This is a genomic window from Luteimonas salinisoli (genome assembly GCF_013425525.1).
GTDB lineage: Bacteria > Pseudomonadota > Gammaproteobacteria > Xanthomonadales > Xanthomonadaceae > Luteimonas > Luteimonas salinisoli.
Genome location: NZ_JACCKA010000029.1, coordinates 57,330 through 114,274 on the forward strand (window position 1 = coordinate 57,330; position 56,945 = coordinate 114,274).

The window sequence follows — 56,945 nt, forward strand, 5'->3', positions numbered from 1 at the left end:
CTATCCCGCCGAGGTGTCGGCGGTTTCGCCCGAGGTCGTCAACGGCGAGGTGTCGGCGCGGGTGCGCTTCAGCGATGCGCAGCCGCCGGGCCTGCGCCAGAACCAGCGCCTGTCGGCGCGAATCGTGCTCGACACCCGCGAGAACGTGCTGATGGTGGCCAGGGGGCCGTTCCTGGAGCAGGAGGGCGGCAACCGCGCCTACGTCGTCGCCGACGGCCGCGCCGAACGCCGCCCGATCCGCACCGGTGCGGCCAGCCTCAATGCCGTGGAGATCCTCGAAGGACTGCAGGAGGGCGAGCGCATCGTCATTTCCGGCAGCGACCAGTTCGACAACGCGGACCGCGTCCGCATCTCGGGAGAATGAACATGCACCCCACCAGCGCCCTTCCGTTCAACTTCAACTGGAACCCGCAGCAGATCGCCGACGCGGTGCCGACGCGCCTGTTCGAGCTGGACCTGTTCGCCGACGGCGATCGCGCGGGCCAGCCGGCCAACCGGCCGGCGGCACGCACGCTGCAGCGCGGCTACCTGCAACAGCGCGCATTGCCCCGCCTGTTCCGCATCCACGGCTGACCGCCGCCCCCCGTAGAGCGGAGCTTGCTCCGCTGCTCCCGGCTCCGGAACCCACGTAGCGGAGCAAGCTCCGCTCTACGGGCCCGACAACGCACCGCCCATCCAACCAGGACTCTCGCCATGTTGCACATGCAAGCCGTTTCCAAGGTCTATCGCACCGAACTGGTGGAAACCCATGCCCTGCGCGCGCTCGACCTGCACGTGCGCGAGGGCGAGTTCGTGGCGGTGACCGGCCCCTCCGGCTCCGGCAAGACCACCTTCCTCAACATCGCCGGCCTGCTCGAGACCTTCACCGGCGGCGTCTACCAGCTGGATGGCGTCGACGTCAGCGGGCTGGGCGACGATGCCCGCAGCCGACTGCGCAACCAGAAGATCGGTTTCATCTTCCAGAGCTTCAACCTGATCCCCGATCTCAACCTGTTCGACAACGTGGACGTGCCCCTGCGCTACCGCGGCATGAGCGCCTCGGAGCGCAAGCTGCGGATCGAGGACGCGCTGGGCCTGGTGGGCCTGGGCTCGCGGATGAAGCACTTCCCGGCCGAGCTTTCCGGCGGCCAGCAGCAGCGCGCGGCGATCGCCCGCGCCCTGGCCGGCAGCCCGCGCCTGCTGCTGGCGGACGAGCCGACCGGCAACCTGGACTCGCAGATGGCGCGCAGCGTGATGGAGCTGCTCGAAGACATCAACGCCGAAGGCACCACCGTGGTCATGGTGACCCACGACCCGGAACTTGCGGCGCGCGCGCAGCGCAACGTCCACATCGTCGACGGCGTCGCCACCGACGTGGTCCGCGAGCCGTCGCTGCTCGGCAAGGCCGATTCCAACGACGCCGCACCAGCACCCGCATCCGCCTGAGGCCGCCGCCATGCTCGCCTACTACTTCAACCTCGCCCTGCGCAGCTTCGGCCGCAACCGGGTGCTGACCGCACTGATGGTGCTGGCGATCGCACTTGGCATCGGCGCCAGCATGACCACGCTGACGGTGTTCTACGTGCTTTCCGGCGACCCGGTGCCCGGCAAGAGCGACCGGCTGTTCGCTGTGCAGCTCGATCCGCGGCTGGCCAACAGCTACACGCCTGGCGACGAGCCACCGCAGCAGCTGACCCGTTATGACGCCGAAACGCTGCTACGCGAGGGCCGCGCGCCGCGACAGGCGCTGATGACCGGCGGCAGCGTCAACGTCGAGCCCGAGCGTCAGGGCGTGGATCCGTTCAACGCCGACAGCCGCTACACCTCCGCGGATTTCTTCGAGATGTTCGCAGTCCCGTTCCAGTACGGCGGTGGCTGGGACGCCGACGCGGACGAGCAACGGGCGCGGGTCGCGGTGATCAGCAAGGAAATGAACGAGCAGATCTTCGGCGGCGGCGACAACACCGGCCGCACGATGCAGCTCGACCGCACGACGTTCCGGATCGTCGGCATCCTGGACGAGTACCGGCCGACCCCCAAGTTCTACGACATGAACGCTTCGAACGGCTACGGCGACATCGAGCAAGTGTTCCTGCCTTTCAGCACCTCGCGCGACCTCGACCTCGCCCGCAGCGGCAACATGAACTGCTTCCGCCAGCGCGACCCCGGCCAGAAGGACACCGATCTGGGAGCCGGCTGCGTGTGGATGCAATACTGGGCGGAGCTGGCGTCCGCGGCCGATGCCGCCGACTATCGGCAGTACCTGGTCAACTATTCCGCGCAGCAGCGCAGTGCGGGCCGCTTCGAGCGCGAACCCAACGTCCAGCTGCGCAACGTGATGGAGTGGCTGGACTTCAACGACGTCCTGCCCAGCGACGTCCGCCTGCAGATGTGGCTGGCCCTCGGTTTCCTCCTGGTCTGCCTGCTCAATACGGTGGGCCTGCTGCTGGCCAAGTTCCTGCGCCGATCCAGCGAGATCGGCGTGCGGCGCGCGCTGGGCGCTTCCCGGCGCGCGGTGTTCACCCAATGCCTGGTCGAGGCCGGCACGATCGGCCTGGCCGGCGGCGCGCTGGGACTGGCGCTGGCCTGGCTCGGCCTGTGGGCGGTGCGCCAGCAGCCGACCGACTACGCCGATCTCGCCAAGCTCGACCCGGCCATGCTGTTGGTCACCTTCGCGCTCGCGCTGGTCGCCAGTCTGCTCGCCGGGGTGCTGCCGGCCTGGCGTGCCTGCCAGATCGCTCCCGCCATCCAGCTCAAGTCGCAGTAAGGGGTCCGCCATGGAAATCCGTCCCATCCTCTCCACGCTGCGCCGCCACAAGACCGCCGCCGCCCTGATCGTGCTGCAGGTGGCGGTGACGTGCGCGATCATCTGCAACGCGGTCTTCCTGATCGCCGGCCGCTTGGAGGCCGTCAACCGACCCACCGGCATCGACGAAGCCGGCATGGTCCGCATCCAGCTCACCGGCATCGGCCAGGACGCCAACCCGATGGTCGCCACCCGCGAGGACCTGGCGGCGCTTCGGGCGATCCCCGGAGTCATCCAGGCGGCCAGCGTCAACCAGGTGCCGCTGGTGAGCTCGTCGTGGAACACCTCGATCGGCACCGCCCCCGGCCAGGTACAGCCCACCCTCAATGCGACCATGTACATGGGCGGGCCGGAGCTGTTCGAGACCATGGGCCTGCAGCTGGTCGCCGGCCGCGCAATGGCTGCGGACGAGTTCCAGGACTACGACCAGGAGGAAGGCTTCCGCGGCATCACGCCGAGCACGGCGGTGGTGACGCGGGCGTTCGCCGAGCGGGTCTTTCCCGACAGCGACGGCTTCGGCGTTGGCGAAACGTTCTATTTCGGCGAGGATCCGGTCCGCATCGTCGGCGTCGTCGATACGTTGCTGAGGCCCAATTTCAGCTCCATATCCGATGACCCCGGCTACTCCATGGTGCTGCCGGTTGCGGTTCCCTACACGCTGGGCGGCAACTACCTGATCCGCACCACCCCCGAGCGCCGCGCCGAAGTGCTGGAGGCCGCGGTCCGGACACTGAAGGAACGCGGCGGCAGCCGCATCATCCTCGAGCAGCAGACCTACGACGAAATGCGCGACGACTACTTCGCCCAGGACCGGGCCATGGCGTGGCTGTTGCTGGCGGTGATCCTCGCCCTGCTGGTGGTCACGGCCCTGGGCATCGTCGGCCTCGCCAGCTTCTGGGTGCAGCAACGCACCAAGCAGATCGGGGTGCGGCGCGCGCTGGGGGCCACGCGCGGACAGATCCTGCGCTACTTCCAGACCGAGAACTTCATCCTCGCCACGGCCGGCATCGTCATCGGCATGGTGCTGGCTTTCGGCCTCAACCAGCTGCTGATGGAGCGCTACGAGCTGGCGCGCCTGCCGCTGGTGTACCTGCCGGTGGGAGCCGTCGCGCTGTGGCTGCTCGGTCAATTCGCGGTGTTCTGGCCGGCGCGGCGCGCGGCGGCGGTGCCGCCTGCGGTGGCGACCCGCAGCGTCTGACCGGACCGCGGGCACCGCGCTATCCTGCGGACGGGGCACCAGCCGGGGTCCCGTCCGCTCCGTTTCCCACTTCCGACCGCCGCCCATGCCCCACATCCTCGTCGTCGACGACAATCCCGCGGTTGCCACTGCGCTCGAGGTGCTGTTCTCGTTGCACGACATCGAGACCACCGCCGCCGATTCGCCGGAGGCGGCGCTGGAGGCGCTGGAGCGAACGCAGTTCGACCTGGTGATCCAGGACATGAACTTCCGCGCCGACACCACCTCCGGCGACGAGGGCGTGGCGCTGTTCCGCGACATCCACGCCCGCCACCCGGAACTGCCGGTGATTTTGCTGACCGCGTGGACGCACCTGGAATCTGCGGTGGAGCTGATCAAGGCCGGCGCCGCCGACTACGTCGCCAAGCCCTGGGACGACCACAAGCTGCTGACCACGGCGCAGCGCCTGCTGGAACTGTCCGCGCACCGCCGCGAGCTGGCGCGCCGCCGCGAAGGCGAGCGCCGCCGCCGCGAGGCACTGGAGCGCGACTACGACCTGCGCGGCATCGTCTGGGCCGACGCGGCCAGCGAGCGCCTGCTGTCGCTGGCCTGCCAGGTGGCACGCTCGGAGCTGCCGGTGCTGATCACCGGGCCCAACGGTGCAGGCAAGGAGAAGTACGCCGAGATCCTGCACGCCAATTCCGCGGTGCGCGACGGACCGTTCGTGGCGCTCAACTGCGGCGCACTGCCCGGCGAGCTGATCGAGGCGGAGCTGTTCGGCGCCGAGGCCGGCGCGTATACCGGGGCGAACAAGGGTCGCGAGGGCAAGTTCGAGGCCGCCGACGGCGGCACCCTGTTCCTGGACGAGATCGGCAACCTGCCGCTGGCCGGGCAGATGAAGCTGTTGCGGGTGCTGGAGACCGGCCGCTTCGAGCGCCTGGGCTCCAACCGCGAGCGCCAGGTGCGGGTTCGCGTGGTCAGCGCCACCAATACCGACCTGCCGGCGGCGATCGCCGCCGGCGGGTTCCGCGAGGACCTGTACTACCGCCTCAACGCCATCGAGCTGAAGCTGCCGCCGCTGGCCGAGCGCCAGGACGACATCCTGCCGCTGGCGCGGCATTTCCTGCCGCCGGACAAGACCCTCGCACGGGACGCCGAGCAGGCGCTGCTGCGCCATCCCTGGCCCGGCAACGTCCGCGAGCTGCGCAACGCGGTGCAGCGCGCGGCCCTGCTCGCGCCCGGCGATGCGATCGGCGCCGATGCGCTGGGGTTCGCGCCGGCGCCGCGGGCGGCGCCGTCTTCCTCCCCACCTGCGGCCGCCGCCGCGAACGAGCCGGACCGCGAAACGATCGAATCCGCGCTGCATCGCAACGACGGCGTCCTGGCGCAGGCCGCGGCCGAGCTCGGGCTCTCGCGCCAGGCCCTGTACCGGCGCATGGACAAGCTCGGCCTGCGCCGCGACCAGGCGTCCTGACGTGACCCGCTGGTGGCATCGCCTGCCGATGACGCTGGTGCTCGGTTCGCTGACGGCGCTGTACATGCTCGGCGCCGCGGCGCTGGCGCTGCTGCTGGTGCGCTGGCTGCCCGGCTGGGCCGCGGTGGCGATCGCCGTAGCCGCCCCGCTGCCGCTGCTGCTGCTGCAGATCCGATTGGTGCTGGCGCCGGCGCGCTCCCTGTTCCGCGCCCTGAGTGGCAGCGTCGCCAGCTACCGCGACGGCGATTTCAGCTTCGGCGTGTCCTGGGGCGGCGGCGGCGAGCTCGGCGACCTGGTCGCCGCGCACAACCGCCTGGGCGACGTGCTGCGCGAGCAGCGCACCGGCATCGTCCAGCGCGAGCTGCTGCTCGACACCATGGTGCAGAACACGCCGGTGGCGATGCTGCTGCTCGATTCCGGCCGCCGCATCGTCCACGGCAACATCGCCGCGCGCAAGTTGCTCGGCGATGGCCGACGGCTGGAGGGGCAGTCGTTCGACGCTCTGCTGGCGCGCTCGCCGGAAGCGCTGCGCGAGGCCGTCGCCCGCGGCGGCGACGCCATGTTCGGCGTCGGCGACCAGGACAGCGAGGACATCTACCACCTGTCGCGGCGCGCGTTCCGCCTCAACGGCCGTGCCCATGAGCTGATCCTGCTGCGCCAGCTGACCGCCGAGCTGCGCCGCCAGGAAGTGCAGACCTGGAAGAAGGTGATCCGGGTGATCAGCCACGAGCTCAACAACTCGCTGGCGCCGATCGCCTCGCTGGCGCATTCGGGCGCCGAGCTGCTGCGCCGCGGCCAGCTCGAACGCCTGCCCGGCGCGCTGGCGACGATCGAGGAACGCGCGCGACACCTGGAAGGGTTCATCCGCGACTATGCGCGCTTCGCCAAGCTGCCGTCGCCGCGCCTGGAGAACGTGGCCTGGGCGGGGTTCGTCGCGCGCCTGCGCGACCAGGTGGAGTTCGCCTTCGACGGCCACGGCGCCGATGGCCACGCGCGCTTCGACGTGGCGCAGCTCGAGCAGTGCCTGATCAACCTGCTGCGCAACGCCCACGAGTCCGGCTCGCCGCCGGAGGAGGTGCGGCTGGCGCTGCGGCGGCTGCCGGATGCCTGGCGCATCGACGTGCTCGACCGCGGCAGCGGCATGAACGAGGCGGTGCTGGCCAATGCGCTGCTGCCGTTCTATTCCACCAAGCGCCACGGCACCGGCCTGGGCCTGGCGCTGGCGCGCGAGATCAGCGAGGCCCACGGCGGCCGCATCTCCCTGCTCAATCGCGACGGCGGCGGGCTGTGCGTGTCGCTGCAGCTGCCCGCCTAGGCGGGCCAAGGCCCGGCCGCGCCGGCATCGAAGCGGCAGACGCAGGGATGGATCCCCGCGCTCCCGCACTCAGCGATCGACGTCCACCTCGAGCCGGGACCCCGCGTCGACCCGTTCGCCGTGCTCGTAGCGGACCCGGTGGGTCGGGGCGCCGTCCGTATAGAACACCGTTTCGCCGTGGAGCTCGCCCTGGCGAACTTCCTCGTGGAACTCCAGGGCGCCGTCCTCCTTGAATGCGTAGCTACGGCCGTGCGGCTCGCCATCGGGCCCGAACGGGGTGATCCGCAGCACGTATCCGTGCGCATCCAGCGTTCGCCACGGCCCTACCCGCAGGCCGTCCTCGTAGCGGCCCTCGGCGCGGGTGCCCAGCCGGTCGTCGCCGACCACCCAGGGGCCCGTGCGCCGCCCATCGCGGTAGCGCCCGCGGGACACGAGGACGACGGCGTCGCCATCGCCGTCGATCCGGTACGATTCGTACGGCCCGTGCAGCTCGTCGTCGCGATAGTGCTCGCGCAACAGGATCGTTCCGTCCGGCGTTTCTGCGCGTCTTTCTCCCTGCAGCCGGCCGCGTTCGTCGTAGCGCATGGTGGCCACGACGCCATCCTCCTCGCTGCGCCAGCGGCCGACCGCGCGGTCGTCGCGATATTCGCCCTGGACCAGCAGTTCGCCATCCTTGCGGACGACGTGCTCGCCGTGGCGCTTGCCGTCGACGTAATGCGTGATTTCCACGGCGCCGTCCCATCGCTCCACGCGATGCTCGCCCTGCTGGCGGCCGTCCAGGCGTTCGCTGCGGGAGCGCAGCCCGCCGTCGGCATCGAATTCCTCGCGCAAGGCCCAGTCGCGGCCCTCGTCGTACTCGAAGCTCCTGAGCAGGCGGCCGTCGCTCCAGCGCTCCTCACGCCAGCCCGGCCCATGCGGCGTTTCCACGCGCCGCTTCCGCGATCTCAGCAGGCCGGCTGCGTCGAACCGTCGCTCGTCGACGGCCTTGCCGGCATCGTCGAATTCGCGGACGGACTTCGGCTGGCCGTCGTCGTGCCAGGTGCGATGCACGCCGACAGGCGTGCCCGTCTCGTAGCTGCCCTGTTCGGTGATCCCGCCTGCGCTGCCATAGCGGGTCAGGACGCCGTGCAGCTCGTCGTGGCGGTAGACGGCCTTCTCCACCAACCGGCCTTCCGCGGTGAACAGCAGCGACTGCCCGTGCCGCTTGCCATCGACGTGGTCGACGCGACGGTTGACCGTTCCGTCTTCGTAGAAGCGCTCCTCCCGCCCATGCAGGCGCCCCTGCACGAAGTGCGAACGGCGGCTGACGCGGCCATCGGGATGATAGCTTTCCGCGACCCCATGGACCTTGCCGTCGCGGTACGGCCGGACCCCGGCCAGGCGCCCCTGCGGGTGATAGCTGCGGACCTGGCCGTCGACGATGGCGCCGCCGTCGTAGCGCATCGATTGGCGCAGTTGGCCGTTGTCGTAGAACATTTCCTGCAGCCCGTGCCGACAACCATGTCGAAAGCGGCCGACGTAGAGCAGCGTGCCGTCCCCGGCGTAGCGGCGCACCTCGCCGTCCCGGCGCCCTTCGGCATCGTAGCGTCCGGTTTCCCGGACGGTGCCGTCGAGGTGGTATTCGGTGTAGTCGCCGACCGGGTGCCCACCCTCGAACTCCGACGTGCCGTAGGTCGCTTCCAGCCGCAGCGCGCCGTCCGGATAGCGGACCCGCACGCGCCAGCCGCCGTCGGTCGGGACCAGCGGTTCCAGATGGAACTCGGCCTCGGCCTCGGCATCGGCCGCGATCGGACGGTAGTCCCGGTCGAGCGCGATCCGCTCGTCCGTCGCCGCACATACGGCACTTCCCATCGCCAGGGCGATGAGCACCAGCGCCCGTCTCCAGCCGGCCGCTGCCGCCCGCCGCGGGCGCGACCGTAGGATCCGCCCCATGCTCATGGCAGCGGCGGGAAGCGGGTGGTCCAGCGCCGGTCGACGGCTTCGCCCGCCGCCTCCAGCGCCTCGACGCGCGCGGGAACGCCGGCGATGCGCAGATAGCGTCCCTGCAGCAGGTAGTCGCCGAGCGATGCCTCGTCCAGCGATGGCATCGCGTACGCCTCGGCGGGCTGCAGCGACAGCGCCTCGCCGGTCTCGTCGAGGAACCGGTAGCGGCCGAGCAGGTCGCGAGCCGGCATTGCCGGATCCGGCGCCTCGCCGAGGAGCGCCGGCAGGTCGATCAGCCATGGCCGTCCGCCCAGCGCGTAGTCCGCTTCGCGCCAGCGGCCCTCTCCCGCGCATTGCAACCTGGTCACGACCTCCAGATCGTAGAAGTGGCTGCGCACGCCGTCGGCGGTACGCAGGCGCCAGCGCTCCGCCACGGGCAAATGCTGCGGCCGCAGGAAGCGCCGCGATGCGTCCTCGCGCTCCGGCTGCCACTCCAGCGGCGTCCCCTGCAGCTGTGCGCCGTTCTCCACCGACAACGTGCACAACGCCGCCTGGACGTCGCTGAGGGTCAGCTCGAGCCGGTGCTGCGCCTCGCCGCTCGGCTGCAGTTCCGCCGTCGCCACGGCGACCGGCGAACCGTCGTCCGGCCGCGCATCGGCGCGGTGTTCCTCCGGACGCAGCCCGAGCTGCGCCATCGGCGGAAGGTCCAGGTCCGCATGGCGCCGCCGGGGGGTCAGGAACCGCACGGGCTGGGTCCACACCGGCGCGTCGGCGACCTCGTAGGCGTAGAAGCGCAGACGTTCGGGCACCTCGTCCAGCTGTACCTGCAGCGCAGGCATCGCGCCGTCGTTGCGCATCCGGCCGAGAAACTGCATGTCCTCCGGCTCCAGCCAATCGGGGAGCTCGGCATCGGGATCCGACACCAGGCGGCCGCGGGCCCCCAGCTCCGGCGCGAACGCCCAGAGGATGCGGTGATCCGCGTTGCCGCCGAAGCGGAATTCGAACACCCCGTCCTGCGCCAACGGCGTCGCCGTCACCCAGGCGTCGCCATCGTCGGTCCGCACGCTCCGGTCCGGGTCCAGCGCGATCTCCACCTCGCGAAGGGTCGATGGCTGGTAGTGCGCCAGCGCGCGGATTTCGGCGACCCGCGCCAGTTCGCTCTCCACGCCCCACTGCAACGGCAGCACCAGGGCGGTGCTTCGCACGTGCGCGTGGTCCCACGGCCGGAACTCCCACGGCCTGCCGACATGGACGGCGATGTCGACGACATCGCCGTCGGCATCTCGCAGCTCGACCTCGGCGAAACGCAGGCGCCCCAGCGCCAGCGGTTCGCGCAGCCGATGCCCCAGCCGCAGTTCGATCGCGTACGTCTCCGCATCCAGGCGCGCCGGGATGCCATGGCCCTCGAACAGGAACTCGCCGACGGCCGAAGGGAACACCTCGTCGCGCGTCGCGCGCTTCGACGCCGCCTGCGCTTCTTCGGGGAACCACGACATCGGACGGAACTGCTGGTCTTCGCCATACAGCGAACTGGCCATCGGGAGCGCTCCCCGCCAATCGGCCGGCGCCATCGCCACCCGCTGCCGCAGCGTGCCCCGCACGCCTGACGCCTCGAACGGGACGTCCACTACAGCGCCCAGGCGCCGCAACCAGCCGCCCTCCCGCTCGAGCACCATGAACCCGGCCATTCGAGCTTCGTCGTCCCCGCCCCGGAGCGCGAGATGGACCTCGTCCTGCGTGACCCGCTCGACCCGCAGCCGCAGATCGGGCGTTCCCTCCGCACCGGGGACCGTCAGTTCGGCGCGTTCGCGCAACGGCACGCGCACGCCGAGCCCGGGCTGGCCCGGCTGGGTCATCTGGTTGCGCAGCTGCTGCAGCAGCATTTCCGCGGCAGAGTCCGATTCGGTCAACCGGCGCCAGGCGGCGTCGTTGCCGAGCCGGAAGTCGAGCACGTCGCCCGTCGCGGTATCCATCTCGACCTCGAAACCACCCGACAGCAGCGACTGGAGGTCGCCGATCCGTCCCTCCGCTTCCGCTGCACTCGAAAAACCCGTCCTTCCGACGTCCATGCTCAGGTACTCGGGTTGCAGGTTCAGCCGCAGATGCGGCGTGCGCTCCAGCACGCGATAGCGCAGCATCATCCGCGCCTCCTGCTCGAGGGTCTGGCGGCCCGCGCGCCCCTCGGCGCTGATGATGCCGTGGGTGTACAGCTGGTAAGCGCGCTCCTCGCTGGAGCGCGGCGAGAACTGCAGGTATTCGCCGGCGTCGGCGGCAGAGGCGAGGGGGAAGAAAAGGCTGAGGAACAGGGCGGTGATTGCGGTCGACTTCATTGGAACCGGAGCTTCCTTGGCGAATGATCCATCGAGACGATCGGCAGCCCCCATCGCGCTGGATCGGCGGCACGTGTTTTTTGGAGGGGAGGCGAATGCGGGCGCCGCACTCCGCGGCCCGTCCCGGAGGACTCGCGCGAACATTCCGCGAGAACCGCACCGGCGCCCGCATCGCGGGGGCGATCGACGATCGCCGCGCATGATACAGATCGATCCTGCGCGCGGCCAACGGATGACGAAAAGCCGGCCTTTCCACGCCCGCACCCGCTCGATCTGCATGACGGTGCGCGCGCAGCCGAGCTCGCGATGCGGGCGCGCGGCGCGACGATCCGTATCGCCCCGCGGTCCGGCAAGAGCGCGCCGCCGTCCGCGGGAGCGCCCGATGGTCGCGAAAGATGCGCGGTCGACTGCCCCCGCAGCCGCCGGCACGAGCACCGCATTCCCACCCGGCGCACTCCGGGCGGCTAGAATCTAACCCCGTTCCCTGGCGAGGTTGCCGATGCGGCATTCCGTCCTGCCCGTCGCATGCGCGCTCGGCCTCGCCCTGTCGGGCGCTTGCGGCGCCCAGCATCGCGTCGACTCCCTGGGCGAAGTGCCTGGGGTGCTCGAGACGCCCGAAGCCATCGCCATCTGGCGGACCGAGATGGAGGGACGCCCGGGGCCCGACCGCCTGGGCACCACCGACATCGCCGGCTTCGACCGCCGGCAGCTGCTGGAAGCGCTGATGCCCGGCGTCGTCGCGGAGGGCGTGCACCTGCTCGGCGCGCGGCCCTGGCCGCAGCGCCCGGGTCATTTCGTGGCGCTGCTCTGCGTCGGCGACAGCATCGAGCACGGCGCGCCCCGGTACGAACAGGATTGCGACACCTCCGTTTCCCAGGCGATCCTGGGGGTATTGCGCATCGAGGATGGACGGCCGCACGCCGTCGCCACCCTGGCCTTGGACGACGACGCCGGATTGCCGAGGCTGGACTGGTCGGCCGGCGATGCACCGCAGGCGGTGGACCCGGAGAACCCGGACCCGGTGCCGCAACGATGGGAAAGCTTCGACCTCGCGCCCTACACGCTGCGCCACGGCGCAGCCGCGTTCGGTCTCCGGGCCGGCTGGTCCGAGGGCTATGCGGGTGGTGGCGCGTTCTTTTCCGCACTCTACCTGTTCGACCTGCAGGGAGACGCCCTGGTGCCGGTGTTCGCGACGCAGATGTCGATGTACCGCGATCTCGCCGGCGACTGGAACGAGGACGGCACCCGGCAGCACCACATCGACGAGTGGGCGCGCATCGTCATCGTCCAGCCGAAGACGCGGCACGGATACCACGACCTGCTCGTGCGCGAACGCGGGGCCCGCGGCGGCGGCGTGGTCTACGCCTGGTCGCCGGAAGCGCGGCGCTATGCTCCGGCGTCACCGCCGCGAACCCGGTAGGGCGGTCCATGTCGCGCAAACTGCTGCCCCTCGTCTTTCTGCTGTTCGCGGGCGCCGTCCTCGCTGGCGAGAGCCGGCACACGGTCCTCCTGCTGGGCGGCCACGCGGGCGAGCAATCGCTGTCGGCGACCGACGGCGGGATCCGCGCCGAGTACCGCTACAGCGACCGCGGCCGCGGCGAGTCGCTGGTGGCGACCTGGCGCCTGGACGACGCCGGGCTGCCGGTCGAGTACCGGGTGGAGGGCCACGACTACATGAAGGCCCCGGTCGAGGAGTCCTTTCGCGTCGAGGCGGGCACGGCGTCCTGGCGCAGCCGGTCGGGGACCGGAAGCGCGCCGGTCGGCACCGGCGCCTTCTACGTGCCGGAATCCGCGCCGCCGGAACTGACCGGGGTGCTGGCCCGCGCCCTGCTGCTGGCGCCCGGTCGGCGCCTCCCGCTGCTGCCTTCCGGCGAGGCCCGCCTGGAGGAGGCGGGCGAGATCGGGTTCGAGCGCGACGGGGCACCGCACCGTCTGCGCCAGTACCGCATCCACGGGCTCGGCTTCAGCCCGACGCCGGTGTGGCTCGACCAGGGCGGCGGCACCGCCGCGATCGTCGGCGGCTGGCTGTCGGCGCTCGCACCGGGCTGGGAATCGGCCTATCCGCGCCTGCTGGCCGAGCAGCGCGCCAGCGACGAAACCGAGGCCGCCCGACTCGCACGGCGGCTGACCCATCGCGATGCCGGCGAACTGCTGATCCGCGACGTCCGCCTGTTCGACCCCCGCGACCTTTCCGTCGTCGCCGGCAGCAGCGTGCTGGTGCGGGGCGAGCGCATCGTCGAGGTGGCGAGCGGCGGGGAGATCGCGCCGCCGCCCGGCGCTGCGGTCGTGGAAGGCGGCGGCCGCTTCCTGATGCCGGGGCTGTGGGACAACCACCAGCACTTCGGCGACTCCACCGGCATCCTCGACCTGCTCGCCGGCGTCACCACCGCCCGCGACCTGGCCAACGACAACCAGGCACTGCTGGCGCGCGTCGCGCGCATCGACGCGGGCACGGAGCTGGGCCCGCGGATCCTGCGCGCCGGCATCATCGACGGGCCCGGGCCGTACGCCGGCCCGACGCCGATGCTGGCGGCGGATGCTGCACGTGCGCGCGAAATCGTCGACTGGTACGCGGCGCACGGCTACGGCCAGATCAAGATCTATTCCTCGCTGGACCCGGCGCTGGTCGAGGTGGTGGCGCAGCATGCGCACGCGCGCGGTCTGCGCGTGAGCGGGCACGTCCCGGCCGGCATGTCCGCCAGGCAGTTCGTCGCCGCCGGCGCCGACGAGATCCAGCACATCAACTTCCTGGTGCTCGACCTGCTGTCCGACCGGGTCACGGGAACCCGCGACATGGCCCGCTTCACCGAAGTGGCCGCGCACGCCCATGCCTACCCGCCCGATCATCCCGCGGTCCGCGAGCTGCTGGCGATCCTGGCGCATCGCGGCACGGTGCTCGATCCGACGCTCAACATCTACGAGGCGATGTTCGGCGCCGACCCCGCTGCACCCCCACCGGCGCTGGCCGCGGTGGTGGGCCGTTTCCCGCCCCAGGTCGCGCGCCAGCAGAAATCGCGCGCGCTCGAGGTCCCGGAGGGCGAGGAGGAGGCGTACGCGCAGGCCCTGCCCGCATTGATGGCGCTGCTGAAGGCCGCACACGAGGCCGGCATCCCGATCGTCGCCGGCACCGACTCGCTCGCCGGTTACAGCCTGCACCACGAGCTCGAACTCTACGCGCGTGCCGGCATCCCCGCGGCGGAAGTCCTGCGCATCGCCACCCTCACCCCGGCCGAGGCGATGGGCAGCACGGCGGATCTCGGCGCCATCGCGCCGGGACGCTACGCCGACATGCTGCTGATCGACGGCGATCCGATCCGCGACGTCGGCGACCTGCGTCGCATCGACGCCGTATTCAAGGGCGGCGACCGCTACGACCCGGCGGAGCTGGAGCGCGCGCTCGGCATCGCGCCTTCCGCCGCCGCTCGCCGCTGACCGACGCGGCGCGAAATCGCGGGCCGGCGGCCAGGACCGGTATGGGCGGCAGCCGGGCGGAGAACGGCGCGTGGGCGCAGCGTCCCTGGAGCAGGGAGGTCGCGCGACGCTCGATTTCGTTCAGCCGCGCAGACTCGTCGTCGCGGCCGGCCGCAGCCGGATCCCGGCCGGCATCATTTTTTCGCCGGTCTTTTCCAGCCCTCGATCACGGTCTGCCTGCCCCGCGCGAGGGCGAGCCTGCCGTCCGGCACGTCGTTGACGATCACCGAGCCGGCGCCGGTGGTGGCGTCGTTGCCGATCCTCACCGGCGCCACCAGCGAGGCGTTGGAGCCGATGAAGGCGCGGTCGCCGATCGTGGTCCGGAACTTGTTCGCGCCGTCGTAGTTGCAGGTGATCGTACCGGCACCGATGTTGGCGCCGGCGCCGACCGTGGCATCGCCCAGGTAGGTGAGATGGTTGGCCTTGCTGCCCACTCCGATCGTGGTGTTCTTGGTCTCGACGAAGTTGCCGATATGGGCGCCGTCGGCGAGCACGGTGCCGGGGCGCAACCGGGCGAACGGGCCGATCGTCACCGCGCCCTCGGTCACCGCGCCGTCCAGGTCGCAGTGCGCGCGGACCTCGGTGCCGGCGGCGAGGCGCACGTCCCTGAGGCGGCAGAACGGCCCCACGCGCACGTCGTCGCCCAGCTCCACCTCGCCCTCGAACACCACGTCGGCATCGATCTCGACGTCGCGCCCGACCGAGACCCGGCCGCGGATGTCCACCCGCGCCGGATCCGCGAAACGCGCGCCCTGCGCGCAAAGCGCCCGCACCGCCCGCCGCTGCCAGGCGCGCTCGAGCTGGGCGAGCTGCCAGGGGTCGTTGGCGCCCTCGGCTTCGAGCGGGTCGTCGACCATGACGATTTCCGCGGCGCTGAACTCATCGGCGGCCATCGCGAAGACGTCGGTCAGGTAGTACTCGCCCTGGGCGTTGTCGTCGGACAGCCGCTCGAGCCAGCCCTTCAGCGCCGTCGCCTCGGCGGCGAGGATGCCGGTATTGACGATGCGGATGCGGCGCTGCTCGCCGTCGGCGTCTTTCTGCTCGACGATGGACGCGACATGGCCTTCGGAGTCGCGCACGATGCGGCCGTAGCCGTCCGGCTCGTCGAGTTCGGCGGCCAGCACCGCGATGCGGCCCTCGGTGTCCAGCAGGCGCTGCAGGGTTTCCGCGGCCAGCAGCGGCACGTCGCCGTAGAGCACCAGCACCTGGGCGCCGTCCGGCACCCCGGGCATCGCCTGGCGCACCGCATGCCCGGTGCCGAGCTGGCGCGCCTGCTCGGCCCAGTGCAGGTCGTCCTCATCGGCCAGGGCGGCGCGCACTTGGTCGCCGCCGTGGCCGTGGACCACGTGGATGCCGGCCGGCCGCAGCGCCCGTGCAGTATCGATCACGTGCCCGAGCATCGGCCGCCCGGCGATCCTCTGCAGCACCTTGGGCAGGCGCGATTTCATCCGCTTGCCTTCGCCTGCGGCGAGGATCACGACGTGCAGGGGTGTGCTCATGGCGGCTCCGGAACTTCGGCGAGGGCAATTGCGGAATTCTAACGGGGCGGGCTGCTAGCATGCGCCCCGCGGCCGACCGCATCGTGACCGCTGCCGCAGGAATCGCCCGCCTTTCCCGCCGCTCCGCGGCCGAACTCCGGATCCGACGCATTGAGCCTCACCCGACAGTCGAGCAGCTACCTGATGATCGGCGGCCTGCAATGGCTGCTGGACTGGGCGGTGATGGTCGCGCTCAGCCATGCCGGCCTGCCGGTGCGGCAGGCGAACGTGGTGGGGAGGATCTGCGGGGCGCTGTTCGGCTACTGGATGAACGGGCGTTTCACGTTCGCCGGAGACGATACCGCGCTGGGCCGCACCCAGCTGCAGCGGTTCCTGCTGATGTGGGTCTGCACCACCCTGGTCAGCACCTGGGCGATCGGCCAGGTCGACGACTACCTCGGCCTGCAGTGGGCCTGGCTGGCCAAGCCGCTGGTGGAGATCGCGCTGGGCGGGGTGGGTTTCGTGCTGTCGCGGCACTGGATCTACAAGCGCTGAGCCCGCCGCCGCGGCTCAGGGCGAGGCGGCATCGCCCAGCAGCGGCAGCACCCGTTCCAGCGGCAGCGCGCGCACCGTGCCCCGATGGCCGGTGACGGTGGTGGCGCGGAACATCGAATTGAGGATCGCTTCCTCGGTGGCCTCGGCCACGCCGCGGAACAGCCCGTTCATGGCGTCGTTCGCGAGCGGACGGGTGACGTGCGCGACTGCGTCGTTCGCCATCCGCACATCCTTTGCGGTGGCGAACGCGATCACGTAATCGCCGGAGCCATTGCTCATCGATGCGCCGGTACGGCCCAGGCCGATCACCGCGCGCGAGGCGAGCCTGCGCAGCAGGCGCGCGTCCAGCGGCGCATCGGTCGCCACCACGATCATGATGCTGCCGTCGCCGTTGGCAGGCGGCCGCTCCCCCCGGCCGGCGCCGACCGCCGATGCGAGGCTGTCCGGATCCGGCAGCGCGCGGCCCACCGGCACCCCCGCGATCACCAGGTCGCCGCCGAAGTTGCTCTGCACCAGCACGCCCACGGTGTAGCCGCCGGACGCCTCCGGGAGGCGCCGCGAGCTGGTGCCGATCCCGCCCTTCCAGCCGAACGCGACGGTCCCGGTGCCGGCGCCAACCGCGCCCTCCTCGACGTTGCCGGTGGAGGCGCCTTCCAGCGCCTGCACCACGTGCTCCGGCCGGATCGGCCGGACGCGGATGTCGCTGAGGAAGCCGTCGTTGGTTTCCCCGACCATCGGGTTGAGCGAGCGCACCTGTTCCATGCCCGGGCGCGCGAGCATCCAGCCGACCATGGCGTCGGCGGCCTTCCACACCCCGAGCGTGCCGGTGAGCAGGATCGGGGTCTCCAGCTCGCCCAGCTCCTCGACCTGGGTGACGCCGAGCAGTTTGCCGTAGCCGTTGGCGACATGGATCGCCGCCGGCACCCGCTCGCGGTAGAGGTCGCCGGGATGCGGAACGATCGCGGTCACCCCGGTGCGGATGGTGTCGCCTTCGACGATCGTGGCGTGTCCGACCGCGACGCCGGGAACGTCGACGATCGCGTTGCGCGGACCGGGCGGCAGGCTGCCGATGACCACGCCGGCCTCGCGGGCGCGGGGGCGCGCCGCGGTCGAAGCGCCGGTTGCATCGCTTTGCGCCGGTTGCGGTTCCGACGCTTCGGCAAAACCGGAAAGCGGACATGCCGCCACCGCCAGAACGAGCAGTGATGTGATCACCGCCGTCGCACGATCTCGCATCATCAGTTTCCTCCCGCCCCGCAATCCGGTCCGACCGACCGTATGTCGGCACCGGCGAGCACGCAAGTGGCCGCTGCCGATCCGCTGGCGACCGACCTTCGCGCGCGTGGCGCGCTCCTACCGGACCGATCCGAACCGCATCGCCTGTAGGAGCGGCCCATGGCCGCGAAAGCCGCGGGCGGTTCCTGCCGGGTAGGCGGCGACCCCAGGCCTGGCCAACCGCGTCGGCCTTCGCGCGCATGGCGCGCTCCTACGGCAGACAAGCCGCGGAAGTCCGGGACGCGATCCCGGATATCGACATTGCGCTGGGGAAACGCGCCTCCGACGACGGGCGCCCGGGACCTGGTCCCCTCCCGGCTCCCGCCTAGTGCTTGAGGTTCTTGCGCAGGCGCTCGAGCGCCTGCAGCTGCGCGGTGACTTCCGCCAGCTTCTGCTGCGCCTCGGCGACGTCCATCGCCTCGCCGCGGCCGGCCAGCACGCGCTCGGCCTCTTCCTTGGCCGCCTTCACCGCGGCCTCGTCGATGTCGTCGGCGCGGATCGCGGTGTCGGCCAGGATCGTCACCACTTGCGGCTGCACCTCGAGGATGCCCCCGCCGATGGCGAAATCGAGCGTCGAGCCGTCCGGCTGGGTAACCACCACCTTGCCGGCCTTGAGCCGGGTGATCAGCGGCGCGTGGCGCGGGGCGATGCCGAGCTCGCCGACCTCGCCGGTGGCGACCACGAGCGTGGCCTCGCCGTGGAAGATCTCGGCCTCGGCGCTGACGATGTCGCAACGGATGGTAGTCATGGTGCCTCGCTTTGCGAGGCGGGAATCGGAAATCGTGAATCGTGAATCGTGAAGAGCCGTTATCGTCCGGCCTTCAACCACCCGCGAGTCTCCGAATCCACTCTTCCCGCCGTTTCGATTCCCGATTCTCTATTCTCGATTCCCGGAAGATCGCCGCTATGCGGCGATCTTCTTGCCCTTCTCGACCGCCTCTTCGATGCTGCCGACCATGTAGAACGCCTGCTCCGGCAGGTGGTCGTACTCGCCGTCGACGATGCCCTTGAAGCCGCGGATCGTGTCCTTCAGCGAGACGTACTTGCCGGGCGAGCCGGTGAACACCTCGGCGACGTGGAACGGCTGGCTGAAGAAGCGCTCGATCTTGCGCGCGCGGGAGACCGCCTGCTTGTCCTCCTCGGACAGCTCGTCCATGCCCAGGATCGCGATGATGTCCTTGAGCTCCTTGTACTTCTGCAGGGTGGCCTGCACCCGGCGCGCGGTGTCGTAGTGCTCGTTGCCGATCACGTTGGGGTCGAGCTGGCGGCTGGTGGAGTCCAGCGGGTCGACCGCCGGGTAGATGCCCAGCGAGGCGATCTGGCGGCTCAGCACCACGGTCGCGTCCAGATGCGCGAAGGTGGTGGCCGGCGACGGATCGGTCAGGTCGTCCGCGGGCACATACACGGCCTGGATCGAGGTGATCGAACCGGTCTTGGTGGAGGTGATGCGCTCCTGCAGCACGCCCATCTCCTCGGCCAGGGTCGGCTGGTAGCCCACCGCCGACGGCATGCGGCCCAGCAGCGCCGAGACCTCGGTGCCGGCCAGGGTGTAGCGGTAGATGTTGTCGACGAAGAACAGCACGTCGCGGCCCTTGCCGGACTCGTCCTTCTCGTCGCGGAAGTACTCGGCCATGGTCAGGCCGGTCAGCGCCACGCGCAGACGGTTGCCCGGTGGCTCGTTCATCTGTCCGTAGACCATCGCCACCTTGGACTGCGCCTTGTCCTCGAGGTTGACCACGCCCGCCTCGATCATCTCGTGGTAGAAGTCGTTGCCCTCGCGGGTGCGCTCGCCCACGCCGGCGAACACCGACAGCCCGCTGTGCTGGGTGGCGATGTTGTTGATCAGCTCGAGCATGTTCACGGTCTTGCCCACGCCGGCACCGCCGAACAGGCCGACCTTGCCGCCCTTGGCGAACGGGCACATCAGGTCGATGACCTTGATGCCGGTCTCGAGCAGCTCGTTGGTGGCGGCCTGGTCCTCGTAGCTCGGCGCGGGGCGGTGGATTTCCCAGCGCTCCTTGGTCTCGATCTCGCCGACCTCGTCGATCGGCTCGCCGAGCACGTTCATGATGCGGCCCAGGGTGGCGACGCCGACCGGGACCGAGACCGCGGCACCGGTGTTGTCGGCGATCAGGTTGCGCTTCAGCCCGTCGGTGGAGCCCAGCGCGATCGCGCGCACCACGCCGTCGCCGAGCTGCTGCTGCACCTCGAGAGTGATCTCGGTGTTCTGCACCTTCAGCGCGTCGTACACCCGCGGCACGCTGCCGCGCGGGAATTCGACGTCGACGACGGCGCCGATGATCTGGACGATCTTGCCCTGGTTGTTCATTTTGGGAAACTCCGCTGACTCTGTTTGATTCGTTTGTTGGGAATGGGGAATCGAGAATAGGGAATCGGAACGGTCAAGAGCTCCGGCTTTTTCGATTCCCGATTCTCGATTCCCCATTCCCTGCTGTTCAGACGGCCGCGGCCCCGCCCACGATCTCCGAGATTTCCTGGGTGATCGCCGCCTGGCGCGCCTTGTTGTACGACAGGTTGAGCGTGTCGATCAGCTTGGTGGCGTTGTCGCTGGCGGACTTCATCGCGACCATGCGCGCGGCGTGCTCGGAGGCCACGTTCTCCATCACCGCCTGGTAGACCAGCGACTCGATGTAGCGGGTCAGCACGTGCTCGAGCACGCGCTCGGCGTCGGGCTCGTAGATGTAGTCCCAGTCGTGCCGGGCCACCGTCTCGTCGGAGGCCGGCAGCGGCAGCAGCTGGTCGAACGCCGCGCGCTGGGTCATGGTGTTGACGAAGTCGTTGTAGACCAGGAACACCTTGTCGATGGTGCCTTCGCCGTAGGCGTCGAGCATCACCTTGATCACGCCGACCAGCTGCTCGACCTGCGGGGTGTCGCCCAGATGAGTCACGCTTGCCAGCATGTTCACCTTGAGGCGGCGGAAGAACGCGGTGGCCTTCTGGCCGATGGTCACCACGTCGACTTCGACGCCAGCCTCCTGGTGCTTGCGGATCTCGCCGAGCAGCTTGCGGAACAGGTTGTTGTTGAGGCCGCCGGCCAGGCCGCGGTCGGACGAGACGATCAGATAACCGACCCGCTTGATCTGCTTGCGCTCGACCAGGTACGGGTGTTGGAACTCGGAGTTGGCCTGCGCCAGGTGCCCGATCAGCTGCTTCATCGCCCGGGCGTACGGGCGCGAGGACTTCATCCGCTCCTGCGCCTTGCGGATCTTGGAGGCCGAGACCATTTCCAGCGCACGCGTCACCTTGCGGGTGTTCTGCACGCTCTTGATCTTGGTTTTGATTTCTCTGCCGCCGGCCATCTGCTCGCTCCGCTCGCGGGAATCGGGAATGGAGAATCGGGAATGGTCAAAGGCGCGATGTCCTGACCCTGCCCTTCATCTCTCCGTTCGCGACGCCCTGCTGCTCGATTCCCTATTCCCGATTCTCGATTCCCGCCGGCTCAGAACGAGCCGGTGGCCTTGAACTCCTCGATGCCCTTCTTGAACCCGGCCTCGATCTCGTCGTTCCAGTCGCCGCTGGCGCTGACCTTGTCCATCAGCTCGCCGGCGGTGTTGGCGAAGTGCGCATGCAGCGCCTCCTCGAACGCGCCGATCTTCGGCACCGGCACGTCGTCCATGTAGCCCTTGTCGACCGCGTAGATCGACAGCGCCTGGTTGGCGACCGGCATCGGCGCGTACTGCTTCTGCTTCATCAGTTCGGTCACGCGCTGGCCGCGCTCGAGCTGCTTGCGGGTGGCCTCGTCCAGGTCCGAAGCGAACTGGGCGAACGCGGCCAGCTCGCGGTACTGCGCCAGCGCGATGCGGATGCCGCCGGAGAGCTTTTTCATGATCTTGGTCTGCGCCGCGCCGCCGACGCGCGAGACCGAGATGCCGGCGTTCACCGCCGGGCGGATGCCGGCGTTGAACAGGTCGGTCTCGAGGAAGATCTGACCGTCGGTGATCGAGATCACGTTGGTCGGCACGAACGCCGACACGTCGCCGGCCTGGGTCTCGATGATCGGCAGCGCGGTCAGCGAGCCGGTCCTGCCCTTGACCTCGCCGTTGGTGAACTTCTCGACGTAGGCCTCGTTGACGCGCGCGGCGCGCTCGAGCAGGCGGCTGTGCAGGTAGAACACGTCGCCCGGGTAGGCTTCGCGGCCCGGCGGGCGCTTGAGCAGCAGCGAGATCTGGCGGTAGGCCACGGCCTGCTTGGACAGGTCGTCGTAGATGATCAGTGCGTCCTCGCCGCGGTCGCGGAAGTACTCGCCCATGGTGCAGCCCGAGTACGGGGCGATGTACTGCATCGCGGCCGACTCGGAGGCCGAGGCGGCGACCACGATGGTGTGCTCCATCGCGCCGTTCTCCTCCAGCTTGCGCACCACGTTGGCGATCGAGCTGTTCTTCTGGCCGATCGCCACGTAGATGCACTTGACGCCGGTGCCCTTCTGGTTGATCACCGCGTCGATCGCCACCGCGGACTTGCCGGTCTGGCGGTCGCCGATGATCAGCTCGCGCTGGCCGCGGCCGATCGGGATCATCGAGTCGATCGCCTTGTAGCCGGTCTGCACCGGCTGCGACACCGACTTGCGCCAGATCACGCCCGGGGCGATGGTCTCCACCGGGGCGGTCTGCGCCGCGGCGATCGGGCCCTTGCCGTCGATCGGCTCGCCCAGCGCGTTGACCACGCGGCCGAGCAGCTCGGGACCGGTCGGCACCTCGAGGATGCGCCCGGTGGTCTTGGCGGTGTCGCCCTCGCGCAGGTGCTCGTAGTCGCCCAGCACCACCGCGCCGACCGAGTCGCGCTCGAGGTTCAGCGCCAGTGCGAAGGTGTCGTTCGGCAGCTCGATCATCTCGCCCTGCATCGCGTCGGCGAGGCCGTGGACGCGCACGATACCGTCGGACACCGAGGTCACGGTGCCTTCGTTGCGCGCCTCGGCGGCCAGCTTGACCTTGTCGATGCGGGCCTTGATCAGTTCGCTGATTTCGGAGGGGTTGAGCTGGGTGGTTGCCATTGTCGTTTCCTTGTCGTGCGTCGCGAACTGCGCCGCGCGGGGTTCTCTTTGTTTGGGAATCGGGAATCGGGAATGGAGAATCGGAAAGCGGTGCGGCTGCGCTTTGAAGATTCCCTATTCCCGATTCCCGATTCCCGGCTTCACTGCGCCAACGCCGACTGCAGCCGCGCCAGCTTGCCGCGCAGCGAGCCGTCGATGACCACGTCGCCGGCGGCGATCACCGCGCCGCCGATCAGGGCCTCGTCGACCGCCGTCTCCAGCTCGACCTGGCGGCCGAAGCGCTTCGCCAGCGCGGCGCGGATGCCGTCCAGCTCCGCCGCCGGCAGCTCCGCCGCCGAGGTCACCGTGGCGCGCACGATCCGTTCGGCGTCGGCGCGCAGGTCCTCGAACTGCCCTGCGATCTCCGGCAGCAGCGCCAGGCGGCGGTTCTCCGCCAGCAGCGCCAGGAAGTCGGCGAACGGCTGCGCGGCGCCTTCCGGCGCCAGCAGCATCACCGCGTCGGTGTCGTCCAGCCGCGGATGGCCGAGCAGCGCGGCGACCTGCGGATCGGCCGCCATGCGCGCGGCGAAGGCCAGCGCCCGGGACCATTCCGCGAGGCCGCCGCCGTCGCGGGCGATGGCGAACGCGGCGCGGGCGTAGGGACGGGCGAGCGTGAGGGCCTGGGACATCGGCTCAGATCTCCGCGGCCAGCTCGTCCAGCAGCGCCTTGTGCGCGGCCGGATCGATCTCGCGGCGCAGCAGCTTCTCGGCGCCGCTCACCGCCAGCAGCGACACCTGGCGGCGCAGGTCCTCGCGGGCACGGTTGGCCGAGGCCTCGATCTCCGAATCGACCAGCGCCTTCTGGCGCGCGCCCTCGGCGATCGCTTCGACCTTGGCCGCATCGACGATCTGGTTGGCGCGCTGGTGGGCCTGCTCGATGATCTCGTTGGCCTTGGCGCGCGCGGCCTTGAGTTCGTCGTTGACCTTTTCCTGCGCCTGCGCCAGCGCCTTCTGGCTGTTGTCGGCGGCGGCCAGGCCCTCGGCGATCTTCTGCTGGCGTTCCTCGATCGCGCGCATCAGCGGCGGCCAGATGAATTTCCAGCTGAACCAGATCAGGATCGCGAACGCGATGCCCTGGCCCAGAAAGGTTGCGTTGATTTGCATCTCAGTCTTGCTCCGCTATGGCGAACGGGCGTCGGCGACGCCCGACCCTGGGATGCGCGGCGTGGTCGCCGCGCACCGGATCAGGAACCAGATCAGCCGCCGACGGCGCTGATGGCGGTACCGATCAGCGGGTTGGCGAACGCGAAGAACAGCGCGATGGCCAGGCCGATGATGAACGCGGCGTCGATCAGGCCGGCGAGCAGGAACATGCGGCCCGACAGCATCGGCACCAGCTCCGGCTGGCGCGCGGCGCTCTCGAGGAACTTCGAGCCCATGATGCCGATGCCGATGCAGGCGCCGAGCGCGCCGAGGCCGATGATGATGCCGATGGCGAGAGCGGTGTAGCCCTGGATGGCGGCGACGAGAGCGGTGAGTTCCATGGTGATTCCTCTGGCAGGGTGCAGGTGAAAGGGAGAAGGGTAACCGGGGATCCGGAAGCGTTCAGTGCGCCTCGGAGGACATCGACAGGTAGACCACGGTCAGGATCATGAAGATGAAGGCCTGCAGGGTGATCACCAGGATGTGGAAGATGGACCAGGCCGCGCCGGCGGCGACCGCGCCGAGGAAGGCCAGCGCCCCGCCCGCCTTGGCGCCCATGCCGGCTTCCATGAGCATGTTGCCGCCGGCCATGCCGAGCAGCGCGATCAGCAGGAACACCAGCTCGCCGGCGTACATGTTGCCGAACAGCCGCATCGCCAGGCTCACCGGCTTGGACAGGTACTCGATCACGTTGAGGCCGAAGTTCGGCAGCGCCAGCACCGCCTTCATGCCCGCGCCCTGGGCGTGGAACGGCGCGGTGAACAGCTCCTTGCCGAAGCCGAACGCGCCCTTGGCCTTGACCGCGAAGCCGAACATCAGCAGCAGCACCATGACCGCCATGGCGGCGGTGATGTTGAGGTCGGTGGTCGGCACCGCGCGGAAGTATCCCTGGCCAGCGGCCGCGGCCACGCCCGGGAAGAAGTCGACCGGGATCATCTTCAGGGAGTTCATCAGGAACACCCAGACGAAGATGGTCAGCGCCACCGGCGCGACGAAGCGGCGGTTGCCGTGGAAGACGTCCTTGACCTGGGTGTCGATGAAGGTGACGACGATCTCGATGAAGGCCTGGAATTTCGACGGCACCCCGGCGGTGGCACGGCGGCCGACCAGCCAGAACGTGCCCATGGCCAGCACGCCGATCAGCAGCGAGACCAGCAGGCTGTCCACGTTCAGGGTCCAGAACGCGCCCTCGCCGATCGAGACCTGCCAGTGCTGCAGGTGATGGGTGACGTATTCGCTCGGGCTTTCGGCGATGCGGAAAAGATCTGCAGGGATCATCGAAGCAACCAGGGCAAGCTCAACATGTACGCCAGGAACGCCGCCAGGGCGCCCGCCAGCACGAATCCCTCGGGCAGTGCGGCGCTTGCCATGGCCAGGGCCACGCCGGCGCCGATCACCAGCCACTTCAGCACCACCCCGACCAGCAACCGGGCGAACATGCGCCCGGCCGGGGCGACCGGCGACTGCCCCGCGGTGCGCCAGCCGAAGATCGCGAATCCGGCCGCGACCACGGCAGCGCCGGCGAGGAAGCCCGCCGCGGCGGGGCCGCCGGCGAGCGCCGCCAGCACCCCCGCGCCGACCAGCCCGGTCGCGGCCTGGACCAGCGGCAGCGCGTAGGCGGCGCGGCGGGTCCGGTCGGATCGGATTCTGGCGTGCTCGGGGGGCTGCAAAGCCGCAAAAGTATAGCAGTCGGGCAGTTTGAGCGGCAAGCGCCGGAGGTCCTGCGCGGCGGCGCGCTCCGGCGCTGCGCGCGCCGCGCCGCGAACCTCGCGCCAGCGCATCCGCGACGCCCGGGAACCTTCGCCTCCGGGCCCGGTCAGTCCTGCAGGCCCGCCGCTCATCCTCGTCGAATCTCCACGGCGGGCCCGCCAGCCCCGGCCTTCCCGGCCGGGGCTCGCTCTTTGCGCGGCGCACTCCCGCGACAGGGCGAAGCGCTGGCGGGACGCCGCTGCGGTGCCGACTCGCCTGCGCGCGCATCGCCGCGTCGCGACTTCCGTCGCTCCCACGAGGGGCGGCTGACATCGACCGCCCGATCGCCGAACGTGGCGCACGCCTGCCGCGCGGGGGCTTCACGTGGGCTGCATCGCGGTTGCGGCCAAATCCGGCGCGCGGCGGCGCAGCGTACGACGCCGCTCCCCACAACCAGGAGCACCCCAGTGACACGCATCCCACGCCTTGCCTGCGGGCTGTGCGTGGCGGGCAGCCTGTTGGCGCTGCCCGCGTACGCCCAGCAACAAGACGATCACCGATTCGCCCTGCGCCTGAGCGGCTTCAACCCGCAGGCGTCGCTCGCTTTCAGCGGAGAGGGCACGATCACCGACGGCACCGAGACCGCCACCTTCGACGACAGCGCGTCCTTCGGCATCGGCCGCGAGTGGCGCCCGCGCGGGTCGGCATCGTTCCGGATCAGTCCGCGCCAGCGGCTGATCGGCAATTTCTACGATTATCGGCGCGGCGAGTCCTGGAGCTTCGACGGCGGCACCCTCGATCCCGACGGCATTCCGGGCGAGGCCGAGATTCCGGCCGTCGAGGCGGACGCGCGCTTCGAGTTCGCCTTGGCCAACTTCAACTACGAGTTCGCGGTGGTCGACACTCCGACGTTCCAGTGGGGAGTGGGGCTGGGCGTCACCCATGCCCGGCTCGAAACGCAGCTGCGCGGCACCTCGACCGGCACCGACGAGCTCGATCCGGAATCGGTCGACGTGCGCTGGAAGCGCAGCGAATGGTCGCCCGGGCTGCATACGCGCCTGGCGTGGACGCCGGGCGAGAAATGGCGGATCAGCCTGGAAGGCCAGTACCTGGATGCGGATTGGGGCGATTTCCTCGAGGAGGAGGGCCATTTCGAGCGCGGCGGCCTGCTGGTCGAGTACATGGTCACCGAGCGCGTGGGCGTGCACGCCGGCTACGACTGGTTCCGGCTCAAGCTCGCCGACGGTTTCCGCGGCAGCATCGACGCGGGCGAGGCCGGGGATCCGGTCGGGATCGCGCGGCTGGACTACGACGGCACACTCACCGGCAGGCTGAAGGTGCACGGACCGCTGGCCGGCGTCAGCGTGCGTTTCTGAGCCTGCGGCGGGCGCACGGCCTGGTGCGCGGGCGCGCAACGCCGCCCGCCCGCGCGTCCGCCACAGCTCAGTCGACGAACTGCACGTCGTCGATGTAGATGTTGACGTCGTACGCGGTCTGCGCACGCATCAGCCAGATCGCGTCCAGCGTGACGCTGGCGCCGTCGATGGCGCCGTTGCTGCCGCCGACCCAGGCGCTCCACTGCGACGGATCCGCCAGGTCCCATTCCAGCCAGGTCCACTGGTTCGCGGCGATGGCGCGGGCCGTCGAACGCTCGGTGCCATCCGCGTCGTCGATGCCGATGCCAACGCGCATGCCGGTCCCGCCCGAGTAGACCCACAGGCCGATCCGTGCCGTCCCCGGCACGTGCGGGTTGGCCGCGGGCGCGCCGCCTCCGGAAAGCAGCCGCACCGACCAGTCTGCGGAGACGGCGGGATCGTCGCGCAGCAGCACCCGCAGCGAACAGTCGCCGTTGCGGCGGATGCCGCAGTCGCGCTGCGCCAGCGAGTCGGAAGACACCCCGACGGTGCTGCCGGAGTCGGTGGGCCTGCGGTCGAAGCGCCCGACGCCCGCTTCGAAATCTTCCAGCAACCGCGCCGTGCCCGGGTCGAGATTGGCGAGAAAGGCGTTGCGCATGCCGCCGGGCCGGCCGTTGCCGTTGTAATAGTGATCGGCGATCCAGCGCCAGCCGCGGCCATGGTCGGCCGCCCAGCGCTGACTGCCCCACTGGCTCATGCCACGGCCGTGGCCGAAGCAGCCGCGGCCATGGCCGACCTCGTCGGCCAAGCACGGCCAGCCGTTGGCGGGCGAGCCGTTGCTGCCGTTGCCGCAGGACAGGTCGGGGTTGCTGCAGGAGCGGCCGTCCGAGGGGTCGTCCCAGGCGTTGTTCTCGGCCGAGTACTCGCTGAAGGCGGCGCCGATACCGTCGCGGGTCAGCAGCACGCCGCGCGTGGCTGCCGCGGCGGCGACGGTGGCGGACCAGGCGCCGGAACCGAACACCTGGCAGGCGGTGCTGTTGCAGATGTCGTAGGCGGCCCCGACCGGATTGGCGACGTACCAGGCGGCGTAGCTGCGGTAGGCGATGGCGCCGGCCGCCAGCGCGTCCGGGTGCCACGAAGCGATCCACTCGTCGTCGAGGCCGCGCCCCACGTAGTCCTCGAACTCGTACACCGACACGCCGCTGCAGCTGCGGCCCGAGCAGCCGGTGCCGACGCGGATGCTCGCCGGCACGGCGATCGAGACGGAACTGCGCGCCAGCCGCGCCGCGTGGAGGACCTGCCCCGGGTCGGCCGGATCCAGCGCCTCGTCGCGGTCCGGAACATGCGCCTGCGGCGGCGGCGCGGACGTCCTGCCGGGCGCGCGCGCCAGCACGTGGGTCAGGTCCTGGCGGGCCTCGCCGCTGCCGCGCTCCAGGTCGATGACGTGGTGCGCGGCATCGGGCAGCAGGGCGATCCCCGCCACGCGCTGGCGCCGGTAGCCGGCGGCGTCGACGGTCAGCGTGGTCGCCCTCGGCAGCGCATCGGCGTGGCTGCCCGACGGGGCCGCGAGCAGCAGTTCGAAGGCGCCCTCGGCGTCGGTGACCGCGCGCGCGCCGCCCTGCGCCGCGACCACGGCGCCGGGCAATGCCGCGCCGCTGGCGCGGTCGTAGACGTGGCCGGTGAGCAGGCTGCAGTCGCCGCAGTCGAGGGCGGCGAGCGCCTTCCGGTGCAGCGTGGTGGGCGTGGCCGCCGGCGGCAGCCACAGCGTGACGGGCAGTGGCGCGGCGTCGAACGCCAGCCGCGCTCCCAGCGGTGCCTGGCCCGGGGCGGTGGCGGTCAGCAGGTAGTCGCCGGGCGCGATTCCCTTCAGGCGTGCGCCGCGGGGCGGGATGCGCGCCTCCAGCGGCGTGGCCTTGCCGGCCAGCGGGTGCAGCTCCAACCGGGCCTCCAGCGCTCGCCCGGTGGCGCTGTCGCGTACCCGGATGTGCGGCGCCGCGACCCTGTCGGCAGCGGCAAAGGCGCCTGCGCGCGCCGGCCCGCCGGCGGTTGGTGCGCTCGCGGCATCGCTCGTCGCGGCCTGCGCCATCGGGCGCTCGGCAACATCGCCACGGCTCGCCCATTCGGCGAAGGCCGCGGCCAGCGCCAGTAGCGCGCCGCATGCCAGCAGGAGCGCGGTGCGCGGTGGCCGCGCGCCGCGGCGGCGCGGCCCTCGGTCGGAAATGGTGGACATGGCATGGGCCTCCGTGTGGGTCGCCAGATCAGCAGCGGGATTCCTCCCGTAGGAGCGGCCCATGGCCGCGAAGGCCGCGGGTGCCTCCGGTGGGCGTTGCGGTGATTCCGGGCGTCGGCGAATGCGCGGGCCTTCGCGTGCATGGCACGCTCCTACGGAATATCCCGCCTGCGTGGGTGGGCGCTCGCGGAAGGCGGACCGCAGCATGCGGAGGCGATGCGACCGCCCCCGCATGCCGGTCCGGTCAGTTGCGGATCTGCACGTCGTCGATGTAGACGTTGACGTCGTAGCTGGTCTGGGCGCGGTACAGCCAGATCGCATCGAGCTTGACGGTGGCGGCGGTGATCGCGCCGTTGGCGTTGCCGACCCAGGCGTTCCATTGGGCGGAGTTGGTGAGACTCCACTCGACGTAGGTCCACTGGTTGGCGGGAACCGAACGGTTCACCGAACGCTCGGTCCCGTCGCTGTCGTCGATGCCCACGCCCACGCTCATGCCGCTGCCGCCCGACCAGACCCAGAAGCCGATCCGGCCGTTGGCGCGCGTCAGCGCGGTGTTGCTGCCCGGGTTGCCGGCGCCGGACAGCAGCCGCACCGCCCAGCTGGCGGAGCTGTTGGGATTGTCCTTGAGCAGCACCCGCAGCGAGCAGTTGCCGTAGCGGCGGGTGGTGCAATCGCGGGTCGCGGTCGACGCGGTGGAAATGCCGGTGGTGCTGCCGGAATACGCCGGGCTGGTGTTGAAATGCCCGACGCTGGACTCGAAACGGTCCAGATAGGTGGTGCCGCCACCGCTGCCCGGGTTGAGCAGGCCGTAGTAGTGGCCCCAGTTCCAGTTGATGCCCGGATCGGTGTGGGTCTGGCCGCTGAAGTGCTGGTGGCCCTTGATCCTGACGCTGGTCGGCAGCACGTTGATGCCGCTGCTGGGCGCGCCGCTGTAGGCCGCGGTGCAGCTGATCGCGCTGTAGCTGGCGCAGAAGTGCCGCACCAGCGCCGCCGAGGCGTTGTACATCGCGCTGGTGTACCAGGAGCTGTTGTTGACGTAGCCCTCGTGCTCGATGCCCAGGGTGTAGCTGTTGTGGTTGCGCACGTGCCAGCCGGTGTGGGCATGGCGCACCATCTGCGTGACCTGGCCGTCGGAGCTGCGGATCACGTAGTGGGCGCTGACGTTGGCCGAGGCGTTCTTGAACCAGGAGATCGTGCCGGCGTAGCTGCCCTGGGCCGTGTGGATGGTCACCGCACTGACCGTCGCGCTGCGCGAGGCGGTGTAGTTGGACGAGTGCGCGGGGTTCCAGATCGCAGGACCGTAGTCGGTGCTCAGCGGCTGCACGTCGGGACCCTTGGCGGAGGCGTCGCCGCGGCGCACCAGCCGCTCGCTGACCGGGTCGATGGCGTGCACTTCGGTCTCGATGCGGTCGCCTTCCACGTCCAGGCGCACGAACGGCGCGTTCAGCTTGACCAGGGTGTCGGCATCGAATGCCTGTTCCCATGCCACGGCCCGCTGCGGCACCACCATGCCCTTCTCGTTCACCCCGCGGTCCAGCGCCAGCAGCACGTCGAAGGCGAAACTGGCGCGGGCGTAGTCGCCGACCGCGCTGTCACCGGGGTCCTGGCCGAAACCGGCATAGCGGGCCAGCACTGCCGCCGCGTCCTCCGGCGCAGCCACCGTCTTGCCGCGCATCAACCGGTCCAGCAGCGCCGCGGCCGCGAGGATGTTGGTGGCCGGATCGGCCTTGATTCGCTCGGCCGGCACGCCCAGCAGCGCCGCCGCCTCGCCGACCTGGTCGGCGAAGCCGTCGCCGGCGTAGAGCCCCATGACCCCGTACGCGGCGGGCATGTGGTGATGGCCGTGGTTCTCCGCCTCGGGCGCAAGCGGTTGCCAGCGGCTCTGCACGTAGGCGATCGCCTCGAGGGTCCCGGCCGGGATCCGCGGATAGGCGGCATAGGCGCGGCGGAAATGTCCCGGATAGGCGGCGCGCTCGGCGCGCAGGCGGGTTTCTTCCTGACGCAGTCGCTGTTCAAGTGCGCGGGCGTCCGCCGTCGAGTGTGGTGCGACTTCGCTGTCGCGATCCATGCGGCGCGCATCTTCCGACACGGCCGTGGCGCTGGCCGCGGCCAGGACGGCGCCGCATAGCGCCTTCATCCCGAATCCCATCCTCATTGTCCTTCCCCTCTGCGCGCATTGGCGCTTTGCCGACCCCCCCTGCGCCGAACCGGCCCGTCGACTAGAGCAGAGGCCGGCAGCGGGGCACAGATGGGAGCCGCCCTAGGTCGGTGCGGGAAGCGCGACGCGCGTCCGGGGAAAGGCGACGGTGCGTCACAGTTGCGGAATCGTCCGGGTTCCACCCGCCGAAGGCTCAAGGTGGATCCCCGCCGAGGGTTCCTTCAGAGGAACCCAAATAAAAGCGACCAGGGCATATCGCTCTCGCTGTCGCTGCGAACGCAGGTCTCGAGTGCCAAAGGGACGAGGCCCAGTCCCGCTCGCCGCGCCTTCAGCCCCGCTTCGCTCTCGACAGGCCGTCGAAGGATGGCCCGGCCCGGTGCCTCGATGACGAAGAGCGTGCCATAGCGCTGCGGCTCGCCGAGGTCGTGCAATGCACGATCGACCAGCTCGGCCGCGCGGCGCCTCGACGCCCGGTCCAGGCCCGGGTCGGCGCTCCGCAGGAGCGCTTCGCCCAGGCGCAGCCGGAACTGCGGCTGGGAAGCGCTTCCCTCGAGAACCGAAAAGACTGCATCCATCCCGTCAAGACCGATCTCGGCAACCGTCGGCGGTTTCTGCAGATCGACAAGCGCCTGCAAGCGGGAAAGGCGCGAGGCTTCCCGTGGCGAAGCTGGCAGCGACGTGCTTTCCGGCGTGGAACCGGAATCGCCTGCATGTATCGCTGCCAGGGCCGCCGCTGCGGCAGCCTCGGCCGCAGCAGCTGCCTCTGCCGCCGCTTGCGAGTAGTCCGTGGCGTGTCGGTCCCTGTCCAGGGCGATCAGCCGATCGCGCAGCGCAGGGTTCGTCGCTACCGGGCGCGGTCCTGCGGCACGTCGCTCGCGCAGCGACTCCAGCCATTCCGGACCACCGGGACAACGATCGACGCTGGCCATGCTGATCGTGTTGGGCAGCGCGACGTGGGCCATGGCCGTGCCCGCCAGCAGTGCCGCGAGGATCGCGGCACAGGATGCCGTCGCCTTCACGGCTTCCGCTTCGGGAGGTAGAGATCGGTGATAGTGCCCTCGTACACCTCGGCCGCCATCGCCACCGATTCGCTCAGCGTGGGATGCGGATGGATGGTGTGGCCGATGTCGGACGCCTCGGCGCCCATCTCGATCGCCAGGGCCACCTCGGCGATCAGCTCGCCGGCGTGCGGGCCGACGATGGCGCCGCCGACGACGCGGTGGGTCGCCTCGTCGAACAGCAGCTTGGTGAAGCCCTCGCCGCGGCCGATGCCGACCGCGCGCGCCGACGCGGCCCACGGGAACTTGCCGACGCCGATCTTGATCCCCTTGGCCTTCGCCTCGGTCTCGGTGACGCCGACCCAGGCGATCTCGGGATCGGTGTAGGCGACCGACGGGATCACCCGCGAAACCCACTCCTTCTTCTCGCCAGCGGCGACTTCGGCCGCCAGCTTGCCCTCGTGGGTCGCCTTGTGCGCCAGCATCGGCTGGCCGACGATGTCGCCGATCGCGAAGATGTGCGGCACGTTTGTGCGCATCTGCCGGTCGACGTCGATGAAGCCGCGCTCGCCCACCCGTACCCCGGCCCTGTCGGCGTCGATCTTGCCGCCGTTGGGCACGCGGCCCACCGCCACCAGCACCCGGTCGAACAGTTTGGTCTCCGGGATGCTCTCGCCCTCGAAGCTGCAGGCGATGCCGTTCTTCTGCGCCTTGGCCTCGACCACCTTGGTCTTGAGATGGATCGCCACGCCCTGCTTCTTCAGCCGGTCGGCCAGCGGCTTGACCAGATCCTTGTCGGCGCCGGGCATCAGCTGGTCGGCCAGCTCCACCACGGTGATCTCGCTGCCGAGCGCGCGGTAGACGGTGGCCATCTCCAGGCCGATGATGCCGCCGCCGACCACCAGCAGCTTCTTCGGCGTGCCCGCCAGCTCCAACGCGTCGGTGGAGTCCATCACCCGCGGGTCGTCCCAGGGAAAACCCGGCAGCTTCAGCGCCTGGCTGCCGGCGGCGACGATGCACTGCTCGAAGCGCACCAGCTGCGTGCCGCCCTTGCCGTCGTCGACCTCGATCTCGTTGGGCGAGACGAAGGCGCCGCTGCCGGCCAGCACCCGCACCTTGCGCTGCTTGGCCATGCCCGCCAGGCCCTTGTTGAACTGGCCGACCACCTTCTGCTTGTGCGCGCGCAGCGCGTCCAGGTCGATCTTCGGCTTGCCGAACGCGATGCCGTAGTCGGCGGCGTGCGCGGCCTCGTCGATGACCGCCGCAGCATGCAGCAGCGCCTTGGACGGGATGCAACCGACGTTGAGACAGACCCCGCCCAGCGCCTGGTAGCGCTCGACCAGCACCGTGTCCAGGCCGAGGTCGGCGGCGCGGAACGCCGCGGTGTAGCCGCCGGGGCCGGCGCCGAGTACCAGCAGCGCGCATTCGACGTCGGCCTGGCGGCCGCTGTGCGGCGCCGGCTTCGTCTCCGGCGGCTCGGCCGGTGCGCGGTGCGACTTCGCCACCGGCGGCTTCGCGGGGCCGCCGGCCGGCGCATCGGCTGCACCCGCGTGCGGCGCGTTCGCGGTGCCCTCGTCGCCGGAAGCGCCGGCTTCCGCGCCTTCGGTTTCGAGCAGCACCACCACCTCGCCTTCGGACACGCTGTCGCCGACCTTGACCTTGACTTCTTTGACCACGCCGGCGGCGGACGACGGCACCTCCATGGTCGCCTTGTCGGACTCCAGGGTGACCAGGCCTTGGTCCTTGTCCACCCGGTCGCCGGACGCCACCAGCACCTCGATCACCGGCACGTCGGAAAAATCGCCGATGTCCGGCACCTTGATCTCGATGGTCTGGGCCATGGGGAAGCTCCTTCAGGATTTGGATGTCGGTGGCGCGTCGGGCGCGTCGGGCACCGCTTCCGCGGCGATCTCCCGTTCCACGTCCTGTTGCGCGTCGTTGCCCGCGAACTCGGCGCGTTCATGCTGTGGCAGTTCACTGGCGCCTGCGTCGTCCGGCGCCGTATCGGTCGATTCGGACGCCGCGCCGTGCAGTGCGGCGAGCGCGGCTTCGCCGCGCAGCCCGAACAGGCTGCGCAGGTGCAGGTCGCGCTGCGGGAACGGGATCTCGATGCCGTGGCGCTTGAGCGCGGTGTCCAGTTCCCAGAGATAGGCCGCCTCGATCGCCGCATTGCGGCGCGCCGCTGCCTCGTTGAGCCATACCGCCAGGATGAACTCGACCGCGCTGTCGCCGAAGCCGACCAGCCACACCTGCGGACGGCGGTCGCCCTCGGTGGCGAGCGTGAAGGGCACCGCGGCCGCGGCCTCGAGCGCCGCCTTCTTCACCAGCTCCTTGTCCACGCCGTAGGCGACCCCGAAGCGCACCCGGATCCGGCGGTTGATCGAGCCATGGGTCCAGTTGACCACGCGGCCGCTGACGAACTCGGAGTTGGGAACGATGACGTCGATGCCGTCGTTGGTGGTGATCAGGGTGGCGCGGATGTTGATCGCGCGCACGGTGCCGCGCAGGTCGTCGTCGAGCTGCACGAAGTCGCCCACCTTCAGCGAGCGGTCGAACAGCAGGATCAGGCCGGAGATGAAGTTGCTGAAGATGGCCTGCAGGCCGAATCCCAACCCCACGCCGATGGCGCCGGCGAAGATGGCGAACTTGGTCACGGGGATGCCGGCCAGGTCCAGCGCCACCAGAAAGCCCACCAACAGCAGCACGTAGTGCACCAGCCGCGAGACGGTGTACAGGGCGGCCGCGTTCACCCCCTGGTGGCGCTCGCCCCAGCGGCCGATCGTCCGCCGCAGCAGCGCCGAGAGCAGCCACGCCGCCAGCAGCGCCAGCAGCGCGAACAGCAGGCCGCCCAGGGTCAGGCGCAGCCCCGAGAAGGCGACCAGCGGCTGCTCCAGCAGGGGCTGCAGCCCGGCCCAGCCGCGCTCGACCATGCCGCCGTCGGCAGGCGCCGGCGGGGGCGGCGTGGCCTTCATTGCGGCCGCTGCGGCGGCACGACGGTATTCTGGTCGTACACCAGCCGCCAGTCGCCCTGCTCGCGCGCGAACAGCAGCGACAGCAGCGCTTCGCGCCCGGTGGCGTAGCTGCCGTCGGCCTGGCGCTGCTGCGACAGGTAGTGCACCAGGGCGATGCCGGTTTCGCCGAATTCCCGCACCTGCCGCACCTCGAAACGCATGCGCCAGTCGTCCTCGGCGAACCAATCCTGGTGCAACCGGCGGTACTCCTCGCGGGTATCGAGCACCCTGCCGTCGGGCAGGATCAGGGTCAGCGCATCGCCGCGGGTGACGGTGGCCAGCAGCGCGTCCAGGTCCCGGGCCTGGATCGCCTGCAGGTGACGGTCCAGAGTCTCGCGCAAGGCCGTGGCGGCGCCGCCCGGCTGCGCCGCGGCCGCAGCCGCGGCGAGCGACAGGCATCCGCCCAGGAGCAGGACGCGCCAGCGACCTCCCCGGCTCACAGCAGCACCCGGCGCATGTCGCCGAGCAGCTGCGCGAGGTGGGCGGTGAAGCGCGCGGCGGCGGCGCCGTCGATCACCCGGTGGTCGTAGGACAGGGACAGCGGCAGCAGCAGGCGCGGCTGGAAGGTCTTGCCGTCCCAGACCGGCTTCATCGCCGACTTCGACACGCCGAGGATCGCCACCTCCGGCGCATTGACGATCGGAGTGAAGCTGGTGCCGCCGATGCCGCCGAGCGAGCTGATCGAGAAGCAGCCGCCCTGCATGTCCGCCGGTCCGAGCTTGCCGTCGCGGGCCTTCTTCGCCAGGGCCGAAGTTTCCTGCGCGATCTCGATCACGCCCTTGCGGTCGACGTCGCGCACCACCGGCACCACCAGACCGCCGGGGGTGTCGGCGGCGAAGCCGACGTGGAAGTATTTCTTCAGGGTGAGGGTCTCGCCGGCCGCGTCGAGCGAGGCGTTGAACTGCGGATACTTCTGCAGCGCGGCCACGCTGGCCTTCATCAGGAAGGCGAGCATGGTGAGCTTGATGCCGGCCTTCTCGTTCTCCTTGTTCAGGGCGACGCGCAGCGCCTCGAGCTCGGTGATGTCGGCATCGTCGTGCTGGGTGACGTGCGGGATCATCGCCCAGTTGCGCGCGAGGTTGGCGCCGGAGATCTTCTGGATCCGCGACAGCGGCTTCTCCTCCACCGCGCCGAACTTCGAAAAATCGACCTTCGGCCAAGGCAGCAGGTTGAGACCGCCGCCGGCAGCGCCCGCTCCCGCGGCCGCGGGGGCGCCCCCGCCCCGCATCACGCCCTTGACGAACTGCTGCACGTCCTCGCGGGTGATGCGCCCGCCGCGTGCGCTGCCGGTCATCCGCGCCAGGTCGACGCCGAGCTCGCGCGCGAACAGGCGCACCGCGGGGCTGGCGTAGGGCACCTTCTCCGGCATCACCGCATCGGCGTCGAAGCGCACCGGCGGCTCGCCGCTGCCCGGCACGCGCCGCTGCATCGAGGCCTCGGCGATGCCGTCCGGGCGCCGGCCGGGCGATGCCGGCTCGGCGGCGGTGTCGTCGGTGGCATCGGCCGGCGCCGCCGCCTCGGGCTGCGCGGGCGCCGGGCGCGACGCACCGCCCTCGCCCTCGCCCTCGATCCTGGCGACCACGCTGCCCTCGGACACCTTGTCGCCGACGCCGACCTTCAGTTCCCTGACCACGCCGGCGAACGGCGCCGGCACTTCCATCGTCGCCTTGTCCGACTCCAGCGTGACCAGGCCCTGGTCGGCCTCGACGCGGTCGCCGACCGAGACCAGCACCTCGATCACCGGCACGTCGTCGAAATCGCCGATGTCCGGTACCAGGGCGTCCTGCACTCCACCGGACGAGGCCACGGGTGCGGCCGCCGCGGATCCGTCCGCGGCCGGCGCCTGCTGTCGGCGCGGCTCGTCGGGCTTGCCGGAATCGTCGTCGCTTGCGGCCTTTCCGCCGCCGCCCTCCGACCCGCCGGACTTCGCCGGACCGGCCTTCGCGTCGGCATCCTCGACCATCGCCACCACGCTGCCTTCCGCGACCTTGTCGCCGACGCCGACCTTCAGTTCCCGGATCACGCCGGCGAACGGCGCCGGCACTTCCATCGTCGCCTTGTCCGACTCCAGCGTGACCAGGCCCTGGTCGGCCTCGACCCGATCGCCGACCGACACCAGGACTTCGATCACCGGCACGTCGTCGTAGCCACCGATGTCCGGGACGCGCGCTTCCTTCAGGTCGGCCATGCGGCTCTCCGCGTTGCGAGGGGGGAAGAGCCGTATTGTGGCCGCAGCGGCGCCGGCCGCCAACCGCGACGAAAAAAAGCCCCCGGGGGATGCGGGGGCGGAGGGAGTGCGGCGGCATGCGGCCGTCGCCGGGGGTCAGGTGCCGTCTGCGCGGCGCCTCGATTTGCGCTCGACCCGCAGCAGGTCGAGGGGGCGGCCGTCCGGCAGCCGGTACTGGAGGGCATCGTCGATGCGGTCGAGCGTCTCCATCCGGGCGCACAGGTCGTCGGCCTTGCGTCCGAGCGCCTCGGCGCGCGGCTCGATCAGCGCTTCCAACTCCGCGTCCAGGTTCTCCATCCGCTGCATGCGCGCGATATCGCCGCTGAACGCGGCACGGACCGCGCCGCCGACGATGTCGCCCATCACCGTCGGCAGCACCTCGCGCACCGCCAGCCCGATCGCATCGCCGAGCTCCCGGCTGCTGTACCGGCTGGCGGACACGGAGCCGGCCAGCCGCCGGTCGAGCTTCGCCCGGGCGGAGTCGAGCCTGCGACGGGTGGAGTCGGGATCGCTGCTGAAACCGGCAGCGACTTCGCCAAGGGCGATGAATGCGATCTCGGCGGCCTCGCGGCCGATGTCGCGGGCCAGCGGCACCACCGCCCGCGCCTCGCGCTCGTACTCCACCAGGCGCCGGCGGTCGGCGTCGTCGAGCGCAACCCAGGCGTCGTCCACGAACAGCCGGCCCTGGCGCATCACCAGCCGGTGCGGGACGCCGGAATCGCGGGTGAGGATGACGCTGCGCTCGGAGAGCGAGAAGTCGTAGTCGCTGTCCACGTCGCAGGACACATCGACGTTGCCCGCGCCGAACGCCCCGCCGCACGCCAGCAGCAGCGCCGCTGCCGTCAACCATCGCTTCATGCGCATGCCCGTCTCCTCCCGTTGCCCTGGCGCCGATTCTGCGCCGGCCAGGCATGGCGGACGTGTGCCGGTGGATGGCATGACTTTCGTCAGGTCGCGGCCAGGTCTCTGAAGCGCCGGTGAAACGCAGGCGCCGACCCTCGCCTGCGGGCGAAGCGCGGTTCACTTGACGGTCGCTACGGTGGCCGCGCCCTCTCCCCGGGGCACGAATCCAACAACGAGGAGATCCCCCATGGCTTCAATTCGCACACTTGGCCTCGCCACCGCGGTCGCGGCCGTGCTTGCCAGCCCGCTCGCCCTCGCCCAGGACCAGCGGGACCAGGACGTCGCCCGCACTGGCGACACCGCAGCGGGCAAGCGCTTCTCGGTGGTCGGCGGCGTGGCCCTGCTGCAACCCGAGGCCGACCCGATCCCCGGCTCCCGCATCGACGTCGATGGCGGCCCCGCCCCGACCCTGAGCGCCACCTGGCACGCCACCGACAACATCGGCGTCGAGCTGTGGGGCGCCGCCGACAAGTTCAACCATCGCGTGCGCGGCGACCAGGGCAAGATCGGCACCATCGAGCAGCAGCCGGTGGCGCTGAGCGGCCAGTACCACTTCGGCCAGGCCGACACCACCTTCCGGCCGTTCGTCGGGCTGGGCTACTACGAGTCCAACATCAGCAACGAGGACCTCAACCCCGGCGGCGACCACGTCGGCCTGACCACGCCGAAGGGCGCGATCGGCACCGTGGGCCTGGACTTCAACATCAACCCGACCTGGTTCGCCCGCGCCGACGCGCGCTACATGCGCGCACGCGCCGACGCCGAACTGGCGGGCGAGACCATCGAGCGCGACATCAAGCTCGATCCCTGGACCGTGGGCGTGGGCGTCGGCGCGCGATTCTGATCCCCGCTGCGCAGGACCGGGCGGCCTACGGGCCGCCCGGTGATCTCCGTTGCGCGTCGCTGCCGGCTTCCAACCCGCCGCTCAGTCGCCGATGACGCGCAGACCGAACACCATGTCGGCACTGTCGACGTATTGCGCGCTGCCGCTGATGTTCATGCGGATCGTCGTGCTGCGCTTGAAGAACTGCCTGGCCTGCTGCTCGGTCAGGCCGTAGTTGTCCACCAGCCTCTGTCGCGTGACGAAACCGGCGATGCAGGTCGCGGTATCGCGCTCGCGCGATGAGATCTGCACCCCGCCCGGCAGCGGCACCTCGAGGATCTCGGTGTTCGAGACCGAAGTGGTCAGCCGGCCGTTGAACGGCAGGCCGGTGCCCGGGTCGATCAGCGTCGGATCGTCGAGCACCGGATTCTCGATCGTCAGCGTCGGCTGGTACCACAGCCGCCCGACCACCGCGGCGCCTCCGGGCGGATTGGGATTGCGGTAGGTGATCCCGAGCCAGGGCGAGAACCAGTGGCAGAGCAGCGAGTGCGCCGCGTTCTTGGGCAGGGTGATCCGGGCCACGTCCTCGAACGCGAAGCTGGTGGTCGCCGGGGACGGCAGCAGCTCGGCGCATGCCCCGCCGACGGTGTCGCCGGGGAGCGGCGGCCCGCAGGCCGGCGCCAGTGCGATGTTCATCTGGGCCGTGCCCAGCCACTTCAGCGTCCTCCCGAACGAATCGACGTCGTACACGTCTTCCGGAGTCACCGCCCGGGCGGCCCCTGTCGCGGTCGCGGCGTCCTGGATGCGCGTCGCGCGCCGCTGGCGCACGGGGTCGGTGAGCAGGTCTCCGGAATCGCGTTCCAGAGCCTCCGGCGGCGGTGCTGGCCGGGAGCCGGTGGCGTGGGTGGCCGAAAGGGCCAGGGTGGCGGCGATCGCGGCCGTGCCGGCGATACGACGGATCGAGGGTTTCATGGGCATCCTCCTGGAGGTACCGGGATCGGTACTCCAGAAGCCAACGCAAAACGGGGCGCCTTTCGCCTCCGCCGATCGCCAGAAAAAGCAAAACCCCGGCGCGGCCAGACCTGCCCGAGTCTCCGCTCTCCGGCCCGATCGCCACGTGCTCGCCAGCGGGCCGGGGGATGCGTGACAACCAAGCGAGTATCGGGGAGCGACTTGGCACGTATCCCCCGGCCCGCCGCCCGGGCCGCGTCAACCGCCGGTGACCCGGCGGATTCTGGCGCTCAGGCCGCGCGCGTAGGCGACGTGATACCCCAGCAGTAGCCCGGCGGCCGCGAACAGCCCTGCGGGTTCGGTCAGCAGTTGCCACCACCAGACCGGCTCTCCGGGATCGACCGGCTCGCCGTGCCAGCGACGCCAGAACTGCCACCCCGCCAGCAGTACCCGCGCCGCCACCAGCCAGGTTAGCGCCAGCACCAGGGCCCGGTTGGGGGTGTAGTGCAGCCCGGCCGCAGTACGCTCGAACCGGGTGGCGCGCAAGCCGGCCAGCGCCACCAGCACCCCGGCGAGCAGCCCGCCCAACGCGTGGGCGAAGGCGCCGCCAACCCACGTCCCCGCCAGCGCGGAGGCGAGCAGGAACAGCCCCGTCGACAGCATCAGCAGACGGGCATTGAACCCGGCCAGCCAGGCGTTCCCGAGCCGGCGCGCGCTGCCGCTGCGATAGCGCAGCCACAGCCCCAGCGGCCACAGCAGCACCAGCGCGGCGAACGCGAACAGCAGCACGATGGGGATCAGCAGCAAGGGCATCGGCCCAGCATGGCCGCCGGCGGGTGAAGCCGGTGCGCGGCCCCCGATCGTGGCGCCGGATCAGGGCACGGCACCCGAGCGCACGCGCTCGCGGCGCAGCAGATACAGGCCGCTGGCGATGATGATCGCCGCGCCGATCCAGGTCGGAGTGTCGGGCAGGACGCCCCAGACGCCGATGTCGAGCAGCACCACCCAGACCAGGCCGGTGTACTCGAGCGGCGCGATCCGCGACGCTTCCGCCAGCCGGAAGGCGTGAGTGAGGGCCACCTGCGCCAACGCCCCGGTGATGCCGACGCCGGCCACCGCCCACAGGTCCTGCGCCCGCATCGGCCGCCAGTCCGGCCAGGCCAGCGCGCCGGCCCCCAGCGCCAGCAGCACCAGGAACCAGAACACCATCGCCTCGGTGCTGTCGCGCTGCGCCAGGATCCGCACCGTGATCGCCGCGGCGGCATAGCAGGCCGCCGCGGCCAGCAGGGCCAGCCCGGCCAGGGTCATCATCCCCTCGCCGGTCGGCCGCAGCACCACCAGCACCCCGGCCAGGCCCAGCACGATGGCAGTCCAGCGCCGCGGCCCGACCCGCTCACCGAGAAAAGGTACCGCCATCGCCGTGATCAGCAGCGGCGCCACGAACACGATCGCGTACGCGGTCGACATCGGCATCCGCGCCAGGCCGTAGACGAACCCGACCATCATCGCGATGCCGAGCGCGCCACGCACCAGGTGCAGGCGCCAGTGCACCCGCAGCAGGGTCGCCGCGCGGCCGCCGAGCAGCACCCAGGCGAACACCAGCGGCAGCGCCGCGGCGCCGCGCAGGGTGGCCACCTGGAGCGGCGGGTAGTCGGCCGCCAGCCATTTCAGGCCGGCATCCATCAGCGCGAACAGCGCCACCGCAAGCAGCATCCAGGCGGCGCCGCGGCGCGAAGGGTCCGGCGTGGGCGATGCGGACACTGGGGCGGGCCGGTTGCGGGCGGCATAGATTAGGCGCTGGCCAGGACGGTCGCCATCGGCCCGTCCCTCCCGCTGACGGAGGACGAAGACTCCATCCGCGCCCGCGCCCCGGCGGCGGCGGCGCGCGACCGGTGGTCGCCGCGACGCGCTACGCTGCCCGCCCGGGAGGCCGACGATGACCGAGAATCCAGCCGGCACAGATCCGATCGCCGACACCCGCCGCTGGCTGCAGCGCGCGGTGATCGGCCTCAACCTGTGCCCGTTCGCCAAGGCGGTGGCGGTCAGGGATCAGGTGCGCTTCGCGCTCAGCGACGCGGCGACGCCGGAGGCGCTGCTGCAGGCACTGGCGGCCGAGCTCGCGCTGTTGCGCGATACCGATCCCGACGCGGTCGACACCACCCTGCTGATCCACCCGCGGGTGCTGGGCGACTTCCTCGACTACAACGACTTCCTCGACGCCGCCGACGCGCTGGTCGCGTCGATGGGCCTCGACGGCGTGCTGCAGGTGGCCAGCTTCCATCCGCGCTACCGCTTCGCCGGCAGCGGCGAGGACGACATCGAGAACTTCAGCAACCGCTCGCCCCATCCGATGCTGCACCTGCTGCGCGAGGACAGCGTGGCCCGGGCGGTGGCCGCCTACCCGGACCCGGACGTCATCGTCGAGCGCAACCAGCGCACCCTGCGCCGGCTCGGCCGCGCCGGCTGGCGCGCCCTGCTGACCTGGGAGACCGGTCCGGAGCGCGGCTAGCCCGCGGCTGCGAACAACCGTTCGCGCTCCGCGGCGCCGACCTGTCGCCACTCGCCCTCGGCCAGCGCGTCGAGCGCGAGGCCGCCGACGCGGCTGCGGTGCAGCCGTACGACGCGGTTGCCGGTTGCGGCGAACATTCGCCGCACCTGGTGGTAGCGGCCCTCGGCGAGGGCGAGCCGCGCGCGCCGGTCGTCGAGCGGCTCGAGCTTCGCCGGCTTCAGCGGCGTCCGCTCCGATTCCAGCACCAGGGTGCCGCTGGCGAACAGCGCCGCCTCGTCGCCGCGCAGCGGCTCGGCGAGTTCCGCCTCGTACACCTTGGGAAGATCGGATTTCGGCGCGATGATCCGGTGCAGCAGCGCGCCGTCGTCGGTCAGCAGCAGCAGGCCGCTGGTGTCGCGGTCGAGGCGTCCGACCGTCGACAGCTGCGGCGAGCGCAGCCGGAAGCGCGGCGGCAGCAGGTCGTAGACCACCCGACCGGGATCGCGCATGGAACAGGTGTAGCCGGTCGGCTTGTGCAGCATCAGCAGCATCCCGTGCGCGGGATCGAGCGGCGCGCCGTCGACCCGCACGGCAGCGTGCGCCACCACGTCGTCGGCGTACAGCGGGGCGCCATCGGCGTCGGTGACGCGCCCCTCGCGGCACAGCGCCGCGACCTGCCGGCGGCTGCCGTAGCCGAGGTTGGCGAGCAGGCGCACCAGCTTCACGGGCGCGCCTTCCGCGCCTCGACCACCTTGAAACCGTCCTGTTGCGCGACGATGCGCACCTCGCCGAAGCCCGCGCCCAGCGCCTGCTCGTAGGGCAGCTGGCGGTTGGCGACCAGCCAGAGAGCGCCGCCGGGCCGCAATGCCTGCGCGGCGACCTCGATGAAGCGGCGGCCGAGCTCCGGCCGCGGCGCCCGTCCCTGGCCGTGGAACGGCGGGTTGCTGACGATGAAATCGTACCGCTGCGGCAGGCCTGCGGCGACGTCGTGCCAGTACAGGCCGAGCTCCACGCGCCCGACGTGCCCGGCGAGGTTCGCCCGCGCCAGGTCCAGCGCGCGCTTCTCCGCCTCGAACAGGTCGAGGGCGGCGATCTGCGGGCAGCGCTCCAGCAGCTCGGCCGCAAGATAGCCGTAGCCGGCGCCGAGGTCGGCGCCGCGTCCGGCAAGGGTCGACGGGAGGTGCGCGGCCAGCAGCGCCGAGGCGGCGTCGATGCGATCCCAGGCGAAGACGCCCGGGCGGCTCAGGAAGCGGCCGCCGGCGACCGGGCGTGGCGCATCCAGGCCGCGCCACTGCGCGGCGAGCCCGGCATCGCCCCCGCCACGACCCGGATGCGCCCAGAACACCCGGCACTTGTGCTTCGAGAGCGCCGCCACCGGTCCGGCGATGCGCGCCAGGTCGGCCTGCCCCGATTTCGCACCCTCGTCGTTGGCGACGCTGGCGACGACCGCGCCGCCCTCCGCGACGCGCTCCAGGGCGTGGGCATAGAGCGCCCGCGCCTCGTCGCGCTGCCGCGGCGGCAGCAGCAGCACCAGGGGATGGCGCGAATCGCCGCCCTCCTCCACCCGGTAGCCCTCGCGCTGCAGCGCCTCGAACTGCGGCCGGAAGGTCTGCTCGCACAGCACGCCCCCGCGTCCGCGACGCGCCAAGGCCGCGCCCGGGCGCGCGCGCAGGAACAGGACCGGGGGCTCGTCGGCGGCATCCGGCCAGGCGAGCTGGCCGTCGGCGAACGGCAGCAGCAAGGTCTCGAGTGCGGGATCGCCTTCGGCGCTCGGCACGGACGGCACACCATCTTGCGGACGAAGGCGGATTCTACGCGCGGCGGGCATTGGCCTGGCTACCGCAGACAGCGGCCCGCCTGCTGTCGCCCAGCGTGCGAAGACCGATGCGGCCAGCCATGGGTGGTATCGCTGCCGCTGCCGACGAAGGCTCGCACGGCTCGCGACGATGGCTGTCACCTGCGACCTGACCCTCGTAGCCGCGGCCCGTGGCGGAACGTGGTCACGGATTCGATGCGGCATGTTTCGCGTTGCCCGACGCGCCTTGGCAGCGCGACGATGAACCAACGATACAATGCCAACCATTGCTTCATCGCATGCAAACGCCACGCCTGCCAACGTCGATGCGCCCCCATCAGCCCAGGAGCCCTGCATGCGCGCACTCTTCGTCGGCGGCGTGGTCGACAACAGCGAACTGGACCTGGAAGGCGACAGCCCGCCGCTGCACTACCCGCCCGATGGCGGCGCCGGCCGATCGCGCTACCGCCTGCACCAGATCGGGCGTCAGGACGGCGCCGTCGCCTATGCCGTCTACGGTGCGCCCGAGCTGCCCGCCGAACACATCAGGCAGGTCGCCGACGAGCGCGCCTACGCCCGCAGGTTCGAGGCCGAGCCCCACGACGTGGAGCACTGAGGCGGCGCCGACCCAGCCGAGCGCAGGCGAGCGCCGTGCGCACGTTGCCGCAGGCGCTCAGCCCTGCAGTTCGCGCAGGGTCACCGACGGCGGCGCGTCCAGCACGCGCCGCGTCGCCACCAGCCCCGCCAGCAGGGTCATCAACATCCCGAGCCCGCCGCCGGCAGCGGCCAGGCGCCAGTTCGGGGTCCACGGCAGGTCGAACACCTGGCTGGCGACCACGCCGGAGAGCACCGAGGCGGCGATCGCCGCCACCAGCCCGGACAGCAGGCCGATTGCGGCGAACTCCGAGGCCTGCGCCAGCCGCAGCTGGCGGCGGCTGCCGCCGAGCACGCGCATCACCCCGCCCTCGAGCAGGCGCTCGTCCTGGCTGGCGCTCACCGCGGCCAGCAGCACCAGCACCCCGGCGCCCAGCGAGAACCAGAACACCGCCTGCACCACCACCGACACCTGGTCCGCGGTGTTGCGCACCTGGGCCAGCACCGCATCGACGTCGATCACCGACAGGTTCGGATAGCGCTCCACCAGGTCGGCGGTGAAGCGGGTGCGCTCAGGCGGCACGCTGACCGCGGTGATGTAGCTGGCCGGATAGCCGTCCAGCGCCCCGGGCGAGGCGAGTACGAAGAAGTTCGGCCGGAAGCTCTCCCACTCCACGCTGCGCAGGCTGGTGATCGGCGCCTCCAGGCGCTGGCCGGCGATGTCGAAGGCGACGCGGTCGCCGATGCGCCAGCCCAGCGATTCGGCGAAGCCCTCCTCCACGGAGAACTCCGGGCTAGCCGGCGCGCCTTCCCAGAACGTGCCGGCAGTCACCTTGTTGTCGTCGCGCAGCGCCTCGGCCGTGGACAGATTGAACTCGCGCTCGGCGCGCCGCCGGGTGCGGGGGTCGGAATCGGCGTACTGCCCGCCGCCCACCGCCTCGCCGTTGTGGGCGAGCAGGCGCGCGCGCACCATCGGGAACAACACCGGCGGGTCGATCCGCTGCTCGTCCATGAACCCGCGTACGCCGTCCAGCTGATCGGGCTGGACGTTGATGATGAAACGGTTCGGCGCGTTCTCGGCCAGCGCCATCTGCCAGCGGTCGAGCAGATCGGTACGCACGAAGGTCAGCAGCAACAGCGCCATCAGCCCCAGCCCCAGCGCCGAGATCTGCGCGATGCTGGTGCCGGCGCGGCGGCTCACGTTCGCCAGTCCGTAGCGCAGACTTCCGCGCAGGCGCGTGCGCAGCCGCCGCAGCAGCACCACCAGGCCCCAGGCCAGCAGCGCCAGGACCGCCAGGGTGGCGACGATGCCGACCAGCATCGCGCCGGCCAGTTCGGCCGAGCCGGCCTTCCACCACAGCAGCGCGCCCAGCCCGCCCAGGCCCGCCGCGGCGACCAGCAGGGCGCCGGGCTCCACCGGATCGAGGTCGCGGCGCAGCACCCGCAGCGCCGGCACCCGCCGCAGTGCCAGCACCGGCGGCGCGCCGAACGCCATCAGCACCACCAGCCCGACGCCGTAGCCCTGGAGCACCGGCAACCACCCGGCCGGCGGCAGCGACAGCTGCAGCGCCGATGCGATCCAGCCCGCCACCGCCCACTGCAATGCGAACGCCAACACCACGCCCACGGTGCCGGCGATCAGCCCGAGCAGCAGCAGCTCGCCGACGTGGATGCCGACCAGGGTGCGCTGGGTGGCGCCCAGGCAGCGCATCACCGCGGCGCCGGACAGGTGCCGCTCGCTGTGGCGCCGCGCCGCCATCGCCACCGCGACTGCCGCCAGCACCACCGAAACCAGCGCCGCCAGGCCGAGGAAGCGGCCGGCGCGGTCCAGCGCGGAGCGGACCTCCGGGCGCGCGTCCTGGATCGTCTCCAGCCGCTGGCCGCGCTCCAGCCCGGCCCGCGCCTCGGCCGCGAAGCGCTCGACCGCAGCGATCTCGCCCGCCACCACCAGGCGGTAGCGGATGCGGCTGCCTTCCTGCACCAGGCCGGTGGCGGGCAGGTCGGCGAGATTGAGAAAAACCTTGGGCGCGACGTTGAAGTAGTCGATCGACGCGTCCGGCTCCTGGGTGACCAGCGCGGCCAGGCGCAGGCGCAGGCTGCCGATGCCGATCTCGTCGCCGACATGCGCGTCCAGTGTGTCGGCGCCCGCCCGGCTCATCCACACGGTGCCCGGCGCGGGAACGCCACCGGCGTCGCGTTCGGCGCCGCCGCGCGCGTCGGCGATGCGGAACGCGCCGCGCAGCGGGAACCCGTCCGCCAGCGCGCGCAGTTCGCCCAGGCGCGGCTCGTCGCCGGCCCGGATCATGCTGTCGAGCTCGACGGTCTCGGTCCGCCGCAGCCCGGCGGCGTCGGCCGCCTCCCGCACGGCGTCGCCGATCGGTGCGTCGGCACGCAGCACCGCGTCGCCGCCGAGCAGGCGATTGGCCTCGATCGCGAGCGCGCGCCCGGCGCGGTCGGTGACCAGGCCGACCGCGGTCACCGCCAGCACCGCCAGCACCAGCGCCGCCAGCATGATCCGCACCTCGCCGGCGGCGAGGTCGCGGCGAAGCTGGGTCCAGGCCAGCCGCGCGACCCTCATGCGCCGGACACCAGGCGGCCGCTGTCCAGGCGCAGCACCCGGCCGCAGCGGGAAGCCAGGTGCTCGTCGTGGGTCACCAGCACCAGGGTGGTGCCGGCCTCGGCGTTCATGGCGAACAGCAGCTCGATGATCGCCTGGCCGGTGCGGGTGTCGAGGTTGCCGGTGGGCTCGTCGGCGAACAGCAGCGAGGGACCGGTGACGAACGCGCGCGCCAGCGCCACGCGCTGCTGCTCGCCGCCCGAGAGCTGTCGCGGATAGTGGCCCAGGCGCTCGCCCAGGCCGACCTTGCGCAGGGTGTCCTCGGCCGGCCCGCGGGCATCGGCGTCGCCGCGCAGCTCCAGCGGCAGCATGGCGTTTTCCAGCGCGGTGAGCGAAGGCAGCAGCTGGAAGCTCTGGAACACGAAGCCGACCTTGCGCGCCCGCACACGGGCACGGCCGTCCTCGTCCAGCGTCGAGAGCGGCTCGCCATCGAGCCGCACCTCGCCGCTGCTCGGAGTATCGAGCCCGGCGAGCAGCGACAGCAGCGTGCTCTTGCCCGACCCCGAGGCGCCGACGATGGCGACGCTGTCGCCGTGGGCGATGCGGAACCCGACGCCGTCGAGGATGGTCAGGTCGCCGGACGGCAGCGGCACGCGCTTGCCGAGGCCGGCGGCCTCGAGCGCGTGGCGGGTGGTCGGCGGGGCGGCAGGGTTGGAGTCGGCCATGGTGGTCCTCGTGGGGAGCCGACGATCATCGGCGGCGGCGATTAAACGTTTTTTAAGCGCTGGCGGCTCAGCTGGAGCCCCCGGCCGCAACCGCGCTTATGCTGGCGGCCACGATCCTCGGAGCATGCACTGAATGTCGTTCGAACGTTTCCGGTATGCGGCCTTCCGCCGCCGCATGCAATGTGCCATCGGATGGGGACTGCTGCTGGCGGCGACGCTCGCGGTGGCGCAGGCCGCCGAACCGGCCGCCGCGCCCGCCGCCGAAACGCCGCGCACGCTCCTGGTGATGGGCGACTCGCTGTCGGCAGGCTACGGCATGGCCGCGGACGAGGGCTGGGTGGCGCTGCTCGGCGAAGACCTGGCGCGGAACCGTCCGGGCTGGCGGGTGATCAACGCCAGCATCAGCGGCGAGACCAGCGCCGGGGGGTCCTCGCGGATCGTTCCGGAACTGATGCGTCACCGCCCCGACGTGGTGGTGATCGCGCTGGGCGCCAACGACGGCCTGCGCGGCCTGCCGATCCGCGAGATGCGCCGCAACCTGGCGCGGATGATCGGCGCCTCGCAGCATGTCGGGGCCGGGGTGCTGCTGGTGGGCATGCGCATGCCGCCGAACCTTGGCGGCGACTACACCGGCCGCTTCGAGGCGTTGTACCGGGAGCTGGCCGATTTCTTCGAAGTTCCCCTGCTCCCGTTCCTGCTCGAGCCGATCGCGCTCGACCGCCAGGCCTTCCAGGACGACAACCTGCATCCCACCGTCCAGGCCCAGGCGCGGCTGCGCGACCACGTGCGCGCGGCGCTGGAGCCGCTGCTCGATGGCGATCGAGCGCCACCCCGTCGCGACGAGTGACCCCCGTCCCCGGGGTGCGCGGCGGGCTGGGGTCGTTCCCAGGTCGGGGTCGCCCCTAGCTTGAGCAGTGGGCCGGGGCCCGGTATCGATGGACTCGTGCGCACCTTTCGGTGCGCCGCCTCCCTCGATGCCGGACCATCGCCATGAGCCTCGATGCCCTGACCACGCGCTACGACGCCGCCCTCCCCGATACCCGCCTGGCCGATCCGCCCAACGCCGATGGCGATCCCGTCCAGCACCAGGGCGAGGGCCCCCGCGGACAGGCCGGGGGCCGCGCTTCGCAGTCCGACCATGCCGCGTTCCAGGCGAGCGGTCGCGAAGCCTTCGCCGTCCTGGTGCATGCCGGCCCCGCCTCCACGCCGCAACAGTCGCCGGCGGTGCAGGCGCGCGCCGGCGCGCCGCAGTACGAGGCCCCGCCGCAGCCCGCGCGCGTGCTCTATACCGACCAGTCGATGTGGTTGCTCGGCAAGGCGGCCCTGCAGCAGAACGCTCTCGATCCCGGCCAGGCGCGGCTCCACGCCGAGATCGCCCGGGTGCTGGTGGGAAGCGCCGGCGATGGCGCGCCCCTGCGGCTGAACGGCTACGGCCTGGCCGCGCTCGGCCTCGCCGCCGGGGTCCGGCCGGAGGCGCTGCGCATCCTGCACCTGGACGCCGCGGCGCGCTTCGTCAACGCCGCCACCGACGCGACGCACCAGCAGGACCGCCTGCGCGGCGTGCTCGATGCGGCGCAGGCTGCCCCGGCGATGACACCGCCGCAGCCCACCACGCAGGAAATGAAGCAGGAGCTGCGCGCCCTGCTCGGCCTGCCGGAAAAGGCGTTCAAGAAGATGGGCGATGCGCAGATCGCCGCCAAGTACAACGAGGTGATGGCGGCCCTGGAGGCCGGCGGCGACTTCAAGATGAAGTTCGGCAAGTACAAGGTCAGCTTCAGCGTCGACGACAGCGGCCAGATCACCGCCTGCAAGGTCAAGAAGAAGGGTCTGTTCGGCGGGGTGTTCTCGGCGATCGGCGACTTCTTCGGCAAGTTCGGCAAGACCCTGCTCACCGTGTGCAGCTTTATCCCGATTCCGTGGATCTCGATACCGGCGCGCATCATCAGCGGCGTGATCGCCGTGGTCGAAGGGGTGAAGAGCGGCAACGTGCTGCAGGTGGTGGCCGGCGCTGCAAACGCGGTGGTGGGCGGCGCCGGCGCGCTCGCCGGCAAGGCCGTGTCGGGGGTTGCCGCCAGTGTCGCCAACGTCGCCGGCAAGGTACGCGACGTCGCACAGGGCGCCCAGGCGGCGATCGCCGCGTTCCAGCGCGGCGGCGTCAACGGCATCGTCAGCGGCGTGCTGCAGGCGGCGTCGACGGTGGCCGGCGTGGCCGGCGATGCGGCCGGCGGGGTGGCCAACGTCGCGCGCGGCGTGCAGCAATGGGCCGACCGGGTGCTGGTCGGCGAGCAGGTGGTGGTGGACATCAAGAACGGCCGCATCTTCGATGCGGTCGGCAACGCCGCCGGCCTGGCCGGGACAGTGGCCGCCGATCTCGGCGCGGGCGACCGGGTGATCCAGGTGACCGGCGAGATCCAGGCCGCGGCCGGGTACGGCAGCGATGCGATCGCCACCGTGCAGGCGGTACTGCGTGGCGACGTGCAGGGCGCGCTGACCAGCGGCGCCGGCTTCGCCACCGGGCTCGACGCCGCCTTCGGCACCGACATTGCGGCGCAGTTCGACGCCAGCAACGGGTGGATCGGCGCGGCCGGCAACTGGATCGGCCATGGCACCGAGGCGTTGCGCGTCGTCCAGCAGATCGGTAGCGGCCGCGTCGACCTGGCGCTGGCGTCGGCCTCGCAGCTGGCCGCCACGATCGAATGGGACATCGCCATCGGTACGGTCTTCGATGTCGATCAGGCCGGATGGGACGACTACCGTGACGGGGTCCACGAGACGATCGAAGTCTGGGCGGGCCTTGCGGCCGACGGCGCCCGCGTCGTCGAGCTGGTCCGCGGTGGGGATTTCGACACCGCATTCGACGCGGCCATCGCCCTGGCCAACGACGCCACCGCACAGGTGGCGCCGGGCACGACCCTCTTCGACCCCCAGGCGGGCTGGGTGGAGAGCACCGGGCGGCTGCTGGAGTACACCGAGGAGGTGGTCGCGGTGATCGGCGATCTCGGCGACGGCCGCACCGACGCCGCCCTGGACCGCGCCGCGCGGCTGCTGCTCGATGCCGGCGTCGATTTCGGCGCCGGCGAGGGCACCGCGGGCGAACTGATCCTGGCTCACGCCGGCACCTGGGCGGGATTCGGGGCGGACGCCGTGCGCTTGGCCGCGCACGTACAGGCACGGGACGTCGACGCCATCGCCTACGGCGCGTTCGACCTGGCGATCGATCTGGGCGGTTACGTCGACGCGGCCGAGGCGGTCGCGCTCGGCGACGCGCCGGCCTGGACCGCGATCGCACGCCTCCACGGCGGCAACGTGGTCGACGCCGGCCTCGAGGCGCGCCGCGCCATCGACTCCCGCGATGTGGTGGCGATGGCGCGCGCGGCGCAGGCGCTGTGCGACGCCGTTCGGGAGACGATCTCCGCCGCATCCGGACGCGAGGCGCCGCTCGCGAAGGCGGCCTGAGCCGCCGCCATCGGGGGCTCTGCGAGCCCCACGGACCCGCGCACCTGAACGAATGGCGACCGGCGGTAGTGCAAGCCGCCGGTCGCGTTGCAAGCGGATTTCCGCGGGCGCAGACTCGACGACACGCCCCGCGGGAGAACCGCCATGAAAGCCCTGCTTCCGGCCCTGCTGATCGGCCTGCTCTGCGCCACTGCCGCCGACGCCCGAGTGCGCAACGTCACCGACCCGGAGGCGCCGCGCGCGCTGCCAGACGAAGGCCGCGTCGGCGTTGCCTGGACCGACCCGGCCCAGTTCACCGAGATCCGCCACAGCAACAACCGCTGGGAGGCACGGCGCGGCGACTGGGTGCGCCAGCTCGCCGAGCACCTGCGCGACGGCACCGAGACGCGGCTACCGCCCGGCGAGCGCCTCGAGATCACCATCACCGACATCCGCCGCGCCGGCAACTACGAGCCCTGGAACGGCGTGCAGATGGACCGCGTGCGGGTGATGCGCGAGATCTACTGGCCGCGGATCTCGCTCGAGTTCCGCCGCCTCGACGCGGCCGGCGCGGTGATCGAGGAGGGCGAGCGCCAGCTCAGCGATACCGGCTATCTGTACGGCGCGTCCGCCACGCGCCGCACCGACCCGCTGCGCTACGAGAAGAGCCTGCTGGACCGCTGGATGCGCAGCGAGTTCGCGGGATCCGGCGCGTAGCGCTCCAGCGCCGGTACGGCCGGCCGGCCGTACCGCTCAGCGCACCACGTCGAGGAAATGGCGGTGGCGCTGGTACTGGTCCAGCACATCGTGGATCAGTTCGTCCTTGTGCCAGCCCATGACGTCGTAGTCCTGCCCGCCCTCGCTCAGGTGCACCTCGGCGCGGTAGTAGCGGGTCTCCTCGGCACGCCTGTGCCGCAGGTCGCTCATCGCGAACGACGGCGGGTCGTACGGACGGGGGCGGATCGAGTAGAAGAAGTCCATCTCCGCGCCGTGGCCGACCTCGATCCAGACCCGGCCGTCGTCGCCGCCCTCGACGCGGGCCGCCAGGCCCTGCTGCTGCAGCTCCGCTGCCACCTCGAGCAGGGCCGGCTTCGCCGTCGCGTCCAGGAACCCCTGCACCTCCTCGCGCCGCGGGTGGTGGGCGATCATTCTCAGCCGGGTCTTCCAGTCCAGCGGACCTGCAGCGCCCAGCGGCGCCAAGCGGGCCTCGCGCATGCTCAGCTGCTTGGTCACCTCGATCCGCATCGCCCGTACCATGCCCCAGCACATCAGCAGCATCACCACGGTGAACGGCAGGGCGCTGGCGATGGTGGCCGCCTGCAGGGCATCGAGCCCGCCGGCGAACAGCAGCACCGCGGCGATCGCGCCTTCCACCAGTGCCCAGAAGATCCGCTGCCACAGCGGCCCCTCTTCCTCGCCGCCCGAGGTCAGCATGTCGACCACCAGCGAACCCGAGTCGGACGAGGTGACGAAGAAGGTGATCACCAGCAACGTCGCCAGCAGCGACGTGATCGACGACAGCGGCAGCAGTTCGAAGAACTGGAACAGCGCCACCGCACTGTCCGCGGACACCGCCTCCAACAGGCCGGTCGCGCCGTCGACCATCACCATGTGCAGCGCGGTGTTGCCGAAGAAGGTCATCCACATGAAGGTGAAGCCCAGCGGCACCAGCAGCACCCCGGCGACGAACTCGCGGATGGTGCGACCGCGGGAGACCCTGGCGATGAACATGCCCACGAACGGCGACCATGCGATCCACCAGCCCCAGTAGAACAGGGTCCACCCGCCGATCCACCCGGTGGGCTCGTAGGCGTACAGGTTGAACGTCATCGAAAACAGGTTGGAGATGTACATTCCCGAGTTCTGCACCAGGGTCTGCAACAGGTAGACGGTGGGCCCGGCGACCAGGACGAACACCAGCAACGCAACCGCGAGGATCATGTTGAGTTCGGAGATCCGCCGGATGCCCGCGTCCAGGCCCAGCCCCACCGATACCGTGGCGACCCCGGTGATCGCGGCGATCAGCAGCATCTGCACGCCGATCCCGACCGGGACGTCGAACAGGTAGGCGAGGCCGGCGTTGACCTGGATCACCCCGAAGCCCAGGGAGGTGGCCACGCCGAACAGCGTGCCCAGCACCGCGAAAACGTCCACCGCGTGGCCGATCGGGCCGTGGATGCGCTCGCCGATCAGCGGGTACAGCGAGGAGCGGATGGTCAGCGGCAGTCCGTGCCTGAACGCGAAATACGCCAATGACAGGGCCACCACCGCGTAGATCGCCCAGGCGTGAATCCCCCAGTGGAAGAAGGTGACGCGCATCGCCTGGCGTGCGGCGGCCACCGTCTCCGGGTCTCCGACCGGCGGGGTCGCATAGTGCATCAGCGGCTCGGCCACGCCGAAGAACATCAGGCCGATGCCCATGCCGGCCGAGAACAGCATCGCGAACCAGGACGGATAGCTGTAGTCGGGCGTGCTGTGGTCCGGGCCCAGCCTGATCCTGCCGAAACTCGAGACCGCCAGCGCGATCACGAAGACCAGGAACCCGGCGACCGCCAGCACGTAGAACCAGCCGGCGCTTTCGGTCACCCAGTCCTTGAGGTCGCCGAAGAACCTCTCCGACCACTCCGGCGCGAATGCGCCCAGGGCGACGAACGCCAGCGCGAGCAGCGCCGACGAGAAGAAGACCGGCGGATTGATCCTGTACCAGCTGGACTTTCCGGAGGCGGTCGATTCGTTCATGGCGGTCTCCCGGTTGCAGGCGCGCGTCGGCGAGTGGTTGTGCCGCGGCAGCGGACCCCCGCCGCGACAGTGCGATCAGAAGTAGAAGCCGAGGTTGACGTTCAGGCGCGAGCGCCAGCGGTTCGAGCCGGGCTCGTCGATCCCGATGCCGGAGCCGCCCACGAACCACATGTTCTTGCCGGCGATCCAGTCGACGTAGGTCAACATGCTCCCCTTCGAAAAGCTGCATCCGGTCACGTTCTGCACGGAGTCGCGCAGACCTGGCCGGTCGGCGACGGGCAGGGTCGCGCTGAGATCGTTGTAGCAGGTGATCGCATCGAACCAGCCCGTGCGCGGCAGTTCCCAGGCGATGTTGAGCGTCGGCACGTCGGCCTCGGCGGCGATCTCGAAAGGGAACAGGAACGCCGACATCGCGATCCGCGGCTCCGGCACGCGGTAGCGGTAGCGCGCCCACTGCAGCTGCAGGGTGAGTTCGGCGCGGCGCCACTGCGCGTGCAGCGCCGCGCCGCCATGGCCGTGGAGGGAGCCGTCCAGGCGGTTCTCGACCCGGCCGGCGAACAGCGAGCCGCCGACCGCGAGCGCGGCGCCATTCCAGTCGCCGGCGTGTTCGTAGCGCAGCGCGACGCGCCAGCGCTCCCGGTAGGGCAGCTCCGCGGTCGTGGCGACATCGAAGGAGTAGCGGCCGTAGCGCGCACCAGTACCGTATTCGTCGCCGGAGAACACGCCTGCATGCCACTGATGCGCGCCGTCGCCGCGCTGCCAGACCACGCCGAGGTCGTAGTCGTCCTCGATGCCCAGGTAGTACCCCGAACCGAACCAGAAGCTGTGCGATGCGTACGGCAGCAGGCCGAAGGGCACCTGCTGCACGCCGACGCGCAGGTCCGACGACCCGTCGAGCTTCCAGCCAGCCCAGGCGTGGTGAACCGCATCGAAGCCGTCGTACCAGCGGTACTGCAGCGAGAAGAACGCGCGACCGGTATTGCCGCTGGCATCGATTCGCAGCAGTTCCGGGTCGAACCCGGTACCGGGTCCGTAGTCGAGCCAGCCGTAGCTGAAGCGCACGGCGCCGCCGAGGGACAGGTCCGTCTCCGCCGCCTCCCCAGCCTGCGCCTGCGTCGACGCCAGCAGGCACAGCAGCAGCAACGATCGTGGCCGGGCTCTCGACACCACCGGCAGCCTTGCCTCCTCGATTCATCCATCCCCGAAGAAGGGTCAGGGTAGCCCGGCGGCACCTCGGTGCCGTGAAGACGTTTGCGTCGGCGGGCGATCCGGGCGATTTTCGACGCATGACCGTATACGTCGACGATGCCGTCACCCTCTGGCGAGGCCGCCGCTGGGCGCACCTGATGGCCGATACGCTGGAGGAGCTGCATGCCTTCGCGGCGCGCCTGGGCCTGCCGCGGCGCGCGTTCCAGGACCGGACCAGCGGCGCGCACTACGACGTCACCGCCGAACTGCGCGAACAGGCGCTGCGACTCGGCGCGGTGGCGATCTCTCGGCATCGCGATCGCGACCTAGTTCGCGCGGTGATCCGCAATGCGCGCGCGCAGGGCCGCGGCGAGGCGCTCTAGAAGCGCCTTAGCCGCCGGGCACCACCTGCAGGTCGTCGCCGCGCCCGCGGACGTCGTGCCGGCGGCCGGTGCGCGGATCGAGGATCCGGTCCGGACCGACCTGCAGTGCCCCCGGGATCAGCCTGCCGTTGCGGTCGTAGACCCGCATTGCCTGGGGTCGCGACGCGCGGTCCCCATCGGCGCGCTCCTCCGGCCGCGGCAGGTTGCGGGACGGCCCCACCGCCGGGAGCGCGAATTCCTGGCGGGGGCGCGCGGAGAGATCGGCGGCCACCCGGCGCGGCGGCGGCGCGGACACGCGTGCGGGCGGCAGGATGTCCACCCGGCGTGGCTCGCCCACCTGCGCGCAGACCCCACCGGCCACCACGGTCAACGAGGACAGCAGGGTGAAGATCGCGGCGAAAACCGGAGCGCGCAGGGACGAAACTCGGGACATCCGGCAGAGTCTACGGCTGCCTTACCCTCGCCACCCTGAACCCCCAACACCGCTCCCCGGAGCGATCGCGCATTGCCTGCCGGGCCATCATCGCGCAGGGGCGCTCAGCCGCCGTTTCATCAGCTGAACGGCGTCCGTCGTTCGTGGGGCGCGCGCGCAATTTTCGGCGCGCACAGTCACGATTCGTGGACATGCCCGCGGGGAGACTTGCCCCACCGTCCTATGTTGGAGCGAGCAATGAAAATGTTGATCAACCGCAACCCCCGCACCACCCTGGCCGCCGCGCT

Annotated in this window: 49 protein-coding genes and 1 pseudogene (2 of these 50 cut by a window edge); 19 read left to right on the forward strand and 31 right to left on the reverse strand. The window is 71.0% G+C overall.

The window, feature by feature from the left end:
• From H0E84_RS04190 to H0E84_RS04220, 7 genes are all read left to right on the forward strand, one after another.
• On the forward strand, positions 1-364 hold the final stretch of the coding sequence (locus H0E84_RS04190; protein ID WP_180677373.1) for an efflux RND transporter periplasmic adaptor subunit. The gene continues 929 nt to the left of window position 1, outside the view; 364 of the gene's 1,293 nt are visible here — the last part of the coding sequence; the start codon falls outside the window, past its left edge; the stop codon is at positions 362-364.
• A gap of 2 nt (positions 365-366) precedes the next feature.
• The gene (locus tag H0E84_RS04195; protein ID WP_180677374.1) at positions 367-573 is read left to right on the forward strand and encodes a hypothetical protein; all 207 of its coding nucleotides are present in this window, start codon (positions 367-369) and stop codon (positions 571-573) included.
• A 120-nt stretch (positions 574-693) separates the two neighbouring features.
• On the forward strand, positions 694-1,425 hold the full coding sequence (locus tag H0E84_RS04200) for an ABC transporter ATP-binding protein (protein ID WP_180677375.1): 732 nt from the start codon (positions 694-696) through the stop codon (positions 1,423-1,425).
• A gap of 10 nt (positions 1,426-1,435) precedes the next feature.
• Positions 1,436-2,746, forward strand: coding sequence for an ABC transporter permease (locus H0E84_RS04205; protein WP_180677376.1), 1,311 nt, complete (start codon positions 1,436-1,438; stop codon positions 2,744-2,746).
• 10 nt (positions 2,747-2,756) lie between these two features.
• Positions 2,757-3,983 (forward strand): ABC transporter permease, encoded by a 1,227-nt coding sequence (locus tag H0E84_RS04210; RefSeq protein ID WP_180677377.1) that lies wholly within the window; start codon positions 2,757-2,759, stop codon positions 3,981-3,983.
• 85 nt (positions 3,984-4,068) lie between these two features.
• Positions 4,069-5,436, forward strand: a complete 1,368-nt coding sequence (locus H0E84_RS04215; protein ID WP_180677378.1) for a sigma-54-dependent transcriptional regulator — start codon at positions 4,069-4,071, stop codon at positions 5,434-5,436.
• Between the two features lie 28 nt (positions 5,437-5,464).
• Positions 5,465-6,751 carry a sensor histidine kinase gene (locus tag H0E84_RS04220; RefSeq protein WP_180677421.1) on the forward strand — a complete coding sequence of 429 codons (1,287 nt, stop codon included), beginning with the start codon at positions 5,465-5,467 and terminating at the stop codon, positions 6,749-6,751.
• 69 nt (positions 6,752-6,820) lie between these two features.
• Here the strand turns inward: H0E84_RS04220 and H0E84_RS04225 are convergent, their stop codons facing one another.
• Together H0E84_RS04225 and H0E84_RS04230 are read right to left on the reverse strand one after the other, a co-directional pair.
• The gene (locus H0E84_RS04225) at positions 6,821-8,620 is read right to left on the reverse strand and encodes a toxin-antitoxin system YwqK family antitoxin (protein WP_180677379.1); all 1,800 of its coding nucleotides are present in this window, start codon (positions 8,618-8,620) and stop codon (positions 6,821-6,823) included.
• Between the two features lie 65 nt (positions 8,621-8,685).
• A complete protein-coding gene (locus tag H0E84_RS04230; RefSeq protein ID WP_180677380.1) occupies positions 8,686-11,004 on the reverse strand; it encodes a hypothetical protein in 2,319 nt (772 codons plus the stop codon).
• A gap of 499 nt (positions 11,005-11,503) precedes the next feature.
• Here H0E84_RS04230 and H0E84_RS04235 point away from each other — a divergent pair, with 499 nt between their 5' ends.
• Complete coding sequence (locus tag H0E84_RS04235; protein WP_180677381.1) at positions 11,504-12,424, forward strand: hypothetical protein; 921 nt, start codon at positions 11,504-11,506, stop codon at positions 12,422-12,424.
• Between the two features lie 8 nt (positions 12,425-12,432).
• Positions 12,433-14,436, forward strand: a complete 2,004-nt coding sequence (locus tag H0E84_RS04240) for an amidohydrolase family protein (protein ID WP_180677382.1) — start codon at positions 12,433-12,435, stop codon at positions 14,434-14,436.
• A 173-nt stretch (positions 14,437-14,609) separates the two neighbouring features.
• On the opposite strand, the gene glmU is transcribed toward H0E84_RS04240, so the two are convergent.
• The gene (gene glmU / locus H0E84_RS04245) at positions 14,610-15,974 is read right to left on the reverse strand and encodes a bifunctional UDP-N-acetylglucosamine diphosphorylase/glucosamine-1-phosphate N-acetyltransferase GlmU (RefSeq protein ID WP_180677383.1); all 1,365 of its coding nucleotides are present in this window, start codon (positions 15,972-15,974) and stop codon (positions 14,610-14,612) included.
• 150 nt (positions 15,975-16,124) lie between these two features.
• Here glmU and H0E84_RS04250 point away from each other — a divergent pair, with 150 nt between their 5' ends.
• Positions 16,125-16,508 carry a GtrA family protein gene (locus tag H0E84_RS04250; protein ID WP_180677384.1) on the forward strand — a complete coding sequence of 128 codons (384 nt, stop codon included), beginning with the start codon at positions 16,125-16,127 and terminating at the stop codon, positions 16,506-16,508.
• Positions 16,509-16,523: 15 nt separating this feature from the next.
• On the opposite strand, the gene H0E84_RS04255 is transcribed toward H0E84_RS04250, so the two are convergent.
• From H0E84_RS04255 to H0E84_RS04300, 10 genes are all read right to left on the reverse strand, one after another.
• Positions 16,524-17,747 carry a DmpA family aminopeptidase gene (locus tag H0E84_RS04255; RefSeq protein WP_219339584.1) on the reverse strand — a complete coding sequence of 408 codons (1,224 nt, stop codon included), beginning with the start codon at positions 17,745-17,747 and terminating at the stop codon, positions 16,524-16,526.
• 361 nt (positions 17,748-18,108) lie between these two features.
• The gene (locus H0E84_RS04260) at positions 18,109-18,531 is read right to left on the reverse strand and encodes a F0F1 ATP synthase subunit epsilon (RefSeq protein ID WP_180677385.1); all 423 of its coding nucleotides are present in this window, start codon (positions 18,529-18,531) and stop codon (positions 18,109-18,111) included.
• A 156-nt stretch (positions 18,532-18,687) separates the two neighbouring features.
• Positions 18,688-20,112, reverse strand: coding sequence for a F0F1 ATP synthase subunit beta (atpD, locus tag H0E84_RS04265; protein WP_180677386.1), 1,425 nt, complete (start codon positions 20,110-20,112; stop codon positions 18,688-18,690).
• A gap of 127 nt (positions 20,113-20,239) precedes the next feature.
• Positions 20,240-21,103, reverse strand: a complete 864-nt coding sequence (gene atpG / locus H0E84_RS04270; protein ID WP_180677387.1) for a F0F1 ATP synthase subunit gamma — start codon at positions 21,101-21,103, stop codon at positions 20,240-20,242.
• Positions 21,104-21,243: 140 nt separating this feature from the next.
• A complete protein-coding gene (atpA, locus tag H0E84_RS04275) occupies positions 21,244-22,794 on the reverse strand; it encodes a F0F1 ATP synthase subunit alpha (protein ID WP_180677388.1) in 1,551 nt (516 codons plus the stop codon).
• A 140-nt stretch (positions 22,795-22,934) separates the two neighbouring features.
• The gene (locus tag H0E84_RS04280; protein WP_180677389.1) at positions 22,935-23,462 is read right to left on the reverse strand and encodes a F0F1 ATP synthase subunit delta; all 528 of its coding nucleotides are present in this window, start codon (positions 23,460-23,462) and stop codon (positions 22,935-22,937) included.
• Positions 23,463-23,466: 4 nt separating this feature from the next.
• Positions 23,467-23,937 (reverse strand): F0F1 ATP synthase subunit B, encoded by a 471-nt coding sequence (locus H0E84_RS04285; protein WP_180677390.1) that lies wholly within the window; start codon positions 23,935-23,937, stop codon positions 23,467-23,469.
• Between the two features lie 92 nt (positions 23,938-24,029).
• Positions 24,030-24,317: a F0F1 ATP synthase subunit C gene (gene atpE / locus H0E84_RS04290; protein WP_180677391.1), complete on the reverse strand. Its 288-nt coding sequence runs from the start codon at positions 24,315-24,317 to the stop codon at positions 24,030-24,032.
• Between the two features lie 61 nt (positions 24,318-24,378).
• Entirely contained in the window at positions 24,379-25,254 is an 876-nt protein-coding gene (gene atpB, locus H0E84_RS04295) for a F0F1 ATP synthase subunit A (protein ID WP_180677392.1), read from the reverse strand.
• Positions 25,251-25,685 carry a hypothetical protein gene (locus tag H0E84_RS04300; protein WP_180677393.1) on the reverse strand — a complete coding sequence of 145 codons (435 nt, stop codon included), beginning with the start codon at positions 25,683-25,685 and terminating at the stop codon, positions 25,251-25,253. Before H0E84_RS04300 ends, atpB begins: the two co-directional genes overlap by 4 nt.
• Before the next feature lie 447 nt (positions 25,686-26,132).
• On the opposite strand from H0E84_RS04300, the gene H0E84_RS04305 reads away from it, so the two are divergent.
• Positions 26,133-27,041, forward strand: coding sequence for a TonB-dependent receptor (locus H0E84_RS04305; RefSeq protein ID WP_180677394.1), 909 nt, complete (start codon positions 26,133-26,135; stop codon positions 27,039-27,041).
• Between the two features lie 67 nt (positions 27,042-27,108).
• Here H0E84_RS04305 and H0E84_RS04310 read toward each other — a convergent pair whose 3' ends face one another.
• The 8 genes from H0E84_RS04310 to H0E84_RS04345 form a co-directional block, all read right to left on the reverse strand.
• The gene (locus H0E84_RS04310) at positions 27,109-29,250 is read right to left on the reverse strand and encodes a SpoIID/LytB domain-containing protein (RefSeq protein WP_180677395.1); all 2,142 of its coding nucleotides are present in this window, start codon (positions 29,248-29,250) and stop codon (positions 27,109-27,111) included.
• 244 nt (positions 29,251-29,494) lie between these two features.
• Entirely contained in the window at positions 29,495-31,405 is a 1,911-nt protein-coding gene (locus H0E84_RS04315; RefSeq protein ID WP_219339585.1) for an N-acetylmuramoyl-L-alanine amidase, read from the reverse strand.
• 224 nt (positions 31,406-31,629) lie between these two features.
• Complete coding sequence (locus H0E84_RS04320) at positions 31,630-32,427, reverse strand: hypothetical protein (protein WP_180677396.1); 798 nt, start codon at positions 32,425-32,427, stop codon at positions 31,630-31,632.
• Entirely contained in the window at positions 32,424-34,247 is a 1,824-nt protein-coding gene (gene lpdA, locus H0E84_RS04325) for a dihydrolipoyl dehydrogenase (RefSeq protein WP_180677397.1), read from the reverse strand. Before lpdA ends, H0E84_RS04320 begins: the two co-directional genes overlap by 4 nt.
• A gap of 12 nt (positions 34,248-34,259) precedes the next feature.
• Positions 34,260-35,378, reverse strand: a complete 1,119-nt coding sequence (locus H0E84_RS04330; protein WP_257644059.1) for a mechanosensitive ion channel family protein — start codon at positions 35,376-35,378, stop codon at positions 34,260-34,262.
• Positions 35,375-35,857, reverse strand: coding sequence for an SgcJ/EcaC family oxidoreductase (locus tag H0E84_RS04335; protein ID WP_180677398.1), 483 nt, complete (start codon positions 35,855-35,857; stop codon positions 35,375-35,377). Before H0E84_RS04335 ends, H0E84_RS04330 begins: the two co-directional genes overlap by 4 nt.
• The gene (aceF, locus tag H0E84_RS04340; RefSeq protein WP_180677399.1) at positions 35,854-37,605 is read right to left on the reverse strand and encodes a dihydrolipoyllysine-residue acetyltransferase; all 1,752 of its coding nucleotides are present in this window, start codon (positions 37,603-37,605) and stop codon (positions 35,854-35,856) included. Before aceF ends, H0E84_RS04335 begins: the two co-directional genes overlap by 4 nt.
• A 135-nt stretch (positions 37,606-37,740) precedes the next feature.
• Positions 37,741-38,508, reverse strand: a complete 768-nt coding sequence (locus H0E84_RS04345) for a DUF2884 family protein (protein ID WP_180677400.1) — start codon at positions 38,506-38,508, stop codon at positions 37,741-37,743.
• 226 nt (positions 38,509-38,734) lie between these two features.
• Between H0E84_RS04345 and H0E84_RS04350 the strand changes: the two genes are divergently transcribed.
• A complete protein-coding gene (locus H0E84_RS04350) occupies positions 38,735-39,391 on the forward strand; it encodes an OmpW/AlkL family protein (protein ID WP_180677401.1) in 657 nt (218 codons plus the stop codon).
• An 81-nt stretch (positions 39,392-39,472) separates the two neighbouring features.
• Here H0E84_RS04350 and H0E84_RS04355 read toward each other — a convergent pair whose 3' ends face one another.
• The 3 genes from H0E84_RS04355 to H0E84_RS04365 all read right to left on the reverse strand — a co-directional run bounded on the left by H0E84_RS04355 (position 39,473) and on the right by H0E84_RS04365 (position 42,082).
• Positions 39,473-40,342: a hypothetical protein gene (locus H0E84_RS04355; protein WP_180677402.1), complete on the reverse strand. Its 870-nt coding sequence runs from the start codon at positions 40,340-40,342 to the stop codon at positions 39,473-39,475.
• 237 nt (positions 40,343-40,579) lie between these two features.
• The gene (locus H0E84_RS04360) at positions 40,580-41,134 is read right to left on the reverse strand and encodes a DUF1453 domain-containing protein (RefSeq protein ID WP_180677403.1); all 555 of its coding nucleotides are present in this window, start codon (positions 41,132-41,134) and stop codon (positions 40,580-40,582) included.
• Positions 41,135-41,194: 60 nt separating this feature from the next.
• Positions 41,195-42,082 carry a DMT family transporter gene (locus H0E84_RS04365; protein WP_345776265.1) on the reverse strand — a complete coding sequence of 296 codons (888 nt, stop codon included), beginning with the start codon at positions 42,080-42,082 and terminating at the stop codon, positions 41,195-41,197.
• A gap of 175 nt (positions 42,083-42,257) precedes the next feature.
• Between H0E84_RS04365 and H0E84_RS04370 the strand changes: the two genes are divergently transcribed.
• Positions 42,258-42,830 carry a DUF1415 domain-containing protein gene (locus tag H0E84_RS04370; protein ID WP_180677404.1) on the forward strand — a complete coding sequence of 191 codons (573 nt, stop codon included), beginning with the start codon at positions 42,258-42,260 and terminating at the stop codon, positions 42,828-42,830.
• Here the strand turns inward: H0E84_RS04370 and H0E84_RS04375 are convergent.
• Positions 42,827-43,534, reverse strand: coding sequence for a pseudouridine synthase (locus tag H0E84_RS04375; RefSeq protein ID WP_180677405.1), 708 nt, complete (start codon positions 43,532-43,534; stop codon positions 42,827-42,829). The genes H0E84_RS04370 and H0E84_RS04375 overlap by 4 nt on opposite strands.
• Positions 43,531-44,637, reverse strand: coding sequence for a class I SAM-dependent methyltransferase (locus tag H0E84_RS04380; RefSeq protein ID WP_180677406.1), 1,107 nt, complete (start codon positions 44,635-44,637; stop codon positions 43,531-43,533). Before H0E84_RS04380 ends, H0E84_RS04375 begins: the two co-directional genes overlap by 4 nt.
• Positions 44,638-44,959: 322 nt before the next feature.
• On the opposite strand from H0E84_RS04380, the gene H0E84_RS04385 reads away from it, so the two are divergent.
• Complete coding sequence (locus H0E84_RS04385; RefSeq protein ID WP_180677407.1) at positions 44,960-45,220, forward strand: hypothetical protein; 261 nt, start codon at positions 44,960-44,962, stop codon at positions 45,218-45,220.
• Positions 45,221-45,277: 57 nt separating this feature from the next.
• On the opposite strand, the gene H0E84_RS20635 is transcribed toward H0E84_RS04385, so the two are convergent.
• A complete protein-coding gene (locus H0E84_RS20635) occupies positions 45,278-47,776 on the reverse strand; it encodes an ABC transporter permease (protein WP_180677408.1) in 2,499 nt (832 codons plus the stop codon).
• Positions 47,773-48,480, reverse strand: coding sequence for an ABC transporter ATP-binding protein (locus tag H0E84_RS04395; RefSeq protein ID WP_180677409.1), 708 nt, complete (start codon positions 48,478-48,480; stop codon positions 47,773-47,775). The genes H0E84_RS20635 and H0E84_RS04395 overlap by 4 nt, the downstream gene beginning before the upstream one ends.
• Positions 48,481-48,613: 133 nt before the next feature.
• On the opposite strand from H0E84_RS04395, the gene H0E84_RS04400 reads away from it, so the two are divergent.
• The 3 genes from H0E84_RS04400 (at position 48,614) to H0E84_RS04410 (ending at position 52,632) form a co-directional block, all read left to right on the forward strand.
• Positions 48,614-49,327 carry an arylesterase gene (locus H0E84_RS04400; protein WP_257644060.1) on the forward strand — a complete coding sequence of 238 codons (714 nt, stop codon included), beginning with the start codon at positions 48,614-48,616 and terminating at the stop codon, positions 49,325-49,327.
• A 143-nt stretch (positions 49,328-49,470) separates the two neighbouring features.
• On the forward strand, positions 49,471-51,936 hold the full coding sequence (locus H0E84_RS04405) for a hypothetical protein (RefSeq protein WP_180677410.1): 2,466 nt from the start codon (positions 49,471-49,473) through the stop codon (positions 51,934-51,936).
• 144 nt (positions 51,937-52,080) lie between these two features.
• Positions 52,081-52,632: a DUF3016 domain-containing protein gene (locus tag H0E84_RS04410; RefSeq protein ID WP_180677411.1), complete on the forward strand. Its 552-nt coding sequence runs from the start codon at positions 52,081-52,083 to the stop codon at positions 52,630-52,632.
• A 36-nt stretch (positions 52,633-52,668) separates the two neighbouring features.
• Here the strand turns inward: H0E84_RS04410 and H0E84_RS04415 are convergent, their stop codons facing one another.
• Both H0E84_RS04415 and H0E84_RS04420 read right to left on the reverse strand, forming a co-directional pair.
• Complete coding sequence (locus tag H0E84_RS04415; RefSeq protein WP_180677412.1) at positions 52,669-54,654, reverse strand: BCCT family transporter; 1,986 nt, start codon at positions 54,652-54,654, stop codon at positions 52,669-52,671.
• 75 nt (positions 54,655-54,729) lie between these two features.
• Positions 54,730-55,821 carry a porin gene (locus H0E84_RS04420; protein ID WP_345776267.1) on the reverse strand — a complete coding sequence of 364 codons (1,092 nt, stop codon included), beginning with the start codon at positions 55,819-55,821 and terminating at the stop codon, positions 54,730-54,732.
• A 119-nt stretch (positions 55,822-55,940) separates the two neighbouring features.
• Here H0E84_RS04420 and H0E84_RS04425 point away from each other — a divergent pair, with 119 nt between their 5' ends.
• Positions 55,941-56,225 (forward strand): DUF4031 domain-containing protein, encoded by a 285-nt coding sequence (locus H0E84_RS04425; RefSeq protein WP_180677413.1) that lies wholly within the window; start codon positions 55,941-55,943, stop codon positions 56,223-56,225.
• A gap of 7 nt (positions 56,226-56,232) precedes the next feature.
• Here H0E84_RS04425 and H0E84_RS04430 read toward each other — a convergent pair whose 3' ends face one another.
• Positions 56,233-56,658 (reverse strand): hypothetical protein, encoded by a 426-nt coding sequence (locus H0E84_RS04430; protein WP_180677414.1) that lies wholly within the window; start codon positions 56,656-56,658, stop codon positions 56,233-56,235.
• Between the two features lie 243 nt (positions 56,659-56,901).
• Here H0E84_RS04430 and H0E84_RS20640 point away from each other — a divergent pair.
• Positions 56,902-56,945 (forward strand): annotated as a pseudogene (locus H0E84_RS20640) (BON domain-containing protein) (its annotated part continues 325 nt past the right edge of the window); the annotation flags it as partial.

Bases quoted from the DNA above. Each gene is read 5' to 3' on its own strand.
- H0E84_RS04195 (WP_180677374.1), top strand. From the start codon at position 367: ATGCACCCCACCAGCGCCCTTCCGTTCAACTTCAACTGGAACCCGCAG.
- H0E84_RS04200 (WP_180677375.1), top strand. From the start codon at position 694: ATGTTGCACATGCAAGCCGTTTCCAAGGTCTATCGCACCGAACTGGTG.
- H0E84_RS04205 (WP_180677376.1), top strand. From the start codon at position 1,436: ATGCTCGCCTACTACTTCAACCTCGCCCTGCGCAGCTTCGGCCGCAAC.
- H0E84_RS04210 (WP_180677377.1), top strand. From the start codon at position 2,757: ATGGAAATCCGTCCCATCCTCTCCACGCTGCGCCGCCACAAGACCGCC.
- H0E84_RS04215 (WP_180677378.1), top strand. From the start codon at position 4,069: ATGCCCCACATCCTCGTCGTCGACGACAATCCCGCGGTTGCCACTGCG.
- H0E84_RS04220 (WP_180677421.1), top strand. From the start codon at position 5,465: ATGACGCTGGTGCTCGGTTCGCTGACGGCGCTGTACATGCTCGGCGCC.
- H0E84_RS04230 (WP_180677380.1), bottom strand. From the start codon at position 11,004: ATGAAGTCGACCGCAATCACCGCCCTGTTCCTCAGCCTTTTCTTCCCC.
- H0E84_RS04235 (WP_180677381.1), top strand. From the start codon at position 11,504: ATGCGGCATTCCGTCCTGCCCGTCGCATGCGCGCTCGGCCTCGCCCTG.
- H0E84_RS04240 (WP_180677382.1), top strand. From the start codon at position 12,433: ATGTCGCGCAAACTGCTGCCCCTCGTCTTTCTGCTGTTCGCGGGCGCC.
- glmU (WP_180677383.1), bottom strand. From the start codon at position 15,974: ATGAGCACACCCCTGCACGTCGTGATCCTCGCCGCAGGCGAAGGCAAG.
- H0E84_RS04255 (WP_219339584.1), bottom strand. From the start codon at position 17,747: ATGATGCGAGATCGTGCGACGGCGGTGATCACATCACTGCTCGTTCTG.
- H0E84_RS04260 (WP_180677385.1), bottom strand. From the start codon at position 18,531: ATGACTACCATCCGTTGCGACATCGTCAGCGCCGAGGCCGAGATCTTC.
- atpD (WP_180677386.1), bottom strand. From the start codon at position 20,112: ATGAACAACCAGGGCAAGATCGTCCAGATCATCGGCGCCGTCGTCGAC.
- atpG (WP_180677387.1), bottom strand. From the start codon at position 21,103: ATGGCCGGCGGCAGAGAAATCAAAACCAAGATCAAGAGCGTGCAGAAC.
- atpA (WP_180677388.1), bottom strand. From the start codon at position 22,794: ATGGCAACCACCCAGCTCAACCCCTCCGAAATCAGCGAACTGATCAAG.
- H0E84_RS04280 (WP_180677389.1), bottom strand. From the start codon at position 23,462: ATGTCCCAGGCCCTCACGCTCGCCCGTCCCTACGCCCGCGCCGCGTTC.
- H0E84_RS04285 (WP_180677390.1), bottom strand. From the start codon at position 23,937: ATGCAAATCAACGCAACCTTTCTGGGCCAGGGCATCGCGTTCGCGATC.
- atpE (WP_180677391.1), bottom strand. From the start codon at position 24,317: ATGGAACTCACCGCTCTCGTCGCCGCCATCCAGGGCTACACCGCTCTC.
- atpB (WP_180677392.1), bottom strand. From the start codon at position 25,254: ATGATCCCTGCAGATCTTTTCCGCATCGCCGAAAGCCCGAGCGAATAC.
- H0E84_RS04310 (WP_180677395.1), bottom strand. From the start codon at position 29,250: ATGTCCACCATTTCCGACCGAGGGCCGCGCCGCCGCGGCGCGCGGCCA.
- H0E84_RS04315 (WP_219339585.1), bottom strand. From the start codon at position 31,405: ATGAGGATGGGATTCGGGATGAAGGCGCTATGCGGCGCCGTCCTGGCC.
- lpdA (WP_180677397.1), bottom strand. From the start codon at position 34,247: ATGGCCCAGACCATCGAGATCAAGGTGCCGGACATCGGCGATTTTTCC.
- H0E84_RS04330 (WP_257644059.1), bottom strand. From the start codon at position 35,378: ATGAAGGCCACGCCGCCCCCGCCGGCGCCTGCCGACGGCGGCATGGTC.
- aceF (WP_180677399.1), bottom strand. From the start codon at position 37,605: ATGGCCGACCTGAAGGAAGCGCGCGTCCCGGACATCGGTGGCTACGAC.
- H0E84_RS04345 (WP_180677400.1), bottom strand. From the start codon at position 38,508: ATGCGCATGAAGCGATGGTTGACGGCAGCGGCGCTGCTGCTGGCGTGC.
- H0E84_RS04350 (WP_180677401.1), top strand. From the start codon at position 38,735: ATGGCTTCAATTCGCACACTTGGCCTCGCCACCGCGGTCGCGGCCGTG.
- H0E84_RS04355 (WP_180677402.1), bottom strand. From the start codon at position 40,342: ATGAAACCCTCGATCCGTCGTATCGCCGGCACGGCCGCGATCGCCGCC.
- H0E84_RS04360 (WP_180677403.1), bottom strand. From the start codon at position 41,134: ATGCCCTTGCTGCTGATCCCCATCGTGCTGCTGTTCGCGTTCGCCGCG.
- H0E84_RS04370 (WP_180677404.1), top strand. From the start codon at position 42,258: ATGACCGAGAATCCAGCCGGCACAGATCCGATCGCCGACACCCGCCGC.
- H0E84_RS04380 (WP_180677406.1), bottom strand. From the start codon at position 44,637: ATGCCCGCCGCGCGTAGAATCCGCCTTCGTCCGCAAGATGGTGTGCCG.
- H0E84_RS04385 (WP_180677407.1), top strand. From the start codon at position 44,960: ATGCGCGCACTCTTCGTCGGCGGCGTGGTCGACAACAGCGAACTGGAC.
- H0E84_RS20635 (WP_180677408.1), bottom strand. From the start codon at position 47,776: ATGAGGGTCGCGCGGCTGGCCTGGACCCAGCTTCGCCGCGACCTCGCC.
- H0E84_RS04395 (WP_180677409.1), bottom strand. From the start codon at position 48,480: ATGGCCGACTCCAACCCTGCCGCCCCGCCGACCACCCGCCACGCGCTC.
- H0E84_RS04400 (WP_257644060.1), top strand. From the start codon at position 48,614: ATGTCGTTCGAACGTTTCCGGTATGCGGCCTTCCGCCGCCGCATGCAA.
- H0E84_RS04405 (WP_180677410.1), top strand. From the start codon at position 49,471: ATGAGCCTCGATGCCCTGACCACGCGCTACGACGCCGCCCTCCCCGAT.
- H0E84_RS04410 (WP_180677411.1), top strand. From the start codon at position 52,081: ATGAAAGCCCTGCTTCCGGCCCTGCTGATCGGCCTGCTCTGCGCCACT.
- H0E84_RS04415 (WP_180677412.1), bottom strand. From the start codon at position 54,654: ATGAACGAATCGACCGCCTCCGGAAAGTCCAGCTGGTACAGGATCAAT.
- H0E84_RS04425 (WP_180677413.1), top strand. From the start codon at position 55,941: ATGACCGTATACGTCGACGATGCCGTCACCCTCTGGCGAGGCCGCCGC.
- H0E84_RS04430 (WP_180677414.1), bottom strand. From the start codon at position 56,658: ATGTCCCGAGTTTCGTCCCTGCGCGCTCCGGTTTTCGCCGCGATCTTC.